The organism is Haematomicrobium sanguinis DSM 21259 (assembly GCF_000688395.1).
Classification (GTDB): Bacteria; Actinomycetota; Actinomycetes; order Actinomycetales; family Micrococcaceae; genus Haematomicrobium; species Haematomicrobium sanguinis.
Map to the genome: position 1 here is coordinate 229,524 of NZ_JIAG01000003.1, position 40,805 is coordinate 270,328.

The following is a 40,805-nucleotide window of genomic DNA, read 5'->3' on the forward strand; positions in this document are numbered from 1 at the left end:
CCCAGGAAAATTATGGGGCCGCGGTGATTGTCCTGGTGGTGTTGGGCTCCACCGACTGGGTGGACGGCTATTTGGCCCGCCGGCTCAATATGGTGTCTTCGGTCGGTAAGTGGCTGGACCCGATGGCCGATCGCCTGGCCCTCATCATTGTGGCGATCACCTTTGTGGTTTCGGGTATTGCTCCGCTGTGGCTCGTGCTCAGCATCGTGATCCCAGATGCGATCCTCATTATTAACGCGCTCGTCCTGTTCCGCGGAAATCCCAATCTTCCGGTCAGTGTTCTCGGCAAAGTGCGCACCGCGCTATTGCTGATCGGCACGCCGCTTTTGTTGCTGTATCGGGTCCCCGGATTCCAGGCGGAATGGTTGAATATTACCGCGCACGTCATCTTGATTATCGGGTGTGTGGGGCACGTGATTGCCGCCGGTGATTACTTGATAAAGGCGTGGCAAAAATACCGTGAGGAAGAATCTGCATGACCTTAGTGGCCATACTCTTGGCTCTCGGCGGCGCCGTGGGGCTTGCCATCGGGTCTCAGCGCCAAGGATCGGCAGTCAAGGCGAGCACCGGTGGACTGGACCTCGGCTCGAAAGGATTCACGCGCTTACTGCGTAATCCTCGCTGGTTACTCGGACTCTTCCTGCTGGTGGCAGGAATGGCGATGAACGCCGTCGCACTTGCCATTGCGCCGTTGACCGTTGTTCAACCGATTGGTGCCATAGCGTTGGTGATTACCACCTTTGTCAACGCGAAGGATCAGGGCATACGGCTGAATCGCATGACCATTGTGTCGGTGATTTTGTGCGTGGTGGGTAGCGCCGGTTTTGTGCTCTTGGCGGTCACGGCGACGAGGGGCAAGGAAGCGACGAGCGTGCAGCAGGAGCTCACGATCGTTGTGCTGGTAGCGATTGTGGTGGCGTTGTTCGGGTTCTTAGCGTTTACCTTCAAGCGCCGGATGAGCGCGTTTATCTACATTGTGGGTGCCGGTGTTCTCTTTGGCATGGTGGCGGTGATGACCAAGATCATTGCCTCGCACTTACTGGACCCGAACGGCCGGACGTTCCTGAACATCCCCATCTATTCCGTGCTGGCGATTGCGGCGGCCGGGGCGCTGGGTGCGTGGTTCGTGCAAAGCGCCTATGCGCTGGGTCCGCCGGACCTCGTGATTGCCGGCCTCACGGTGATCGATCCGATGGTCGGAATAGCCGTGGGCATCATCATATTGAATGAATTACGCCCCGATGTCGCGCCGGTCTCGGCGATTGGCATGGTTGCGATGGGAATCGTTGCTATCGTAGGGGTCATTATGTTGTCCAGGCATCACCCCGATGTGCTGGAACGCAAGCGAAAAGCACGTAAGCGTGCCTAAAACGCGCGTGCGGAAACGGGTCCGATCGGCCTGAAGCGAAGCTCGCGCAGAAGAACACCCGAGGAATCCGTTTAGTGAGCGAGCAAGCTGCCAAGAAACCGTTGAAAATTTTGATTGCTGCGGACACGTATCCGCCGGACGTCAACGGTGCAGCGCAATTTTGTCGACGACTCGCGCTGGGAATGAGCGGGCGCGGCCACGAAGTTCATGTGCTGGCTGCGCGCAACAATAAGGGGCCGAGTTTTACCGAGGTGCGCCCGGAGGCGTATGTGCACCGGTTGCGTTCGCACTCCATTTTCACCCACCCCACGTACCGGTTGTGTCTGCCGTGGGAGATCACCGGGGAAATCAAGGCGCTTTTCGATAAGGTGCAGCCGGATGTGGTGCATATTCAGTGCCATTACATGATTGGTAAGGCCGCGATCGAAGAGGCCACTCGCCGCGGTATCAGGGTCATTGCCACCAACCATTTCATGCCGGAAAATCTCAACCCTTTCCTGCCCTTCCCGGACTGGTTCTTGAAGATCGTGGCCAAGAACTCCTGGCGAGACATGGGCAAGATCATGGGCAAGGCCGCCGTGGTCACCACCCCAACCCCGCTTGCCGCCAGGGCCATGCGCGATCACGCATTCTTGCACGAGGTGATGCCGCTCTCCAACGGCATCGACGCGGCCGCCTATGAGAAGAAGCCGGGCGAAAAGGTAGAAAAGAACCCGTACCCGACGGTGCTCTTTGCCGGGCGCATCGCCGAAGAGAAGAACATCGACGTGCTGATCGACGCAGTATCGAAAACCGATCCGGCCCTCAACATTCACTTGGAAATCGTAGGCGGGGGAGAGGTCCGCCCCGCGCTGGAGGCACAAGTGGAGCGTTTGGGGCTCGGCGGCCGGGTAAAGTTCTTGGGCATGATTCCGGACGAAGAGTTGCGCGAGGCCTACCTGCGTGCCGACCTCTTTGTCATGCCGGGGACCGCGGAACTGCAGTCCTTGGTGACTCTGGAGGCGATGAGCGCGTCGACGCCGGTATTGCTGGCGGACGCGATGGCTCTCCCGCACTTGGTCGATGAGGGCGTCAACGGCCACCTGTTTACCCCCGGCGACTCGGACCAGCTGGCAGGGCAGATCGAGGAATTCTTCCGCTCTTCGCATCAGAAGCGCTCCGCCATGGGCCGGGCGAGCCGGAAAATGGTGGAGCCGCACTCCATCGCCTCGACGCATGAGGTTTTTGAGAAGCTCTATTACGGTGAGCCGGTCACCTTTGACTTCCCGGACTATTCGCATCACGCCTGATGTGTTCACCTAAAAGACACCTGAGGTTTCGCTAGCTAGACACCTTGATTGTGAAGACTGGTTCTGCCCGTTCGCTCACAACTTTTGAGGAATAGCTAAAAATGAAATTTCTGAACCGTTCTGCGGCCGCGCTCGGTGCGGCCGCATTGCTGGCGGCGACCATTGCGGTACCGGCAGCTAACGCTGAGGGTGACTACACCCAGCACGGTGGTGCACAGCGCAACACCGGCGACATGACGCAGCTTTTGCGCGATTCCATCCAGGACCGCCCCGCCAAGAATGTCATCTTGGTGATTGGCGACGGCATGGGTGACTCGGAAATCACCTCGGCCCGCAACTATGAAAAGGGTGCGGCTGGCCGTTTCGACGGCATCGACGCTCTGCCCATCACCGGCCAGTACACGACCTACTCGCTCTCCAAGGAGAACGGCAAGCCGGACTACGTGACGGATTCGGCCGCCTCCGGCACCGGTTGGGCCACCGGCACCAAGACCTACAACGGCGGCATTTCCGTGGATTGGAAGGGCAACGCCCAGAAGACCATGCTGGAAATCGCCAAAGCGAACGGGATGAAGACCGGCAACGTCACGACATCGGAAATCCAAGACGCGACCCCCGCCGTTCAGGCGTCCAAGGTCACCGATCGCGGTTGTTACGGCCCGGATGAGACCACGGAGGAATGCCCCACCAACGCCCTGGAGAACGGCGGACTCGGATCCATTTCCGAGCAGTTCCTGACCACGCGCGCCGATGTGACCTTGGGTGGCGGCGCCGAGTCCTTTAACCAGAAAGCCAAGGCTGGCGAATACGCCGGTCAGACTCTCTTTGACCAGGCCGATGCCCGCGGGTACAACGTTGTCCGCACCGCGCAAGAGCTGGACAAGGTCACCGAAGCGAACCAGGACAAGCCCGTCCTTGGTCTCTTCAATGACGGCAACCTGCCCACCGGTTGGCAAGGACCCGCCGCGGTCAACGGCGGCGGCTCGCAACCGGGTGTTCGTTGCGAACCAAACGCTAAGTTCACCCCGGAAACCCCGAAGCTGGATGTGATGACCCAAAAGGCCATCGACCTGCTCAAGAATGATGACAAGGGCTTCTTCCTCCAGGTCGAGAGCGCCAGCATCGACAAGCAGGATCACGCAGCGAACCCGTGCGCCCAGATCGGCGAGGTTGTGCAGCTGGACAACGCCGTGCAGAAGGCCATGGACTTCGCCAAGGCGGACGGCAACACCCTGGTCATTGTGACCGCGGATCACGCGCACTCCAGCCAGATCGTTTACCCCGGCATGGACACCCCGGGTCTGACCCGCACCCTCATCACCAACGAGGGGCAGCCGATGACCATCGCCTACGGTAACGCGCCGGAGGGCGAGTCCCAGGCGCACACCGGTTCGCAGCTGCGCATCGCCGCATACGGCCCGGGCGCCGCGAACGTGGCCGGCTTCACCGACCAGACCGACGTGTTCTTCACCGTCACCGGGGCCCTTGGCCTGGATGTCAACGCACCGGTTCCCACCCAGGAGCCAAGCGAAACCCCGACCGCGACGCCAACCGAGACCACTTCTCCGACCGAGACCGCAACGCCGACCGAGACCACCGGCCCGACCGAGACAGCGACGCCGACCGGCACCGCCACTCCGACTGACGGCGTGATTGTGCCCTCGCCGACCAGCACCAACGGGGGCGGGGGCGGCGGTAGCCTCCCCGACACCGGCGCGATGGCCATCGGCGGTCTGAGCGCGCTCGGCCTCGCGCTCGTCGCGATCGGCCTGATCCTCGCGTACCGTCGCCGCACCACGGCAACCCACGCGTAGTTTCGCCGCATAGGTAAGGAGGTCGGGGAACCGTGAGTTCCCCGACCTCCTTTGCGTGTGCCCACCGTGTGATGCACGACGGCGTTGCTCGCCTGAATTGCGAATGTCACCGCCCGCTCAAGTACTATGGCAAAGGCGCGTTTACCCGCGCGCCGCGGGGCTGTAGCTCAGCTGGTTAGAGCAGAGGACTCATAATCCTTTGGTCCTGGGTTCAAGTCCCAGCAGCCCTACTGATTTTTCCGTGTTGAAACGCTACATTTGCGTGGAGCCTCTGCCTATTCGCGACTTGGGGTGACTTATACCTTGAGTACACGTTCGCGTCTAGACAGGCGGACCATTTTTAAAACTGTTGGGCATCGCATGTTGACTTTTTGAGCCCCCCTGACACCGTTCAAGTGTCACAATCGTGGCAAATTCAATCGATCCAAGGAGTCAAAATGAAGAAGAAAGTTTCGGGCGCATTTGCAGTGTTTGGTTTTCTCATCGCGTCCTTGGGATTTTCCATTCCAGCGGCCAATGCGCAACCAGCTAGCACGGCCGGTTCGATGTCGATGGAGGCCTGTGAACAGCTCGCCATCAGCTACAAGTACGGACGCACGGCCATCCTCTGGAAATGTGGCGCGGAATATCATGGTCAAGTGCTAAATGGTTCGCCTGGCGATTTGATTTATCTCAACGTGGGTGGGAATGGCGCCGGAGGAGTTGTAATTCCGGCTGGCTCGAATACGGCCAACAGCTAGAGCATCGCGTTCGGGTCAGCGCCAGCAGCTTGCGTAGCATTCAATGATCGCCCAGGTGAGGATTTCTGCGCCATTCCGTAGGCACAAAGTCAGCATGAATCGATTGGTGGTGGGTGTTTCCCATGGAGTGGGCAGCACCCACCGCTGTCACGAGTAGAAAGGTCGTTGGATTTTGGTGAGAAGGCTCGCTCTACTTGGGCTGCCAGTCCTGATATTGCTGTTGTGGTTGTTGGTCGTTCGTCCCCCCATCGCACTTGACTACGGCGTATATCGACTTGGCGCGTCAGCGATATTTGGTTTGAACGGCCTCGACGCGAATCTTTATGGACCCACCTTGGGTTACCCAGGTGCGCCCGGTCTGCCTTTTACTTACCCGCCGTTTGCAGCGTTGATATTTCTTCCGATCGCGTTGCTTCCGACAATGGTTGGGTTCACCATCCTGACACTGTGCACCGTTCTAGTTGCGTATTGGTTGGCAAAGACGTTGGCGTCAAGCGTGAGATCCTTATCGGGAAGCCCGAGAAACGGGAAACTCAAGGTGATTCTCATTGGACTTTGGGGCGGACTAGCGATACTGTCCAGCGGACCTTGGCGAGACACCATTGACTTTGGGCAGATTAACGCCATTCTGCTCCTAATGTGCCTATGGGACCTTCTTGGGTCCGCGCGAGGGAACTCGAAATGGAATCGCTGGTCCGGCTTCCTCGTGGGCGTGGCAGCTGGTATCAAACTTACCCCGCTGGTGTTTGGCTTCTATTATCTGGTGCGTCGCGACTTCGCATCACTTGGTCGGATGATCGGAGGCTTCGCCACAACGGTTTTGGCCGCTTGGATTGTGGCGCCGAGCCTTTCGCAGGACTATTGGTTGAGTGTCATCCTCGATCCAGGGCGAATCGGGAACTTGGGGTATGCCGACAACACGTCAATTCGCGGGACACTCATGCACCTTGCTTTTCCCGCCGACCTAGTGACGACGTTGTGGGTAGCCCTCTCGCTGATATTGGCGGCCGTTGCGGGCCTGTGTATTTTCAAGACAAAAAAGCATGGCCCGTACGTCGGTGTTGCCTCAACGGCGTTGTTGATGCTCTTGGTTTCGCCAGTCACGTGGTCACATCATTGGGTCTGGTTGCCGCTGATTGCTTGGGGCTCATATGTACTGCTGTCGACACAAAAACTGCCAAAAGTTCTTGGATGGACAACGGGTGTAATAACCGTCCTCATGGCAATCGCGTTCTGGATCTCACCGAAGTGGATAGCGTTTCTGAGCGGGTCCAACGCCGATGGTCAGATGAGCGAACTTTCGATGTTGCTGGTATCGATTGGTTCGATTTGTGCGTATCTGTTATGCGTACTGTGGGCATGCGCACTTCTTGCATCCCGCCGAAGTTCGCTCGCGTACGATGGCCCTTTCGAATCGCCACCAACCCATGTAATCGTTCGTGCCGGTGGCGGTAGTTCTCCGCGATAAAGTCAAATGCGCTGTATGCCCGGGTGGACTCCGCTTCGATTTCCTGGGCTTAGTTCGGCGTCCGATTCCGCCAGGCCGCCAGGTAGGCAACAATCGCGATGATCATCAGGATGCCGAGCACAATGGTGATCGGCGCGGGCCACGCAAAGGCGAAGGACAGCGCAAGCAACACGATCGAAGCCAGCGCGACAACCCCCAAGACTGTTGATTTGTTCTTCATGACATACTCCCTTGTCGATACTCCGGATTGGATTCAAAACCAAAGCGCGCGCCATTTTCCCACGCGGTGCGGTCATTGCCGTAAGCCGGATATCCGCCGGCGGCTTTGAGGATATGACTCAAGTGCATGAGGTTCCAGGACATGATGGTCACGTTGCGGTTGGTGAAATCATTATCGAAGCCGACCCGCGTACCGTCGCCCGCGACATCCCCGTAACTGGGGCCCGGGCCGATTTCGCCGATCCACCCGGCATCGGCTTGCGGCGGGATGGTGAAGCCAATGTGTTGCATCGAATACAGCAAGTTCATTGCACAGTGCTTGACGCCATCCTCATTGCCATCGATCAGGCACCCGGCTACTTTGCCATAGTTTGCTGACTGTCCGAGCGAATTCAATTCCGCGGAATTGCTGTAGAGACGCTCCACGAGTTTCTTTGTGATGCTCGAATTGTCGCCAAGCCAGATCGGCCCGGCAATGACCACGATGTCGGCAGACTGGACCTTTTTCGCAATCTCGGGCCACTCATCTCTCTCCCAGCCGTGTTCGCGCATGTCCGGATACACGCCGGTTGCAACGTCCAGATCCACAAAGCGCAGCGACTCGGTCTCTACCCCGGCACCTTCCATGATGGCCCGGCTCTTATCAATCAGCACCTGAGTGTGGCTCGGTTCGGGCGAGCGGGTCAACGTGCAGTTAAAGAACAGGGCAGTCAGGTCGCTGTAGTCCGGGGGAGTAGGAGACTCATCACTCATGAAACCAACACTAGGCCAGTTTCCCCGCCGCGGTAAGAGTTCCCGGCAACGCGCCTTCCTCACCCCCAGACATGCTTGTGTTCCAGATCACAACGTGGCATTCTAAAGTCCAGAATTCCTGAACAATCGGTCAGTAAATACGGCCGCATCACAGCACCCGTAACCCAGGAATTCTTGAGGCGAAAGCGAGACAACGATGTCCCAAACCGCGCAAACACGCGCCCGAATGTCCGGCGAGGACCGCAAAGTCGTCGTCGGAACAATGGTCGGCACCACGATCGAATGGTACGACTTCTTCATCTACGCCCAGGCCGCCGGACTCATCTTCGCGCAGCTGTACTTCAACCCGCTCGCCGACGAAAGCCCGGGCCTTGGCCAGCTTCTCTCCTGGGCATCCATCGGTATCAGTTTCCTCTTCCGGCCCTTAGGCGCAGTCATCGCCGGACACCTGGGTGACCGGCTGGGCCGGAAAATCACCCTCGTCTTGACCCTCGTGACGATGGGTGCGGCAACCGCGCTGATCGGCCTCTTGCCCACTTACGCGGTCATCGGCGTGTGGGCACCGATCCTCCTCATACTCTTGCGCATCCTCCAAGGCTTCTCCGCCGGCGGCGAATGGGGCGGCGCCGCACTCATGGCGGTAGAGCACGCGCCGGAAAACAAACGCGGATTCTGGGGCGCGTACCCGCAAATCGGCGTGCCGCTGGGCATGATCCTCGCGTCCACCATGGTCTTTGTCTTGAACGTCACGCTCGGCTCGGAACAGTATCTCGCCTGGGGGTGGCGTATCCCATTCCTCGCATCCGTGGTGCTCATCGCGGTCGGCTACCTGATCCGCCGCGCGGTCGCCGAAAGCCCGGTCTTCGCCGAACTCCAGCAACGTCGACGCGAATCCAGCGCTCCACTGGGCGAACTCTTCAAGCACCACACCCGGCCGGTTATCCTGACCGCGCTCATCTTCATCGGCAACAACGCAGCCGGCTACCTCTTGATCGCGTTCTTCTCCGCATACGCCACCCGCACCCTCAAAATGGAGAGCGGGCCGGTGCTGCTGGCAACCCTGCTCGCCTCCTTCGGCTGGCTCATCTTCACGCTTTACGGCGGCGCGCTCTCGGACAAACTCGGTCGCGTGCGCACGTTCCAAATCGGCTATGCGCTGATTTTCGTCTGGATGATCCCGCTCTTCCTGCTGATCGACACGAAAAACATCTGGGCCTACGGCATCGCGCTGTTCCTCTTGACGCTGGGACTCGGGCTCTCCTACGGCCCGATGTCAGCCATGTACGCCGAAATGTTCCCGCCCCAAGTGCGCTACTCCGGGGTCTCGATCGGCTACGCGCTCGGCGCGATCCTGGGTGGCGCATTCGCCCCCCTGGTCTCCGAATGGCTCCTGGGACAAACCAAATCCTCCATCTCGATCGCCATCTACATCATGGTGCTCTGCGCGATCTCCTTCCTCGGGGTCACGCTGGTGAAGGAAACCCGCGGCACCAACTTGCGCGTCGCCCAAGATTCTTAAAAATGAAGTACGACGGCGCGTGGTCACCTTTTCGAGCGAAAGGTGACCACGCGCCGTCGTACTTTGTGTATCCGCGGGCTAGCCGATCGGTTCCATTCCGGGAATCAGCTTGGCGCGCGCAATCGCGTTCCAAAGCTCAATGAATCCGGTGGTCAGGTAGAAGACCGCGCAGAGGCCGAGAACGAGGTTGGTGTACCACTTGTTGCGCCACTCTTTCGGGGTGTTCTTGCTGTTGAGCAGCACGAGCAGCGTGATGGCGAGGAATGGCATGAAGAGGGCGCCGAGCACACCGTAGACCAGGATCAGTTGAATCGGAGACTTGATCAACCAGACAATGATCAGCGGCGGGATGGTCAGCCAGAAGATGTAGAACTTGTAGTAACTGCCGCCGATTTCGGCACGCGGATCGCCCTCGGGGAGCTTTCGCATGCGGCCCCAGAAGTCCGCGAACATGAGCGAGACGCCGTTCCAGACACCCAGAAGCGAGGAGAATGAAGCGGCGAAGAAGCCGATGAGGAAGATCGGGCTGATGATCGGGCCGTAGCGTTCGGTCAACACGGTGTTCAGGTCGAGGAGGCCCTTATCACCGCTGGCGACCGCAATGTTTGCGCTGTAGAGCAGTTCCGCGCCGACAATCAGCATGGAGATCACAAAGATGCCGGAGACGATATAGGCAACCGCGTTGTCGATGCGCATGACACGCATGAACTTCGGGGCAACCCAGCCCTTTTCTTTGAGCCAGTAACCATAGGCGGCTAGCGTGATCGTGCCGCCTACGCCGCCAGCCACGGCCAGCAGGTTGAAGATGCTGCCCTCCGGGATCGAGGGGATGAGGCCGGCCAAGATGTCGCCGATGTTCGGGCCGACAATTATGGCTAGACCGACGATCACGACAAACATCACGCCGACGAAGAATGCCGTGACGCGCTCAAACAGGGTGTAGCGCCCCGCCCAGACGAGCGCCGCGCCGACGAGTCCGCAAATGGTGCCAAGCAATGGGACGGGGACGCCGGGGAAGAGAGTGGCGAGCGGTATTGCGGAGGATGCCATTGCCGTGGCGCCGTAGACGAAGCCCCAAATGATGATGTAGGGGCCGAAGTAGAAGGCGGTCCAGCGTCCGACTTTCCGCCAGCCCTCGTAAATGCTTTCTCCCGTGGCGAGCGTCCAGCGTCCCACGCCTTCGACCAGGACGATCTTAATGATCACGCCCATGACGACGGCCCAGAGTAAGGCGTATCCGTATTTTTGGCCGGCAATGAGGGTGGCGACAATGTCGGCGGCGCCAATACCGGTGGCGGCGACGATCAGGCCCGGGCCAATGAGTTTCCATTTAGGTGTCTCAAGGGAGGAGTCGTTGTGCGGTGAACTCATGAGTTTCCTTCTTGCTGAGGACGGAATGTGGTGTGAATCACGATATGGAGCTTTGACCTAAGCCTAGGCGGTGCCTGTCGCACTGGAAAACACCGTGGCACTGCGGTATGTTACTCATGAGTAACTTGGCTATCGTTGATGGTGGTCAGTGTGGACTGCGCACCGGCGGCGGAGCGCCCATTGTGATGGAGGCACCTGTGGCGAAACAGGCTTTAGATACCAGCAATCTTCCGTTCGACAACGGCGACTTTTACGAGTTTGAAGCGCTCTTGAGCGATGCCGAGCGTGGGAAACTGGCGGATGCGCGCGATTTCTTGGACAAGGAAGTGCGTCCGATCGCCAATGAGTATTGGCTCAAGGCAGAGTTCCCCATGGAGCTCATTCCCAAGATCGCCGAGCTCGATGTCATGTCACCGATGCATCGTCAGGGCCACTCCGCGCTCTATGCGGGATTGCTGCACGCCGAGTTCACCCGTGCCGACACCTCGGTTGCGACGTTTATGGGCGTGCACGACGGTTTGTTCACCGGATCGATCGAAGCGCTCGCTTCCGAGGAGCAAAAGGCGGAGTGGTTGCCGGACATCTACGCCATGAAAAAGATCGGCGCCTTTGGGTTGACCGAGCCTCTCGGCGGATCCGATGTTGCCGGTGGCACGCGGACCACCGCTGAGAAGCAGGGCGATACGTGGGTCTTGAACGGGGCGAAGCGGTGGATTGGCAACGCGACGTTCTCGGATTGGGTCGTGATTTATGCCCGTGACGTGGCGGACAACCAGGTCAAAGGGTTTTTGGTGGACACGTCCCTGCCTGGGTATGCCGCATCCAAGATTGAGAACAAGATTTCGTTGCGCTCGGTACAAAATGCCGACATCACTCTCACGAACGTGGAAGTTCCCGAGCACTTCAAGCTGGCCGGTGCCAATTCCTTTAAGGATGTCAACAAGGTGCTCAAGGTGACGCGCCTGGCCGTCGCGTGGCAGGCCGTGGGGCAGCAGATGGCCGCGTTCGAGGTGGCACGGAAGTACGCGCTGACCCGCGAACAGTTTGGCAAACCCATCGGCGCGAACCAGCTCATCCAGGAGCAGCTGACTCAAATCTTGGGCAACACTGTGGCGTCGATGGGGATGATGGTGCGCCTGGCGCAGCTGGAGGATCAGGGCATTGCCCGCGATGAGCAGTCCGCTCTCGCAAAGGCGTTCACGACGGCGCGCATGCGGGAATCTGTGGCCCTGGGGCGAAGCATCCTGGGTGGAAACGGCATCGTCACCGACTACGAGATGGCCAAAATCTTCACCGACGCCGAAGCGATTTACTCTTACGAAGGCACCTACGAGATCAACACCCTCGTCGCGGGACGAGCCATTACCGGAATGGCCGCGTTCGTGTAGGCGTTCGCCGCGCAACTTATGCGCAATAGACGTGGCCGCCGGTGAGCATAAACACTTATGCTCACCGGCGGCCCCTTTCCGTGAGCATAAGTTATTGGGGGTTCGCGGGCTACCTTTACAAAAAGACGAAAACTGTAATACTTGTATGTATGAGTGCGGCACGTACGAGTCGAGGCACCAGCAGGGAGCAAGCGGTTGAAGCCGCCTACTACGCATTCGCCAAGAACGGGCTGGAGCGCACCGGCATGCAAGACATTGCACGGGAACTCGGGAAGACGCGTCCTGTGGTGTACCGTTTCTTCACGGATAAGAATGACGCGTTCCGCCAAGTGACTAAACATCTGCTTGATCGCACGCTGGCGGTTGCTCAGGCCGCCGCTCGGGGCCAGGGCACACCAGATGAGCGGATCTTCGGTGTTCTCGATGCCAAGCTCACCCTTGCGGTGCGCATTCATGAGGCGAGCCCCCATTTCGGCCGCGCTCTGTTGGCCGAAGACACCGGGCTCGTCGCCGACCTTGCCCGCGACTACATGGCAGCGCTCGGCGCTCTGCTGGTCGAGATACTCAAGACCGAGATGCCGCTGATGCCCTCGCGGGAGCTCAGTATTATCCTGCTCGCCCTCACCCGCGGTCTCGAGGATGACCTGAGCGATCCCGCGGGCACGCGCGCACAACTCAGACTCGCCATCTCACTTCTCGCCCGCCCCTAACAGCCTCACATCAGTAAAGGACCGGTCAGGATGTCCACCCGCGAAAAAACCTACGCCGACCAAGAGGCGTGGCGCGATCTCCAAGAATTCCTTCCCGTACGTCTGCGCTTAAGCGAGGCGAACCAGATGCCGACCGAAGAATTTTGGACCTGGAACTCTCATCAAATCCACCTCGATCGCTACCCAAATCCGGAGGCGCCAGCTAGGGTGCTACTGCATCACGGGGTGGGCACGAACGGACGCCAAATGACACTCATCCTCGGGCGCACGCTTGCCGAGCGGGGGTGGGACGTGAGCTCAATCGACAATCTCGGATATGGAATGACGAAGGTCGCCGAGGGTGCAAGCTACACGTATGAGGATTGGGTGAACATGGTTCTGGACTACCTCGCGTACATGAAGAGCGAGGATGGGCGGCCCATCGTTCTCTATGGGCTCAGTGCCGGCGGCATGTTGACCTACCACGTCGCGGCGGCCGCTCCGGCGGGAACCCTCGCGGGGATCGTCGGCATGACCTTTTTGGACCAGCGACTTACGCAGGTGCGCCGCGACACCGCGCACGATCCACTCACCGCACTCATTGGGCCCGTCGTGATGCGGTTGCTGTCCAAGACTCGGCTCGGCGACATCAAAATACCCATGACCCTCGCGTCCAAGATGTCGGCGCTCGCCAACGACCCGGGGGCCATGAAGGTGTTCCTCAAGGACAAGACAAGCGCCGCGAACTCGGTTCCCATGCGCTTCTTGGATAGTTACCTGAATTATCAGCCCGCACTCGAGCCGAAAGAATTCGCCGCGTGCCCCGTTCTCTTGACCCAGCCCGCCGAGGACCGTTGGTCGCCGCTACAGCTGAGCAAGCCTGTCCTAGACGCGATCACCAAGGTTCCGGTGGAGACGGTTTTATTGGATGGCGCCGGCCACTTTCCGCTGGAAGAACCAGGCCTTACTCAGATGCAAGATGCCATCGATGAGTTCATCCGCACGGCAACGAAAGTCCGGTAGCGGACTCACCGGCTTCGGCTAGTCGACGTCTTGGACGAGTTCCTTGAGACGGCTGGAAAGACTGATAAACATCGAGTAAATGTCCACGGTTTCGCCCGCTTCGACGCGGCGTAGGATCATCGGCAACGGGTTGACGATCAATGTCGTTTCACTGCGATTGAGCGCAACGTATTCGCCGTCCTCGTCCTCGACGCTCACCCAGTCCAGCCCCACGTCCTGCGCGAGAGCGTCACCCAAGCAGGCGCCGAGAGCAATGAGATTACCTTCACTGATGGTGAGGTCTTCGGTCTGGGCCAAATACGTGTTGATAATGGCAAGCTTGACGCTCAGCTCTTCATATTTTTGCTGTTCGTCCTCGGGCAAAAACCCCAGGAGCCATTCGCGAAACCGGGCAAGTTCTAGGGCGTCTTCGGGCTTAAGCGGCACGATCGTGTTGCTCATGCTCCGACCCTACTAGCCATTCCACGGAAGCAACACCGACGGTCTCGTTTCCCGCACAAATTGCAACGGGTTGACGTACTCACCGTCCTCACGTGCGCCCCAGTGGATGGCAGATTGTCCGTCGTGCAGCATTGCGGCTACCGTGCCGATCACCTCCCCTCGCAACACACGGTCGCCCACTTTCAGTTCACTCTCGACCGGTTCATAACTGGTCAAGACGCCGTTGTCATGGCGGACGCTGAGCACGGGCCGATCCACCACCACGCCGACAAACCACACCGTCCCATCGGCGGGCGCCAGCACTTCTTGCCCAGCGCCCGCAGCCAAGTCCACGCCGCGATGCCCGGGCATCCAGTTCTTGGGCGGCTTGTCGAAATCTCGAACCACCTCGGGTACAGGGGAGAGTGGCCACGCCCAGCCTGCGGGAGCGCCCACGCCTGCGAGGGCGGAACCGGTTCCCACAAGAACCAGGGCAACGCTCACGAGAAGGCCCGCTACCAAGGCGAGGTGCGTGCGGATGTCGGGGACACGCCGTCGTGCATCATGAAAGGAAATTGCCGAAGCCATGGCACCAGGGTGAGCGCAAAGTTCCCTTGGTGCCAGCGCAAAATGTGCCTTTGTGGATAACTCGCGGGAATCGGCGGCCTGTGTAGGAGCATCCGGTCAAGTGGCGCCCAAGAATACGCTAGAATAGATGCAGCAGCTACGGCTGACTACGCGCGCCGTCATGACGGTTGCACCCTGTGGTCCACCCCGGTGGATGGGGCGCGGCACACGGCGCTAGGAAAATAACCATCAAAATCGCGCGATTTTTCGCGCCACAAAGGAGATACGGCATGCCCGTAGTAACTATGCGCCAGCTGCTGGACAGCGGCGTTCACTTTGGTCACCAGACCCGCCGCTGGAACCCGAAGATGAAGCGTTTCATTTTCACCGAGCGCAACGGCATCTACATCATCGATCTGCAGCAGTCGCTGTCCTACATCGACCGCGCCTACGAATTCATCAAGGAGACCGTTGCTCGCGGCGGTTCGGTGCTGTTCGTGGGAACCAAGAAGCAGGCCCAGGAGGCCATTGCCGAGCAGGCCACCCGCGTGGGCCAGCCCTACGTCAACCATCGCTGGTTGGGCGGCATGCTCACCAACTTCCAGACCGTTTCCAAGCGAATCTCGCGCATGAAGGAACTGGAAGAGATTAATTACGACGACGTAGCCGGTTCTGGTCACACCAAGAAAGAACTGTTGCTCTTGAACCGCGAATTGGTGAAGCTTCAGGCCAACCTCGGCGGTATCCGCAACCTCACCAAGACCCCCTCCATCCTCTGGGTTGTTGACACCAAGAAGGAGCACCTCGCCATTGATGAGGCGCGCAAGCTCGGCATCCCCGTGGTCGCGATTCTGGACACCAACTGCGATCCGGATGAGGTCGACTTCCCGATCCCGGGTAACGATGACGCGATCCGCGCCGTCAACCTGTTGACCCGCGTTGTTGCCGACGCCGTGGCCGATGGCCTGCTGGCTCGCAACAAGGGCGGCGAAAGCGCCGAGTCCGCCGAAGAGCCGATGGCCGAGTGGGAGCGCGAGCTCCTCGAGTCCGGCAAGGCCGACGACGAGACCGTTGCCGAAACCGTTGTCGAAGAGGGCGCCAAGAGCACCGACGCCGCCGACGCCGTGGCCAACGAAGCCTCCATTGCTGAAGTTGAAGAAGCCGCTGAAGCCGCTGGCGAGCCAGTAGCCGAAGAAACCAAGTAACAACACTGGGGGTGGTGTGGGTGAAGCGCCCACACCACTTTCCATGTTCAGACCACTGCACATATTTTTTGAGAAGGAGTTGAGATGGCGAACTACACTGCAGCCGACATCAAGGCACTGCGCGAGCGCACTGGCGCCGGCATGATGGATGTCAAGAAGGCACTCGACGAGGCCAACGGCGACGCCGAGAAGGCCATGGAATTGATCCGTATTAAGGGTCTCAAGGGCGCCACCAAGCGCGAGGGCCGCTCGACCGCCGAGGGTCTGGTTGCCGCCAAGGTCGCCGACGGCGCTGGCACCATGATCGAGGTCAACTGCGAGACCGACTTCGTGGCAAAGTCTGCCCCGTTCATCGAGTTCGCGAACAAGGCGCTGGACGCTGCTGTTGCCGCCGGTGCCGCCGACGTTGACGCGCTTCTTGCCGCCGAAATCGATGGCAAGCCCGTTTCCGAGGCCGTTATCGAAGCCGGGGCGTTGCTCGGCGAGAAGGTCGATATCCGCCGCGTGGCCCGCGTTGAAGGCGCCTTCGTGGACGCGTACCTGCACAAGACCTCGAAGGATCTGCCGGCCCAGGTTGGTGTGCTCTTCGGTGTGGATGGCGACGCCCCCGAGGCCGCGCACGATGTTGCCGTGCACATTGCCGCGTACGCCCCGACCTACATCACTCGCGATGAGGTTCCTGCCGACCTGGTGGAGAACGAGCGCCGCATCGCCGATGAGACCGCGCGTGCCGAGGGCAAGCCGGAGCAGGCACTGCCGAAGATCGTGGAAGGCCGCCTGACTGGTTTCTTCAAGGAGAACGTGCTGCTCGATCAGCCGTTCGCCAAGGACCCGAAGAAGACCGTGGGCGCCGTGCTGGAAGAGGCCGGCGTGAAGCCGACCGGTGTGGCACGTTTCCGCGTTGGCGCCTAGCCATTTAGGGTAGGCTCAAGCCAAGAACGCGAGAAAAGGGGGTGGACACTACCTGTGACCACCCCCTTTTCTCATGCCATCATTTACTACACTCTGCTACTGCACAGTGCATACTTCACACTGCAATCGTGACCCGGGAGGACACCCATGACCGACACTCTTGATACGCCCAAGCGGCGCGTACTCCTCAAACTTTCCGGCGAGGTCTTCGGCGGCGGCAGCGTGGGCGTCGATCCCGCGACGGTGCGGGGCATCGCCGAACAAATCGCCGCGGCGGCCGAGGAAGTGGAAGTGGCTATTGTGGTGGGTGGCGGTAACTTCTTCCGCGGCGCCGAACTGTCCCAGGCAGGCATGGATCGGAGCCGTGCGGACTACATGGGAATGCTCGGAACGGTCATGAACTGCCTGGCCCTCCAAGACTTCTTGGAGCAAGAGGGCGTCGAGACCCGCGTGCAAACTGCGATCACCATGGGACAGGTTGCCGAGGCGTACATTCCGCGCCGGGCGATCCGCCATCTGGAAAAGGGCCGTGTGGTCATCTTCGGCGCCGGCGCCGGGATGCCCTACTTCACCACCGATACCGTTGCCGTGCAGAGGGCACTGGAAGTGCACGCGGACGAGGTACTCGTGGCCAAGAACGGTGTGGACGGGGTGTTCTCCGCTGATCCCAAGCTTGATCCCACCGCCACCAAGTTCGATCACCTCACCTATGAGGAGGCAATGCGCCGATCACTGCGCATTATGGATCAGGCCGCATTTGCGATGTGCCGGGACAATGACGTGAAAGCACTCGTGTTCCAGATGGATCTAGAGGGCAACGTGACCCGTGCCATTAATGGTGATGAAATTGGTACCCGCCTGACGAACTAGGTGACATAGACTCGCCGGTACGAGGTTCCGCGGGGTACCTCGAGACCGATGCTATTTGGGGGAATCATGTCGGGTGGAACTTTAGCCGGAAGCTCGTCTCAGCCGGCCACGAACAAACGGGTGCTGGGGTGGGGCCTCGTTGCCCTGATCGTAGTGCTACTGATCGCGTTGCCGCTCAGCTTGAGTGCCATCGGAAATGCCCAGGCGGAATCGGGTCAGGACGCCGGGGTGTGGAACCTCGTGGGCGCGGCGGGAACGTACTATGCAACACCCGTCGGAGTTGTCCTGGTGGTCATGTATTACCTGATTTTCACGGTGCGCCAACTCTCGCGGAAGACCATTGCGCGGATCGTTGATATCACCATTCTGCTTCTATTAGCGCTCTCCGTCGCGGCGTTGGCTTTCCTCGTCATTGTGAGCCAAACGACCGGGGGAGGAGAAGCAGGGCTCGGCCTTGCCATCTATGTCGGCTTGGTCCCGGCCACAACCGCGGTCTGGATCATTGCCGCACTCCTCGCACTCAAGGCGATCGCGCTCAAAATCTATCCGGCCCCGGAGCGCGCCGAATCGCGATAGCGCCGCCTGAAACCTCACTCGCGCTCCGATAGGATAGACCGGGAAGAGAAACCGACGCGCTATTCGCAGTCATCCAGCAGTCATCAAGGAGTAGAAGTGATCGAGGAAACCCTCGCCGAAGCTAAAGAAAAGATGGACGCCTCCGTGGAGTCCGCCAAGGAGAACTTCTCCTCCGTGCGCACCGGCCGCGCCAACCCCTCGTTGTTCGCCAAGGTCATGGTGGAGTACTACGGCACCCCCACCCCGTTGCAGCAACTCGCGTCCTTCCAGAACCCGGAAGCGCGCACCCTCTTGATTCAGCCGTTCGATAAGAGCGCCATGAAAGACATTGAAAAAGCGCTCCGCGACTCCGATTTGGGAGCCAACCCGTCCAATGACGGCAACGTGATTCGCGTGGTCCTTCCCGAACTCACCGAGGAGCGCCGCAAGGAATACGTCAAGCTCGTCAAGGGCATGGCCGAGGACGCGAAGGTCGCCGTACGCAATAACCGCCGCAAGGCCAAGGAAGCAATCGACAAATTCGTCAAGGACGGCGATGTCGGCGAAGACGAAGGCGCACGCGGCGAAAAGGAACTCGATTCCATCACCAAGTCCCACGTTGAGAACATCGATGAGCTGCTGTCCCGTAAAGAAGCGGAACTGCTCGAAGTCTAATGAGCACCTCCAGCTCACCGCCTGCGGCCAACGCGGCCAACTCGGCCAGCGCGGCCAACGCGGCCAGCCCGGGGAAGAAGGCGTCCCGCGCTGGCCGTGATTTACCGGCCGCAATTGGAGTCGGGCTGACGCTCCTCATCGTGGTGCTCATCGGCATCCTTTGGGTGCCCTGGCTCTTGCTGGTGGTCGTGACGGCGGCAGTGAGTTTCGGCGCGTGGGAAGTCGCCCGCGCATTGCGTTCGCGCCATATCGAGGTCCCGCAAGTCCCTCTGCAAATTGGTGCCATCGGCATACCTGTAGGCACCTGGATCGGCGCGCTCACCGGAATTGGAGCGGAGCAGGGGCTCGCGATCTCCCTCTTCGGCGCGGTCCTGGTCATGGTCCTCTACCGTGTGTTCCTGCCGCGTCGCGACACCTTGCGGGCAGTCATCTCGGGCACCTTTATTTTGCTCTGGGTGCCGTTCCTCGCCTCATTCACGCTCCTGCTTCTGACCGAACCGCGCGGGAACATTCTGTTGGCCACGTTGCTGTTGCTCGTGGTTTCCAATGACACCTTTGGCTACATCGTCGGCTCGCTTTTCGGCAAACACCCCCTGGTGCCGAAAATCTCGCCGAAGAAATCCTGGGAAGGGTTCATCGGTTCAATTCTGGGCGCCTGCCTCATCGGCGTACTCTGTTGTATCTTCCTGCTCCAGACCCAATGGTGGGTCGGCATCATCCTCGCGGTTCTCACCGTGGCCGCCGCCACCACCGGTGACCTTGCCGAATCCATGATTAAACGCGAGCTGGGTGTCAAAGACATGAGCCGCATTCTGCCCGGGCACGGCGGTCTCATGGACCGATTAGACTCCGTGGTTTTCGCCGCGCCGGTGGCGTATCTGGTGACGGTAATTCTCTCCGGTCATTTCTGAGCGATACACTAACCAGAGCCGCTCACCACCCACCAAACCGCCCTAAAACAAGCACAGCGTGACAACCACAGCGCAGTAACGAAAAGGACATCATGGAGGAAACCCGCTCCCGCAAGGCAACCTTTCCCCGTGCCGAGCGCCGCGACTACGGCTATGACGTCAAACAGGTCGATGCCTTCATGGCCAAAGCCCGCCGCTCCTACAACAACCCGGACGCCGGCGCCCCCGTGACCAGTAAAGAAGTCCGCGCGGTCGCTTTTGACCCGGCCAAGGGCGGTTACGAGCCGCGCGCCATCGACGCAGCGCTGGACCGGATTGAGGACGCGTTCGCGGAACGCGAGCGGGATGCGCTGATCGCCAAACACGGGGAAGACCAGTGGTTACAGGGCATCAGCAAGCTATCCACGGTTCTCCGTGCGCGTATGCACCGCCGCCGCGGCGAACGCTTTCGCCGCCCGACCAGCCGCAACGCCATCAGCTACGACGTTGAAGATGTGGACCGGCTGTGCGAAGAACTCCTCAGCTACTTCGAAAAGGACAAACCGCTAAGCGTGGACGTGGTGCGCCGGGCGGTGTTCCGCCCCGCCAAGGGCCGTAACGGCTATGACGAGGCGCAGGTCGACGCGTTCTTGGACCGCGTCGTCGAGCTGATGGCCGCGATCGACTAACTCGCTCGCAAACCCATGAGCACGCGCCCAAATTTTCTGGTCATCATGACCGATGACCAGGGCGCTTTTTCCCCCGGCGATCGCATGCCGGAACTCATCACGCCGACCCTCGATTACCTCGCCGCCACCGGGCGTGACTTCACCCGCTTTTTCTGCGCCTCACCGGTCTGCTCACCGGCACGCGCCAGCCTCCTCACCGGCCGAATGCCTTCGGCACACGGCGTCCACGATTGGCTCCGCGGCACCGAAAGCGGCATCGATGCCTTGGGCGTGCATTACCTTGAGGGACAAAGTACGACGGCGATGGACCTCACCACAGCGGGTTACCGCGTGGGCCACGCGGGCAAATGGCACCTCGGTGACGCGAGGGTTCCAGCCCCTGGGTTTCGCGATTGGTATGCGCATCGCGACGGGGGCGGACCCTACTATGGGGCGCCGGTTATTAAAGACGGCCGGGAGCAGACTGAACCCGGATATATTACCGACGCTATCGGTGACAATGCAGCGGCCATGCTCCGGGCGTGCGCGAGAGGCCCCGAACCCTTTTATCTCCAGGTCCACTTCACTGCCCCGCACACACCGTGGACCGAGGAAAACCATCCCGACGAGTTGCTAGACGTTTACCGCGACTGCACCTTTGACAGCGTCCCCAGGCCGGATCGCGACCCGTGGGCAAACCCGTATTTCGACGCAGCTTTTGCCGACCCGGTCGCTGCGTTACGCGGATACTGCGCCTCGCTCACCGGAGTTGACCGCGCCGTTGAAAGACTGGTCTCGATTCTGGATGAAACAGGCGCCCGAGACGATACATACATCATCTTCTCGTCGGATAACGGGTTCAGTTGCGGGCACCGCGGCTTTTGGGGCAAAGGCAACGGAACATGGCCGTTGAACTGTTGGGATCCGTCCGTCTTGGTGCCGTTTTACGTCAACCGCCCCGGAACGATCGAACCGGGAGTCGATTCCACTCTCACCAGCGCCGTTTCGTTGCGCCCCACCATTCTTGAACTCGCGGGGCTCACCCCGCCGGAGGATCCTCTGGCTGCGGGCACTTCCTTCGCGAACCGCCTCCTCGCGCCACCGGCGGTGGAGCCAGCGGACGCAGAGCCCATTGTCATTCTTGACGAGTACGGAGGCACCCGAATGATTCGCACCGATGCGCACAAGCTCATCGTGAGACGCGATGGCCCCGACGAGCTTTACGATCTTCACCAAGACCCCGGCGAAGAGCGCAACCTCATCGCAACAGCAACAGCAGCATCGCCATCGGACGTCGAAACCACCCTTCGTGATCAACTCACAGAATGGTTTCACCGGCACGCCACAGTCGAGGCCGACGCTTTTACCCGTCCTGTCACCGGGGAAGGTCAAACTGCCCCCGTCTTCGCAAGAACCAGCGACGACGAGCGCTACGTTCCCCGCCCTTTCGCCTAATCCCGCTCCGGCACGTGCAGCCGCGCCAGAATCCGCCCGGCCCGCGAGCTCACCCGCGATCGACTAACCACACAGCTAACTGGTTGGCGCGGGGCAGGCGTCCGGAACGATCGTGTAGCTGTTTTCTGACTCGGTTTGATACCGGGTGCCCTTTTCGTCTTGGAATTCCAAGCGGAACTTGTTGGCTGTGGCGGGGCGCTGTGGATCGTCGATGCTGAACTCAACCAATATCGCGGTGACGTCCCCGCTTCGAGACACCGCGACATCACCGGATTCCTTGTCCTCCCACAGCACCTTTCCTTCGGGGTCGGACTGGTACCACGCGACGCTGAAAGCTGCCGGAATGTTCCTCGCGTCGGGCGCCGAGACCACCCACAGTGGACCGGTTGACACATTCTCGGTATCCACAAAACGCCCGGTAAAACCGCTAAACGTTCGGCTGTCCTCATTAATCATCTGGTAGCTGACAATGGTTGGAGTGCCGCTGTTATCTCTTGGTGAGCACACCTCGAAAAGATCGCCCCCGCCCAGGCTGAATTTGTCGGGCGCAGACAAGGTACATGAACTCAGTGTGAGAACACTAACCAGGGCAAGTGCTAGCGACGCGAACCGCAGGAAATGACCGCTAGATCGCGCCGGTTTGCTTGACAACTGAAGCCCCAATTTCCTCGGTGGCACCCACCAATTGTTCAATATGCGTCGTAGGTGAAACAGTAGTCGTTGCCGAGGACCAGGGGAAGAGTTGCGTGTCAGAGGGGTTTGCTGCCGTCAGTGGCGCGCGGGCCCACCTACTCCGGCACGTGCAGCCGCGCCAGAATTCGTCCGGCCCGCGAGCTCACCCGCGACCGCGTCATAACCGACACCGCCATCATCACGACGAAGGCGCTCGGTACCGTGAGGAGTGCCGGCTGAGCGACCACCCCGGCCAGCACCGGGTTCGCCAGCGACACCCCTGTTGCGCTCAACACCAGCGCTGTGCCGCACAGCACCGCCCCAACACCCATCCCGGCGAGCGCACCCACATCGGTCAGCGACCGCCACCAAATCCCGAGCACCAGCAGCGGGCAAATCGTTGACGCGGTAAACGCAAAAACCATCCCCACCGACCCGGCAAGCCCCTGCGAACCCGTCGCCAACGCAATCGGCAACGGGATCAGCGCTGCCACCAAGGCGCAAACCCGAAAACCCGCCACCGACCCGCGAAAAACCTCCTGCGACATCACCCCGGCGAGCGAAATGACCAGCCCGCTGGTGGTGGACAAAAAGGCGGCAAAAGCGCCCGCGGTGACCATCGCCGTCGTCATTTCACCCCAGATGCCCGGCAATATCAGCGAGGGTAAGAGCAATACCGTGCCGTCCGCATTGCCGGGGCCCAGCTGCTCCGCGTAGGCGCGGCCGAGGACCCCGAAAATCGTCGGAAAAATGTAAAACAGCGCGAGCAGCCCGAGCACAATCACCGTGGTGCGGCGCGCGGAATTGCCGTCCGGGTTCGTGTAAAACCGCACCAGCACGTGCGGCAGCCCGAGCGTGCCGAACAGCAGCGCCACCACAAGCGACGCGGTCGCATAAAAACTCCCTGCGGTGATCTCCGGCATCTCGTAATTGCCGGGATCGGCGAGCGGATTCAGCCCGCGCGCCCCCAGGAACGCGAGCACCAGGATCACCGGCACCGCAATCGCGGTGAGCTTGAGCCAAAATTGGAACGCCTGCACAAAGGTGATGGAGCGCATCCCACCAAAAATCACCGAGAGTACGACGACGAGGATCACCACGAGTGCCCCGACCCAGCTTGGCATTCCGGTCGCCAAACGGATAGTGAGGCCCGCGCCTTGGAGTTGCGGGACGATGTACAGCCAACCGACAATCACGACGAGGACGCTCGTCACGGTGCGAACTCGCGCGGATTCGAGGCGGAAGGCGGCGAAGTCGGAGATGGTGTAGGCGCCCGAGCGGCGCAGCGGCGCGGCCACAAAGAGCAGCAGCATGAGGTAGCCCGCGGTGTAGCCGACCGGATACCACAGGGCTTCGCGACCCGCGGTGACGATGAGCCCGGCGACGCCCAAGAAACTGGCCGCGGAGAGGTATTCGCCGCCAATGGCCGAGGCGTTCCACCAGGGTTTTACGGTGCGGGAGGCGACGTAAAAGTCGCTGGTGGTGCGGGAAATTTTGAGACCGTAGACGCCGATAAGCAAGGTGGCGAGGCAGACGCTGGCAATGGTGAGGGTGGTGCTGAGGGTGTTCATTCGCCGGGTTATTCGTTGGTGAGCCGGTTGAATCGGCGCTCGTTGCGGGCGGCGGCGCGGTAAAAGAGGTAGCCGGAGGCAATGGTGAGCGGATAGGCGAGGAATCCGAGCAGGATCCATGGGAGTGGGATGCCGGCGATCGTGAGCGCGGAAATGTCGGGGAAGAGCGCCGTGAGTATGGGGACCGAGAGTAGAAGGACCAGGAACCCGATCGCAACGACAGCTGCGAGGCGGAACTGGGTGCGGATCAGGGAGCGGACCACGGCGTCCGCCACGGGGGAGTGCTCGTCGAGTTCATCGCGCAAGGTGGCGGGTGCGTGGTTGGTTCGCGCGCTAGGGGGTGCGGTGACGCGCACGCGCGGGGGCGTGTTTTCGCTCATCGGGGGCGTACCCGGGTGGACTCGAGTTCGCTGCGCACCTGGGGCAAGTGGCGGCGGCTGATCGGCAACTGCGCCCCGCCGACGCTCACGCTGGGGCCGCTTGTTGTGCCGGACGTGCCCGTGGTCCGTACTTCGTCAAGGTGGGCGAGCGCCACCAAATACGAGCGGTGGATGCGGATGAACCCGGAGGGTCTCCACTGTTCTTCGAGCTCGCTCATGGGTACGCGGATCAGGTAGCTCGAGTCCCGGGTGTGCAGGCGGGCATAGTCGCCCTGGGCTTGGACGTAGAGAATCTCATCCTGCCGGATTCGCTTGGACACGCCCGCCTGATCCACGGTGACCATGTCTGCGGGCTCTTGGGACGTGAACTGTTGGATGCGGCGGAGCGCCTCGGCGAGCCTTGCCGGTCGCACCGGTTTCAGCAGATAGTCGGTGGCCTGCAGGTCGAAGGCATCGAGCGCCTTGTCCTCATCGGCGGTGACAAAGACAATCGCCGGGGGCGTGGGCAGGGCGCGCAGCTGCGCGGCGACGTCCAGGCCGGAAAGCCCGGGCATGTGAATGTCGAGGAACACGCCGTCCGGCTCGTGCTCGCGGATGAGTTCCAGCGCGCTGCGCGCATTCTTGGCGGCAAAGACGTGGTCAATCCGCGAATCCTGGCTGAGCAGGAAACTCAGTTCGTCGATGGCGGGTTGCTCATCGTCGGCGATGACAAGGGTGAGCATGGTTCCAGACTACTGAGCGTCAACTATTCCGCGCACCCTCATCCCGTGTCGGCTGCGACTTCGGAAACCGCAATTGCACCATCGTCCCCGCACCCACCTGTGTTTCCACCACGAGCCCATAGTCCTCCCCGTACACCTGCCGCATCCGCAGATCCACGTTGCGCATGCCGACATGCGCGCTCGGGTCCGTCCCGGAAAGCAGGCGCAAAAGCTCGTCCGGATCCATGCCCACGCCATTGTCTTCGATGCGCACCCGAGCGCAAGTGCCGTCGTCGTACGCCTCAATGGTGAGGAGCCCGGAACCCTCCTTTTCCTGCAAACCATGCCGCACCGCATTCTCCACAAGCGGCTGCAAGCTCAGGAACGGGACAATCGTGGAGAGGACCTCCGGGCCAATATTCAGCTGCACCTTGAGCCGGTCGCCGAAGCGGGCGCGCTCGAGCTCGAGGTAGCGGTTAATGTTCTCCAGCTCCTCGGCCAGGGTCGTGAAATCGCCCTGGCGCCGGAACGAGTACCGCGTGAAGTCGGCGAACTCCAGCACCAACTCGCGGGCTCGCGGCGGGTCGGTGTGAATGAACGAGGCGATCGCGTTCAACGAGTTGTAAATGAAATGCGGGCTGATTTGCGCGCGCAACGCCTTGATCTCCGCCTCCATCAACAGCGTCCGCGACTCCTCCAACTGCGCCAACTCCATCTGGCTGCCCAGCCACACCGCGAGTTCTCCGGTGGCCCGGATCAGCCCCGCGCTCGCCTGCGGCGCCAGAACAACGACGGCGGCACTCGGCTCCCCTTGAATTCTCACCGGAGCGGCAATCGCCTCCTCGGATTTAGTGAGCCGCTCCGTGGTGGTCCTTCCAGAAGCCATCGATTCCTGGGCCATTGCCAGGAGGTCCCCGGGATTCGCACTGCTCTTTCCCTCCTGGGCGAGGATGCCTTCGCGATCGGTGATGACCAACGCGTTCGCGGCTACCAGGGTGCTCAAGTGTTTGGCGGCTCGGGCCGCAGCAGTTGGGTTGAGGCCGGAGCGCAGATGCGTGGAGGCGAGCGCGGCGGTGTGGAGCGTGCGATAGGTAGCGTGATCCGCGTCGGAGCCAAGGTCCCGGGTGGAACGGGTGAACCGGAAACCGATGTAGGCGACCGCCGCGAGAGTCAGGACAGCCGCGCAAATCGCGAGGACGAGGTTCAACGCCGAATCTGGCATGCGCTCACTCTATCGTTTTGCGGTCCGCGACCGTTTGTCGCATGTAAACGGCCGTCCGGCGACGGCGGCGCGGTTGATGCCGCGGGCGGAGCGCGCGGTGAGGCACAGTGATATAGGTCACACCTATGGGGGAGGCCCTGCATGGCGCGGGGCCTAGTGACCGACACATGCCGTCGAGGCGCATTATCGAGGAGGATAGTGATGAGTCAGCATTCCGCCGAGGTGGGTTCAGAAGTCCCACCCGACACCGACTTTCAAGCGATTCAACAGGAACCGCAATTCAAGGAACTCAAACGGCGATACCGTTCTTTCGCATTCCCCATGGCGGCCGCATTCCTGATCTGGTATTTCCTGTACGTGCTCTTGGCCGATTACGCGCACGAGTTCATGTCGACAAAGCTCTTCGGCAATATCAACGTAGGCCTTGTCTTCGGGTTGCTGCAGTTTGTCACGACCTTCGGCATCACCATGTGGTACGTGAGCTACTCCAACCGCAAGCTGGATCCGTTGGCCACCGAGATTCGCGAGGAAATTGAATATCCGGATGCCGCGGTGTCCGCCGAAGGTAAGGGTGACAAATAAATGAGTGTGCTCACGGGATATGTGTCGAGCTCCGTCTCGGCTGCCGGTATAACCGCGGCAGATATTAAGAACACGACGTTCTTGAACATCGGCATCTTCGCGGCCTTTGTTTTGGTGACGCTCGTGGTGGTGCTGCGGGCCAGCCGCAATAACAAGACCGCCGCTGACTATTACGCCGCCGGGCGTTCCTTCTCCGGCCCGCAGAACGGCACCGCAATTGCCGGGGATTACCTCTCCGCCGCGTCCTTCTTGGGGATTTGCGGTGCCATTGCGATCAACGGCTACGACGGGTTCCTCTACTCCATTGGGTTCCTGGTGGCCTGGCTCGTGGCGCTGCTCTTGGTGGCCGAGCTCTTGCGCAACACCGGCAAATACACGATGGCGGATGTGCTCTCCTTTCGCCTCAAGCAGCGCCCGGTGCGCATCGCCGCGGCGATCACGACTCTGGTGGTCTGCTTCTTCTACCTGCTCGCGCAAATGGCCGGTGCCGGCGCGTTGATCTCGCTGTTGCTCGGTGTCGATGACGCCGTGGGCCAAGGGCTCGTCATCACCATTGTGGGTGTGCTCATGATTGTGTATGTGCTGATCGGCGGGATGAAGGGCACCACCTGGGTGCAGATCATCAAGGCGTGTTTGCTCATTGCCGGTGCGGCGATCATGACCGTGTGGGTGCTCTCGATGTATGGCTTCAACCTGTCCGAACTCTTAGGCGGAGCCGTAGCTGCCGGTGGCGAAAATGGTGCATCCCTGCTGGATCCTGGTAAGCAGTACGGTGCCTCGGCGACGACCAAGCTGGACTTCATCTCCTTGGCGCTCGCCCTGGTCTTGGGTACGGCCGGTCTGCCGCACGTACTGATGCGTTTCTACACTGTCCCGACGGCCAAGGAAGCGCGCCGCTCGGTGGTGTGGGCGATCTGGCTGATCGGCATCTTCTACCTCTTCACCTTGGTGCTCGGTTACGGTGCCGGTGCGATCATCGGGCCGGAGGCCATCAAGGGCGCGCCCGGCGGCGTGAACTCGGCGGCACCGCTGCTCGCGTTCGCCCTCGGCGGCCCGGTGCTGCTCGGCATCATTTCCGCGGTCGCGTTCGCCACGATCCTCGCGGTGGTCGCGGGCCTGACGATTACCGCGGCGGCGTCCTTCTCGCACGATATTTACGCGAACGTGATTCGCAAGGGGAATGTCTCCCCGGGCGGAGAAGTGAAGGTCGCTCGCATCACGGTGGTGGTGATTGGGCTTCTGGCGATTGCCGGCGGTATCGGCGCTCGCGGGCAGAACGTCGCATTCCTGGTGGCGCTAGCCTTCGCGGTCGCTGCCAGCGCGAACCTGCCGACCATCCTGTACTCGCTGTTCTGGAAGCGGTTCACCACCCGCGGTGCGCTCTGGAGCATGTACGGCGGTCTGATCTCGTGCGTGGTGCTGATCGTGTTCTCGCCGGTGTTCTCCGGCAAGGCGACCTCGATCATTCCAGACGCGAACTTCGCCTGGTTCCCGCTGGCGAACCCTGGCATCATCTCGATACCGCTCGCGTTCATTCTGGGATGGCTCGGCACGGTGACCGGTAAGAACACCGAGGACCCGGCCAAGCAGGCCGAGATGGAGGTGCGGTCCCTGACCGGGGTCGGCGCGGAAAAGGCGGTGAGCCACTAGCCTCACCCCGTCTATGTAGCGCGACACGCCGAGGAAACACGCGTTTCCTCGGCGTGTCGCGCTACATAGACGAGGGGGCGGGGGGACTGAGCAGCGGATCGATCCGGAACGGGATGAGCTCGCTCATTGCAAGGGAGGTATCGGTCCGCTCCACGCCCTCGATCGCCAGGATTTCCGAGTTGACCCGAAACAGATCTTCGGCGCCCTCGGCCACCACGCGGATCAGGATGTCCGCGGGTCCGGTCACGCCGTGGGCCTGCACCACCTCTGGAATCTCCTGTAGCGCCGCGGCTATATCGGCGAGCCGCCGTTGCTGCACGTGCGCGTGAATGAACGCAACCAGCGGATACCCGAGCGCCGTCGGATTCACGCTGGCGGCATAGGAAGAGAACACGCCCTTCCCGTCCAATTGGTTCAGCCGCGCCTGTACCGTGTTTCGTGAAATGCCGAGGTGATTGGCCAGGGAGACCACGCTCTGCCGCGGGTCTTTCATGAGCGCCGAAAGGATGCGCGCATCGGTCTGATCAATGGTGTGCATAGTGCTCAATAGTAGACCGACGAATCTGGATATACTAGGCATTCTGCTCAAGAGCGGCGCGTGATGTTGTGCTCATTGAACAATGTGAGTACTGTCACAATAACTCTCGCAACGGCGCGAGAGTTCCCAACACGTACAGATTTAAGGTGTGTGAATGGACTCGGTCCAGGAAACGTCGGCCTCCATCCCGTCGACACAATATGACGTTCAGCAAGGCGATACCGTCCTCCAGCTTCTGACCCCCGAAGGCGAGCGCGTCCCGAACGCGGAACTGGACGTCTGGCTCGAAGACATCGACCAGGACGCGATGATCAAGCTGTATCGGGACATGGTCGTCGCCCGCCGCATCGACGCCGAGGCCACCGCGCTCCAGCGCCAGGGTCACTTGGCGCTCTGGCCCCCGTTCCAGGGGCAGGAGGCCGCGCAGGTCGGTTCGGCGCACGCCCTCAACTCGGACGACTTTGTCTTCCCCTCCTACCGCGAAAACGCCGTCGCCTACGTCCGCGGCGTGAACATGACGGACATGTTGCGCGTCTGGCGCGGCAACGCGCACGGCGGTTGGAACCCGCGCGATGTCCACATTGCCCCGACGCAGGTCATTATCGGGGCGCAGTCCCTGCACGCGGCCGGGTATGCGATGGGTGTGAAGCTCGACGGCGGCACCCAAGTAGCCATCGCATATTACGGTGACGGGGCCACCAGTCAGGGCGACGTTCACGAGGCAATGGTTTTCGCCGCCTCTTACGGGGCGCCGGCAATTTTCTTCTGCCAGAACAATCACTGGGCGATTTCCGAACCGGTGGGCCTGCAGTCCCACACCCCTCTTGCCGCCCGCGGGGAAGGCGTGGGACTGGCCAGTTACCGCATCGACGGCAATGACGTCCTGGTCTCGCTGGCCGTGACGCGCATGGCCGCGGCCGCGGCCCGAGACGGCGGCGGCCCCAGCTTCATCGAGGCGATTACCTACCGCATTGGCCCACACACCACGGCGGATGACCCAACCCGCTACCGCGACGCCAACGAGGTCGAAGAGTGGAAGGGCAAAGACCCGATCGCCCGCCTGGAAAAGTACCTGATTGCCCAAGGCGTCGACGCGGACGAGCTCCGCGCGGGCGCCCAAGCCGAAGCGGACACGGTGGCCGCAGACCTCCGCAAGGGCGTCACCAACCTGACCGACCCGGAACCCATGGAAGTCTTCGACAACGTCTACGTTGAACCGCACCCGGTCCTCGAGGAACAGCGCGAAAACTACCGCGAGTACCTGGAGAGCTTCACCACCGCAGAAGGGGCGCGCTAAATGGAAAAGGTCACCTTCTCCCGCGCCATCAACCAGGGGCTCCGCCGCGCCATGGAAGACGATGACAAGGTCTTGCTCATGGGCGAGGACATTGGCAAGCTCGGCGGCGTCTTCCGCATCACGGACGGACTGCAAAAGGATTTCGGCGAACACCGCGTCATCGACACCCCGCTTGCCGAGTCCGGCATTGTTGGCACCGCGATCGGTCTTGCGTTCCGCGGTTTCCGTCCCGTGGTCGAGATCCAATTCGACGGCTTTGTCTACCCGGCGTTCGACCAGATCGTCTCGCAAATCGCGAAAATGCACTACCGTACCCGCGGCGCCGTGAACCTGCCGATCACCATCCGCATCCCGTACGGCGGCGGCATCGGTTCGCCCGAGCATCACAGCGAGTCCCCGGAAGCGTACTTCATGCACACCCCGGGCCTCCGAGTCGTCACGGTATCCAACCCGCAGGACGCCTACACCACGCTCCGCCAAGCCATCGCGAGCGATGACCCGGTCATCTACTTTGAGCCCAAGCGCCGCTACCACACCAAGGGCGAAGTCGACTTCGACGCCCCGCTAGATGCGACCCCCATGGGAAAGGCTCGCGTGGTTCGCGAAGGCAAAGACGCCACACTCGTCGCCTACGGCCCGCTGGTGATGACGGCGCTGGATGCCGCAAGCGCCGCGGCGGACGAAGGGATCGAGCTCGAAGTCATCGACCTGCGATCGCTCTCGCCCATCGACTTTGACATCGTGGTCAACTCGGTCAAGAAGACCGGGCGCCTCGTGATCGCGCACGAGGCGGCACGCACCGCGGGCCTCGGCGCCGAGCTCGCCTCCACCATTACGCAGAAGGCGTTCTTCCACCTGGAGGCACCGCCGGTTCGGGTCACCGGCCACGACCTGCCGTACCCGCCATCCAAGTTGGAGTCCCACCACCTGCCCGATCTAGACCGTATTCTTGACGGTGTCGATCAGGCCATGAACCCGGCCAGCACCGTCTAAGGAGCGCACATGATCAAGGAATTCCGGCTCCCCGACCTCGGCGAGGGCCTCACCGAATCGGAAATCGTCGCCTGGCACGTGGGCGTCGGCGACACGGTCCAACTGAACCAGATCATTGCCGACGTGGAGACCGCGAAGGCCGTCGTTGAGCTGCCATCCCCTTACGCGGGCGTCATTAAAGAACTGCACGAGCAACCGGGCACGGTCATTGCGGTCGGCGCACCTATCGTGTCCTTTGAGGTGGAGAACGACGGCGATGCCCCCGAAGACGCGCCACTCGCCCCATCGGCGGGTAACCAAAGCGAAGGCACCGGGGAAGCTCCTAAACGAGTGCCAACCCTGGTTGGTTACGGCGCCGAACCGGAGACGGGGGAGCGGCCACGGCGCCGCTCCCGCCGCAGTGCCGAACCGCAAGTTCCTGGCCGCCAAGAGCCGCGGCCGGAGCCCGTGGAACGGCCACGCTCCACGCCGCCGGTGCGCAAGCTCGCCCGCGATTTGGGCATTGACCTGGAAAGCGTGACCGGTACCGGACCCGACGGTCTCATCACGCGCGCCGATGTCCAAGCCGCACAGTCTGGCTCTGCCGACGCGTCTGGACAAGCTGCCCAGGTGAGCGCTGGCCAAGGCGGGCCGGGCGCGGGGGTCGGGGACACGCCGTCGAGCATCATTGGGGTGCAACCGGAAACGCTACGCTTCCCGATCAAGGGGGTGCGGAAGTTCACCGCGAAGGCGATGGTGGACAGCGCGTTCACGGCGCCGCATGTGAGCGAATTCCTGACCGTGGACGTGACCGAGTCCATGCGGCTGCTCGAGCGGCTGAAGTCGAGCCGGGCGTTTGCCGGGGTGAAGCTGTCGCCGCTCGCGCTGGTTGCGAAGGCGCTGATGCTCGCGGTGCGGCGGAACCCGAGCGTGAACTCCAGTTGGGACGAGGCCGCGCAAGAAATTGTGTTGCACGGGCCGGTCAATCTGGGGATTGCGGCCGCGACGCCGCGCGGGCTCGTGGTGCCCAATATTAAGAGCGCCGATCAGCTGGGGCTGCTGGACCTTGCGCAAGCGATCAACGCTCTTGCCGAACAGGCTCGTGCCGGGAAGACGCCGCCGGCTGAACTGAGCGGCGGGACGATTTCGATCACCAATATTGGCGTGTTCGGCATTGACGCGGGTACACCGATCCTGAACCCGGGCGAGGCCGCGATCCTCGCGATGGGCGCGGTGCGAAAGATGCCGTGGGAGTTTGAGGGCGAGGTGGCGTTGCGGGACGTGATGACGCTTTCGCTCTCGTTCGATCACCGGCTGGTGGATGGCGAGCAGGGCTCCAAGTTCCTCGCCGACATCGGTGCGGTGCTGCGCGATCCGGCGACGGTGCTGACCTGGGTCTAGCCGGACACAAAACTTCCGTGAGTGCTAACACGAGTTGTCACTCACGGAAGTTTTTCTGTGAGCGCTATCAGTAGTCAGCGCCCACGGAAGTTCAGCGCGCTAGCTGCTCACCAACTCGCTTTCGGCCTTCGCGAGGCTGCGGTGCCGCAAATGCTGGATCACCGAGTACACCACGGCCACGGCCAGCACCGCGTACAGGGTGATGGTGATGGGGCTGTTGAAGAGCAGCACGCTCGGATCGCCCTCGGAAACGGCTAGTGCTCGGCGGAGGGATACTTCGGCAAGCGGGCCCAGCACCACCGCGATCAGGACCGGAGCCAGCGGAATGTCGTAGCGGCGCATCATGAAGCCGAGAAGACCAATGCCGATCAGCACCCAGAGGTCAATGACCGATGAACTCATCACGTAGACGCCCAGCACCGACAGGACGGTAATTCCGGCGTAAAGGTAATGGCGAGGAATCTCCAGCAGTTTGGCCCAGAGCCGCACAAACGGCAGGTTCAGGATTAAGAGGATCACCAGGCCGATCAGCAGCGAAGCGAGCAACGTCCACACTAGGTCCGCGCTGCGCTCAAAGAGGAGCGGGCCCGGCTGGATACCGTACTGCTGGAACGCTGCCAGCATAATCGCCGCGGTGGCGGATGTCGGTAGGCCGAGCGCGAGCAGCGCTCCCATCGCAGTGCCGGCTGTCGCGTTGCCGGCCGCTTCGGGAGCGGCAACACCCTGGATCGAGCCTTTGGTGCCCCAGTCCTTGTCGCCGCGGCGCTTCGCCAGACGTTTTTCCGTGCCGTACGCCATGAACGTTGGCACTTCTGAACCGCCGGCGGGAATGATGCCAAACGGCAACCCGAATCCGGTGCCGCGCAACCAGGAGGGCAATGCTTTGCGGAAGTCTGCCTTGCTCAGCCACGGGCGACCGCCGGTGATGAACTTGGCAACGTTGGGATCGCGGTGGATTCGCGAGGCAACGTTGAAAACTTCGCCGAGCGCCAAGAGTCCAACAGTAATGATGACAATCGAGAAACCGTCGAAGAGTTGCGGGATTCCTAAGGTAAACCGAGAGGTGCCGCTTTGATCGTCAATACCAACCATTGCCAGCACCAAACCAATAGCCAGAGCCGCAATGCCCTTGACAATGGACTCTGACACCACCGAGGAGATCGCGAGGAAGGCGAACACAGCCAACGCGAAGTACTCCGCTGGCGTGAAAAGCTTTGCCAGGAGAATGAGTGATGGTGACAGGAAGATCACCAGGAAACAGGCAATGAGTCCACCGATGAACGCACCGATCGCGGCCGTGGCCAGTGCTTGCGGTGCCCGTCCGTTCTTGGCCATCTTGTGTCCCTCGAAGGTGGACGCAATTGCGGACGAGTTGCCGGGAGTGTTGAGCAAGATGCCGGATATCGAATCTCCGAAAAGGCCGCCAAAGTAGACGCCGGCGAACATGATGAACGCGCCGGTGGGATCCAAGGAAAAGGTCAATGGCAGCAGCAGCGCAACCGCCATGGATGAACCCAAGCCGGGTAGCACGCCCACGGCGGTGCCGAGAATGGCGCCGATGAGAACCCACAAGAGGTTGATAGGAGTCAGTGCGGCGGCGAGGCCCTCGCCCAAGAGCTGTAGCTGATCCATTTAGAGCAGTCCTTCCAAGAATCCGGAGGGCAAATTCAAACCAAGCAGTCCGTTGAACACGAGTTGGAAGACAGCGGAGAAAACGAATCCAATGGCCAAATCCATGAGGTATTTGCGAGAACCAAAGGCAATGCAAATCCCCCAAAAGAGCAACGCGGCCATGATGAGCCATCCCACCGGGACCAGACCAATGGTGAAGACCACGAGCGAGAGCAACACCAGGCCGATCGTCTTCCAATCCGAATACATCCGGTGCTTTTGCGCCTGTTGCACTTTCGGCATGACACCGGTGGCCACCACTTCGGGTCGCCCCGCGGAATCGCGGGTGCCCGCGGCCTCATGCGGAATGTCGCCCAAGTCATCCAGCATTTGCGGTGAGAAATCGGCGGAAAGGCTTGGATCGTCGTCGTTCTCCACGGTGGTGCCGCGAAGAATCTGAATGGTGAGCAAAATGCTCACCACATAGAGCACCCCGGCCACGATCGCGGGGAAGAACTGCGGGCCGATGAGTTCCTTGCCGCGGACCTCCATGGTCGCGGTGTTGACGGTCAGGAAGATCGCGAGCCCCAGGGTGACCGCAACCACCACAAACTCGCCGTAGCCCTTGGTTCCGCGCTTGGCCGGGCGCGCGGGCGCCGTGGTCTCAGTTGTCGATGTGCTCACAGTCCAACCTCCTTGACCAGTTCGGCGACGCGCTTGTACTCGCTCTTGAGGAATTGCTCAAATTCCGCGCCGACCATGAAACTGTCGGTCCATTCGTTGCGCTTGAGGGACTCTTTCCAGTCCTCTGAGTTCCGCATATCGGTGATAATTGCCTCGTACTCGGCGCGGGTTTCCTCCGAAATGTTGCCCGGCGCCACGAACCCGCGCCAGTTCGCGAAGACCACGTCCAAGCCCTGTTCGGTAAAGGTGGGAACGTCCACTCCCTCGAGGCGCTCCGGGGAGGAAATGCCGAGCAGCCGCACGTTTCCGGCGTCGACTTGGTCGGCAATGTCGTTGTACCCGGTGACGGCGGCAACCGTGGTGTTGGAGAGCATCGAGGAGAGCACCTCGCCGCCGCCAGAGTAGGCGATGTAGTTCATTTGCTGGGGATCGACCCCGGATTTGCGCACCACGTCGGCGATCATCAGGTGCTCTACGCTGCCGAGCGATCCGCCGGCAATAGAGGTGCCGGCGGGGTCTGCTTTGAGCTTGGCTACGAAATCGTCCAGGGTCTTGATGTCGGAGGACGCGGGTACCGCGAGCACCACGTAGTCGTCGGAGACGCGGGCAATCGGCGTGGTTTGCTCGAGTTGATTGTCGCCGCGGCCCTCCAACTCGATCGCCCCGATCATCACGGCGCCGGTCACCAGAAGTTTGTCTTCGGACCCGCTCATCGAGGTCACGAATTGGCTGAGACCGATGGTCCCGCCGGCGCCCGGAATATTGACGACCTGCACATTATTGGACGCGCCCACATCTTTGATCGCCTTCTGTGAGGCCCGGGCGAAGCCGTCCCAGCCGCCGCCCGGTGCCGCCGGGGCGATCAGCGTCAGCTTGCTACGCGCCGCCGCGCCGCCCCCAGACGATGCCGCGTTGATCCCGGCAAAGACGGTCACCGCGATCGCCACGACGGCGAAAATGACCTTTCCAACCCTTTGCTTCATTGCAAAACCTGTTCCTCACATGCGAGTGTGTCTAAAGCATTCGTTCCACTATGACGCAGGTCACAGGCGGTGCGGGTGTTCTAGTCTTAAGAATCGTTAAAACCATTAAATTCACCGGAAGCAGACTGCTGTGCGTCGATGGCTGACTCGCCTCGGAACCCTCCGCTGGCAACTGGTCGGCGTGCAGGTCTTGGCCTCGCTCGTGGTCATCGCGATCACCTCGACCGTCGCGATCAACCTCTACCTGAGCCAACAGCGCGAAATCGAGGGCCAGCGGGTGCTATCGGTGGCGCGCGCGGTCGCCTCGCTGCCGACCGTCATTGACGGGCTTCAAGGCAAAGTGACACCGACCGAGGTCAGCAAGGTCACCAACGTTATCGCTGCCAGCGCGAAAATGCGGTACATCGTCGTGGTGAATATGGACGGTGTACGCATTGCGCACCCGGACCCGAGCCTGATTGGCAAACCGCCCTCGACCGACCACAGCGCGATCCAGGACGGCCAGGAATTTGTCGGCACCGAGGAAGGAACACTCGGGCCAACCTACCGCGCGAAGGTCCCGGTGCGGTACCAGGGCGAGATCATCGGCTCGGTCTCGGTCGGGATCCCGGAGAGCGAACTCGCCACGGACGCGCGCGATGACCTCAGCGTCCTCATCCTCTGGATCGCGATCGCCGTGATCCTCGGCGCGTTTTCCGCGGCGCTCATTGCGCAACTGGTGTGGCGCCGCGTCTACGGCCAGGAATCGCGCGAAATCCGGCAACTGCTCGCCACCCAGGACGCGCTCATGCACAGTGTGCGGGAGGGTATGGTTGCGGTGGACTCGGCTGGCCGCATCACCTTGATCAATGATGAAGCCGCGCGCCTTTTGGGTTTGGTGGAGAACGACGTCGGAGCTCGCCTTCGGGACGTCATCTCACCCGAAATTGGGCTGGCAATTGAGCGGATTTCCGGGTCGGGTCAGGTGGAGGTCGTCACCTTGGAGACGCGGGCCCTGTTGCTCAGTTATACCCGGGCGAGCGTGCGCGGCGAGGACGTGGGCTCGGTGTTGGTGGTGCGGGATCGCACCGAGGTGCAAGAAGCCCTCGGATCGCTGAGCACCGAGCGATCCATGACCCGGCGGTTGCGCGATCAAACCCACGAATTCACTAACCGGATGCACGTCTTGTCCGGGCTGCTGGAATTGGGGGAGACGGAGCGGGCGCGCGCATATATCGATTCGCTGGTGGTGACGCCGCGCCATGACGTGAGCATCCCGGAAGGGATTACGGACGCGACGCTGGTAGCGCTATTGCGAGTCAAGGGGCAGGCGGCGTCCACCGAAGAAATTGAGCTGGTGGTGGATCCGGAAAGCACGTTCGGTGCAGGGGCCGAGGACGCGCAGGTGGTGGAGATTCTGGGGATCTTGCTGACCAACGCGGTAGAGGCGACGGGCCAAGGCGGAACGGTTCGAGTCAGCGTGTACGAAGGCAAGGGCGGGGAATCGACCGAGATCGTTGTGGAGGATGACGGTCCAGGGATACCCGAATCGCAACAGCAGCAGGTGCTCAAGCGCGGCTTCTCGACCAAGGGATCGGAGAGCGCCGACTCCAGCGAGCAACGCGGTGTGGGGTTGTCACTGGTGCATCGGATTGTTGGAGAGCGCCAGGGGCAGATCGACATCGGTCGATAGGTGCTGGGCGGAGCGAAGATTACGGTGTGGCTTCCGCCCCGGCGAGTGGCGGCAAAGGTGAGCGCCGGCAGTGACGGTGAGGCATCGCCGTCGGGCATCAGCAAAGGCGAGCAGGCAGGAAAGGTGAGATGAGCGAGGCAATTACCGTGGTGATGGTCGATGACGATCAGAGCGCGCGCATTGTGCACGCGGCGTATCTGGCCGAGCTGGGCGAATTTTCGCTGGTGGCCGCGCCCGGCGGCGCCGAGGAGGCCGTGCGGGAGATTCTGGTGCGGCGCCCCGGGCTGATCCTGCTGGATTTGGATTTGGGCGATGGGACCGGCTTGGATGTGCTGGCTGCGGTGCGCGAGGCCGGGGTGAACGCGGATGTCATGATGATTACCGCGTCGGGGGAGTCCGCGGTGGTGGATCGCGCGCTGGCCTTCGGCGTGGTGGATTACCTGGTGAAGCCGTTCTCCCGGGTGGAGTTTCAAAAGCGATTGCGACGGTATGCGCGGGAGAAGGGTGCCCGGGGTGAGGCAAAGGAAAGCCTGAATCAGGGCGAGATTGATCGGCGTTTTGCGCGGGCGGGCGCCGGTATCTCGGGGGCTGTTGCCTCGACGCCCAAGGGGGTTGCGGAGCCGACGCTGGAGCTGGTGCGCCAGGTGATTCGGGAGGCGGCAGGACCGCTGTCGGCGCAAGAGATTGCGGAGTTGGCGGGGATTTCCAAGGTGAGCGCGCGGCGGTATTTGGCGCATTTGGCGCAGGCCGGGCAGGTTCAAGTGCGGCCGCGATATGGGCAAGCCGGGCGGCCCGAACACCTGTATACGATGAACACATAACGTTTTTCAACGCGAACGGGGAGACAAATGGCAGATTCAAATCGAGTACCCATGCAACCGCAGAGCGTGGATGCGCCGCTGTCGCAAAGCGCGGTGTTTTTGACCGTGCGGGTGAAACCGGAGCCGGACGCCCAAAAGAAGGCGATCGCGACCGTTGCCGGGATTGGCGATCTCATCAAAGATGTGGGATTCCGGGACCTGTCGGCGCACGTGAGCTGTAACGTCGGGATCGGTAACGCGTTTTGGGGAGCGCTCGGGGTGGATGGACGGCCCTCGGAATTGCGTGACTTTACCGAGATTGTCGGGCCCAAGCACACCGCGGTGGCGACCGGCGGCGACATGTTCTTTCACATCCGTTCCGAGCGGGATGATCTGACCTATGAGATGGAGCGGCTGGTTTTGGAGTCGCTCGGTGACTCGGTTGAGGTGATGGATGAGGTCAAGGGGTTTCGCTATTTTGATAATCGGGATTTGCTCGGGTTTGTGGACGGGACCGCGAACCCGACCGGGTTGCACCTTCCCGAGTCAACGCTGGTGGGAGATGAGGACCCGGACTTCCGCGGCGGGAGCTATTTGGTGGTGCAAAAGTATGTGCATCCGCTGGATGCCTGGGAGAAGCTCACCACCGAGCATCAGGAAGCGATCATTGGCCGGCGCAAGGCGGACAACGTGGAGTTGCCGGATAATGACGCGAATCCGGCGCACAAGACGCTGACCACCGTGCACGACGAGCAGGGCGTGGAGCGCGATATTTTGCGCGACAACATGCCCTTTGCCAAGCCGGGAATTGGCGAATACGGGACGTTCTTTATTGGGTACACGCGGCGACTGTGGGTGCTGGAGAAAATGTTGGAGCGGATGTTTGTCGGCGTCGGGCCGGACAAGTATGACAAGCTCCTCGACTTCTCCACCGCGAAAACCGGGGCGACGTTCTTTGTGCCGACGCGCGAGTTCCTGGATTCGCTAGGGGACTAGCCCGGTTGAGCCGCGTTGCGCGCGGCGGTTGCCGGCGGGTTAGTCGAGTTCGAGGATGAGCTCCTCGACGACCTCGCCGCGCACGTTGGAGAACGACTTGTCTTCGCCCACCTTGGTGAAGCCCTGCTTCTCGAGAATCTTGATGGCGCCGTGGTTGTCGGCGATGGTGCGCGCCTGGACCGGACGGTCATCGAAGTCTTGCAGGAACAGGCTCAGCGCCTCTTGTGTGATGCCCTTGCCCCAATGCGCGGCGGCGACCCAATAATTGATCTCGGCGACGCCTCCGGGGGCCGGCGCGGCAATGATGCCGCCGACAACATCGCCATCGAGCGTAATGGCCTTCGCCGTCGCCAACTCGCTGGAGAGAATTTCCTGCCAGTACAGGTCAAAAACGCCGCGGTCGCTGGGGTTCTTGGGACCATATCCGGCCATGTAGTTCGCGCTCTTGTCTTGCTGCTGCTCGAAGAAGACGTCCAGGTCGGCCGGGGAAATTTCGCGTAGTTGGATCACAACATTCTCTTCTGTTGAAAGTGGGTAGTTACAGCCTACTAGTTCGCGCACCTCACCGATCATTTGAGCCAGATGCACGACGACGTGTCCCCGGCTTGATCACGCGTGCGTACCTTGGTTCTGGGGTGCTTGGGGGTTCAAGAGACGCGCGGCGCGCGGCCGCCGGGTTCCGCGATGGTCGCGGTTTAGAAGGGTGGGTTGTCGTCAACCCCGGTGGCGGTGACGTGCTGCGGGGTGGAGGCGGGTTTGTTATGCGGTCCTTGGATGGGCCGGAAGCCTTCGGCGAGGGAATTTTGGTAGCTGAAGGAGTGGTCGTTGAAGGGCCCGATCCGGTTGTCGTGGCCGGGGGTGGAGCATTCGTGGCGGAGGCATTTGAAGCACGGGCCGTTCGCGGCTTGAGCGTTGTGTTGTGCTTCAAAGGTCCACGATGCCGGATCGGCCGTGCTCTCATTTTTGCCGAGGATGCCCGAGCCTGTTGTTTCCCTTGATCCGTTTGGTGTGGTGCCGGTCCCGGTGGGTTCGGTGAGGTAGGTGTTGCACAGTGGTGAGGTCCATTGGATCGTGTTGGTTTCTGGGTCCAGGACTTTGGCTTGCCAGCCGTGGTGGGTTTTGAGGTTGTGGTGTTTGCGACACAACAACTGCAGATTCTCCGGGTTGGTTTCGCCGCCGGTGTCCCATTCGGTGATGTGGTCGGCGTCGGTACG

At 61.3% G+C, this 40,805-nt stretch carries 42 protein-coding genes and 1 tRNA gene (1 of these 43 only partly in view); 27 read left to right on the plus strand and 16 right to left on the minus strand.

Features of this window, described 5'->3' with window-relative positions:
- The 7 genes from O148_RS0104010 to O148_RS14755 form a co-directional block, all read left to right on the plus strand.
- On the plus strand, positions 1-479 hold the 3' portion of the coding sequence (locus tag O148_RS0104010; RefSeq protein ID WP_338035371.1) for a CDP-alcohol phosphatidyltransferase family protein. Its footprint begins 130 nt before the window's first position; the window shows 479 of its 609 coding nt (coding positions 131-609); its start codon lies beyond the left edge, outside the window; its stop codon occupies positions 477-479.
- Complete coding sequence (locus O148_RS0104015) at positions 476-1,369, plus strand: DMT family transporter (RefSeq protein ID WP_026529880.1); 894 nt, start codon at positions 476-478, stop codon at positions 1,367-1,369. The genes O148_RS0104010 and O148_RS0104015 overlap by 4 nt, the downstream gene beginning before the upstream one ends.
- A 74-nt stretch (positions 1,370-1,443) precedes the next feature.
- Complete coding sequence (locus tag O148_RS0104020; RefSeq protein WP_026529881.1) at positions 1,444-2,658, plus strand: glycosyltransferase; 1,215 nt, start codon at positions 1,444-1,446, stop codon at positions 2,656-2,658.
- 101 nt (positions 2,659-2,759) lie between these two features.
- A complete protein-coding gene (phoA, locus tag O148_RS14750; RefSeq protein WP_075204273.1) occupies positions 2,760-4,472 on the plus strand; it encodes an alkaline phosphatase in 1,713 nt (570 codons plus the stop codon).
- A gap of 156 nt (positions 4,473-4,628) precedes the next feature.
- A tRNA-Ile gene (locus tag O148_RS0104030) sits at positions 4,629-4,702 on the plus strand.
- 207 nt (positions 4,703-4,909) lie between these two features.
- Complete coding sequence (locus O148_RS0104035) at positions 4,910-5,212, plus strand: hypothetical protein (RefSeq protein ID WP_026529882.1); 303 nt, start codon at positions 4,910-4,912, stop codon at positions 5,210-5,212.
- 421 nt (positions 5,213-5,633) lie between these two features.
- Positions 5,634-6,680 carry a glycosyltransferase 87 family protein gene (locus O148_RS14755; RefSeq protein ID WP_240470782.1) on the plus strand — a complete coding sequence of 349 codons (1,047 nt, stop codon included), beginning with the start codon at positions 5,634-5,636 and terminating at the stop codon, positions 6,678-6,680.
- A gap of 49 nt (positions 6,681-6,729) precedes the next feature.
- On the opposite strand, the gene O148_RS17710 is transcribed toward O148_RS14755, so the two are convergent.
- Positions 6,730-6,900 (minus strand): hypothetical protein, encoded by a 171-nt coding sequence (locus O148_RS17710; RefSeq protein ID WP_157374477.1) that lies wholly within the window; start codon positions 6,898-6,900, stop codon positions 6,730-6,732.
- The gene (locus tag O148_RS0104050; protein WP_026529883.1) at positions 6,897-7,652 is read right to left on the minus strand and encodes a flavodoxin family protein; all 756 of its coding nucleotides are present in this window, start codon (positions 7,650-7,652) and stop codon (positions 6,897-6,899) included. The genes O148_RS17710 and O148_RS0104050 overlap by 4 nt, the downstream gene beginning before the upstream one ends.
- A gap of 196 nt (positions 7,653-7,848) precedes the next feature.
- Here O148_RS0104050 and O148_RS0104055 point away from each other — a divergent pair, with 196 nt between their 5' ends.
- On the plus strand, positions 7,849-9,171 hold the full coding sequence (locus O148_RS0104055; protein ID WP_026529884.1) for an MFS transporter: 1,323 nt from the start codon (positions 7,849-7,851) through the stop codon (positions 9,169-9,171).
- A 78-nt stretch (positions 9,172-9,249) separates the two neighbouring features.
- On the opposite strand, the gene O148_RS14760 is transcribed toward O148_RS0104055, so the two are convergent.
- A complete protein-coding gene (locus O148_RS14760) occupies positions 9,250-10,542 on the minus strand; it encodes an Nramp family divalent metal transporter (protein ID WP_051619808.1) in 1,293 nt (430 codons plus the stop codon).
- A gap of 185 nt (positions 10,543-10,727) precedes the next feature.
- Between O148_RS14760 and O148_RS0104065 the strand changes: the two genes are divergently transcribed.
- The 3 genes from O148_RS0104065 (at position 10,728) to O148_RS0104075 (ending at position 13,642) form a co-directional block, all read left to right on the plus strand.
- A complete protein-coding gene (locus O148_RS0104065; protein ID WP_157374486.1) occupies positions 10,728-11,930 on the plus strand; it encodes an acyl-CoA dehydrogenase family protein in 1,203 nt (400 codons plus the stop codon).
- A gap of 149 nt (positions 11,931-12,079) precedes the next feature.
- Positions 12,080-12,640, plus strand: coding sequence for a TetR/AcrR family transcriptional regulator (locus O148_RS16955; RefSeq protein WP_026529886.1), 561 nt, complete (start codon positions 12,080-12,082; stop codon positions 12,638-12,640).
- A 30-nt stretch (positions 12,641-12,670) separates the two neighbouring features.
- Entirely contained in the window at positions 12,671-13,642 is a 972-nt protein-coding gene (locus tag O148_RS0104075; protein ID WP_026529887.1) for an alpha/beta hydrolase, read from the plus strand.
- 18 nt (positions 13,643-13,660) lie between these two features.
- On the opposite strand, the gene O148_RS17500 is transcribed toward O148_RS0104075, so the two are convergent.
- On the minus strand, positions 13,661-14,083 hold the full coding sequence (locus tag O148_RS17500) for a DUF3806 domain-containing protein (protein WP_035744749.1): 423 nt from the start codon (positions 14,081-14,083) through the stop codon (positions 13,661-13,663).
- Between the two features lie 12 nt (positions 14,084-14,095).
- The gene (locus O148_RS0104085; protein WP_084157034.1) at positions 14,096-14,650 is read right to left on the minus strand and encodes a M23 family metallopeptidase; all 555 of its coding nucleotides are present in this window, start codon (positions 14,648-14,650) and stop codon (positions 14,096-14,098) included.
- Between the two features lie 269 nt (positions 14,651-14,919).
- Between O148_RS0104085 and rpsB the strand changes: the two genes are divergently transcribed.
- The 8 genes from rpsB to O148_RS14780 all read left to right on the plus strand — a co-directional run bounded on the left by rpsB (position 14,920) and on the right by O148_RS14780 (position 21,859).
- Complete coding sequence (gene rpsB, locus O148_RS0104090; protein WP_026529889.1) at positions 14,920-15,834, plus strand: 30S ribosomal protein S2; 915 nt, start codon at positions 14,920-14,922, stop codon at positions 15,832-15,834.
- Between the two features lie 84 nt (positions 15,835-15,918).
- On the plus strand, positions 15,919-16,746 hold the full coding sequence (gene tsf, locus O148_RS0104095; RefSeq protein WP_026529890.1) for a translation elongation factor Ts: 828 nt from the start codon (positions 15,919-15,921) through the stop codon (positions 16,744-16,746).
- 147 nt (positions 16,747-16,893) lie between these two features.
- Positions 16,894-17,616, plus strand: a complete 723-nt coding sequence (gene pyrH, locus O148_RS0104100; RefSeq protein WP_026529891.1) for a UMP kinase — start codon at positions 16,894-16,896, stop codon at positions 17,614-17,616.
- A 66-nt stretch (positions 17,617-17,682) separates the two neighbouring features.
- Positions 17,683-18,192 (plus strand): hypothetical protein, encoded by a 510-nt coding sequence (locus O148_RS0104105; protein WP_157374478.1) that lies wholly within the window; start codon positions 17,683-17,685, stop codon positions 18,190-18,192.
- A 96-nt stretch (positions 18,193-18,288) separates the two neighbouring features.
- Positions 18,289-18,846: a ribosome recycling factor gene (frr, locus tag O148_RS0104110; protein WP_026529893.1), complete on the plus strand. Its 558-nt coding sequence runs from the start codon at positions 18,289-18,291 to the stop codon at positions 18,844-18,846.
- The gene (locus tag O148_RS14775; RefSeq protein WP_051619809.1) at positions 18,846-19,757 is read left to right on the plus strand and encodes a phosphatidate cytidylyltransferase; all 912 of its coding nucleotides are present in this window, start codon (positions 18,846-18,848) and stop codon (positions 19,755-19,757) included. Before frr ends, O148_RS14775 begins: the two co-directional genes overlap by 1 nt.
- A 92-nt stretch (positions 19,758-19,849) precedes the next feature.
- On the plus strand, positions 19,850-20,425 hold the full coding sequence (locus O148_RS0104120; protein WP_026529894.1) for a DivIVA domain-containing protein: 576 nt from the start codon (positions 19,850-19,852) through the stop codon (positions 20,423-20,425).
- Between the two features lie 15 nt (positions 20,426-20,440).
- Complete coding sequence (locus O148_RS14780; RefSeq protein WP_051619810.1) at positions 20,441-21,859, plus strand: sulfatase-like hydrolase/transferase; 1,419 nt, start codon at positions 20,441-20,443, stop codon at positions 21,857-21,859.
- A 75-nt stretch (positions 21,860-21,934) separates the two neighbouring features.
- Here O148_RS14780 and O148_RS0104130 read toward each other — a convergent pair whose 3' ends face one another.
- From O148_RS0104130 to O148_RS0104150, 5 genes are all read right to left on the minus strand, one after another.
- Positions 21,935-22,414, minus strand: a complete 480-nt coding sequence (locus O148_RS0104130) for a hypothetical protein (RefSeq protein ID WP_026529895.1) — start codon at positions 22,412-22,414, stop codon at positions 21,935-21,937.
- Between the two features lie 233 nt (positions 22,415-22,647).
- A complete protein-coding gene (locus O148_RS0104135) occupies positions 22,648-24,102 on the minus strand; it encodes a sodium/solute symporter (protein ID WP_026529896.1) in 1,455 nt (484 codons plus the stop codon).
- A gap of 8 nt (positions 24,103-24,110) precedes the next feature.
- Positions 24,111-24,482: a DUF485 domain-containing protein gene (locus O148_RS14785; RefSeq protein WP_035744752.1), complete on the minus strand. Its 372-nt coding sequence runs from the start codon at positions 24,480-24,482 to the stop codon at positions 24,111-24,113.
- Positions 24,479-25,204: a LytR/AlgR family response regulator transcription factor gene (locus O148_RS0104145; protein ID WP_026529898.1), complete on the minus strand. Its 726-nt coding sequence runs from the start codon at positions 25,202-25,204 to the stop codon at positions 24,479-24,481. Before O148_RS0104145 ends, O148_RS14785 begins: the two co-directional genes overlap by 4 nt.
- Positions 25,205-25,223: 19 nt before the next feature.
- The gene (locus O148_RS0104150; RefSeq protein ID WP_026529899.1) at positions 25,224-26,405 is read right to left on the minus strand and encodes a sensor histidine kinase; all 1,182 of its coding nucleotides are present in this window, start codon (positions 26,403-26,405) and stop codon (positions 25,224-25,226) included.
- A gap of 222 nt (positions 26,406-26,627) precedes the next feature.
- Between O148_RS0104150 and O148_RS14790 the strand changes: the two genes are divergently transcribed.
- Together O148_RS14790 and O148_RS0104160 are read left to right on the plus strand one after the other, a co-directional pair.
- On the plus strand, positions 26,628-26,987 hold the full coding sequence (locus tag O148_RS14790; protein WP_035744913.1) for a DUF485 domain-containing protein: 360 nt from the start codon (positions 26,628-26,630) through the stop codon (positions 26,985-26,987).
- The gene (locus O148_RS0104160) at positions 26,988-28,637 is read left to right on the plus strand and encodes a solute symporter family protein (RefSeq protein ID WP_051619811.1); all 1,650 of its coding nucleotides are present in this window, start codon (positions 26,988-26,990) and stop codon (positions 28,635-28,637) included.
- 61 nt (positions 28,638-28,698) lie between these two features.
- On the opposite strand, the gene O148_RS0104165 is transcribed toward O148_RS0104160, so the two are convergent.
- On the minus strand, positions 28,699-29,175 hold the full coding sequence (locus tag O148_RS0104165; RefSeq protein ID WP_035744754.1) for an Lrp/AsnC family transcriptional regulator: 477 nt from the start codon (positions 29,173-29,175) through the stop codon (positions 28,699-28,701).
- A 154-nt stretch (positions 29,176-29,329) separates the two neighbouring features.
- On the opposite strand from O148_RS0104165, the gene pdhA reads away from it, so the two are divergent.
- The 3 genes from pdhA to O148_RS0104180 are packed head-to-tail and all read left to right on the plus strand — an operon-like array spanning position 29,330 to position 32,845.
- Positions 29,330-30,472, plus strand: coding sequence for a pyruvate dehydrogenase (acetyl-transferring) E1 component subunit alpha (gene pdhA / locus O148_RS0104170; protein WP_026529902.1), 1,143 nt, complete (start codon positions 29,330-29,332; stop codon positions 30,470-30,472).
- A complete protein-coding gene (locus tag O148_RS0104175) occupies positions 30,473-31,465 on the plus strand; it encodes an alpha-ketoacid dehydrogenase subunit beta (RefSeq protein ID WP_026529903.1) in 993 nt (330 codons plus the stop codon). It abuts the gene before it with no gap.
- A gap of 9 nt (positions 31,466-31,474) precedes the next feature.
- Entirely contained in the window at positions 31,475-32,845 is a 1,371-nt protein-coding gene (locus O148_RS0104180; protein WP_026529904.1) for a dihydrolipoamide acetyltransferase family protein, read from the plus strand.
- A gap of 99 nt (positions 32,846-32,944) precedes the next feature.
- Here the strand turns inward: O148_RS0104180 and O148_RS0104185 are convergent, their stop codons facing one another.
- From O148_RS0104185 to O148_RS0104195, 3 genes are read right to left on the minus strand one after another with little or no spacing between them, the layout of a single operon-like run.
- A complete protein-coding gene (locus O148_RS0104185; RefSeq protein WP_026529905.1) occupies positions 32,945-34,477 on the minus strand; it encodes a tripartite tricarboxylate transporter permease in 1,533 nt (510 codons plus the stop codon).
- Positions 34,478-35,140, minus strand: a complete 663-nt coding sequence (locus O148_RS0104190; RefSeq protein ID WP_026529906.1) for a tripartite tricarboxylate transporter TctB family protein — start codon at positions 35,138-35,140, stop codon at positions 34,478-34,480.
- Positions 35,137-36,123 carry a Bug family tripartite tricarboxylate transporter substrate binding protein gene (locus tag O148_RS0104195; RefSeq protein WP_026529907.1) on the minus strand — a complete coding sequence of 329 codons (987 nt, stop codon included), beginning with the start codon at positions 36,121-36,123 and terminating at the stop codon, positions 35,137-35,139. The genes O148_RS0104190 and O148_RS0104195 overlap by 4 nt, the downstream gene beginning before the upstream one ends.
- Positions 36,124-36,253: 130 nt before the next feature.
- Between O148_RS0104195 and O148_RS14795 the strand changes: the two genes are divergently transcribed.
- The 3 genes from O148_RS14795 (at position 36,254) to O148_RS0104210 (ending at position 39,591) form a co-directional block, all read left to right on the plus strand.
- Positions 36,254-37,795, plus strand: a complete 1,542-nt coding sequence (locus O148_RS14795; RefSeq protein WP_075204275.1) for an ATP-binding protein — start codon at positions 36,254-36,256, stop codon at positions 37,793-37,795.
- Positions 37,796-37,923: 128 nt separating this feature from the next.
- A complete protein-coding gene (locus O148_RS0104205; RefSeq protein WP_026529908.1) occupies positions 37,924-38,616 on the plus strand; it encodes a response regulator in 693 nt (230 codons plus the stop codon).
- A gap of 27 nt (positions 38,617-38,643) precedes the next feature.
- The gene (locus tag O148_RS0104210; RefSeq protein ID WP_026529909.1) at positions 38,644-39,591 is read left to right on the plus strand and encodes a Dyp-type peroxidase; all 948 of its coding nucleotides are present in this window, start codon (positions 38,644-38,646) and stop codon (positions 39,589-39,591) included.
- Positions 39,592-39,630: 39 nt separating this feature from the next.
- Here O148_RS0104210 and O148_RS0104215 read toward each other — a convergent pair whose 3' ends face one another.
- Positions 39,631-40,101: a GNAT family N-acetyltransferase gene (locus tag O148_RS0104215; RefSeq protein ID WP_157374480.1), complete on the minus strand. Its 471-nt coding sequence runs from the start codon at positions 40,099-40,101 to the stop codon at positions 39,631-39,633.
- A gap of 185 nt (positions 40,102-40,286) precedes the next feature.
- Positions 40,287-40,805: HNH endonuclease signature motif containing protein (locus O148_RS0104220; protein ID WP_026529911.1), on the minus strand; the 519-nt coding region annotated here is incomplete at its 5' end.

What these genes read in the sequence shown, in the direction of transcription:
- O148_RS0104055 (WP_026529884.1), top strand. Translation starts at nt 7,849, where the DNA reads ATGTCCCAAACCGCGCAAACACGCGCCCGAATGTCCGGCGAGGACCGC.
- O148_RS0104050 (WP_026529883.1), bottom strand. Translation starts at nt 7,652, where the DNA reads ATGAGTGATGAGTCTCCTACTCCCCCGGACTACAGCGACCTGACTGCC.
- O148_RS0104165 (WP_035744754.1), bottom strand. Translation starts at nt 29,175, where the DNA reads ATGCACACCATTGATCAGACCGATGCGCGCATCCTTTCGGCGCTCATG.
- O148_RS14755 (WP_240470782.1), top strand. Translation starts at nt 5,634, where the DNA reads ATGGTTGGGTTCACCATCCTGACACTGTGCACCGTTCTAGTTGCGTAT.
- tsf (WP_026529890.1), top strand. Translation starts at nt 15,919, where the DNA reads ATGGCGAACTACACTGCAGCCGACATCAAGGCACTGCGCGAGCGCACT.
- O148_RS17500 (WP_035744749.1), bottom strand. Translation starts at nt 14,083, where the DNA reads ATGAGCAACACGATCGTGCCGCTTAAGCCCGAAGACGCCCTAGAACTT.
- O148_RS0104205 (WP_026529908.1), top strand. Translation starts at nt 37,924, where the DNA reads ATGAGCGAGGCAATTACCGTGGTGATGGTCGATGACGATCAGAGCGCG.
- O148_RS0104145 (WP_026529898.1), bottom strand. Translation starts at nt 25,204, where the DNA reads ATGCTCACCCTTGTCATCGCCGACGATGAGCAACCCGCCATCGACGAA.
- O148_RS0104175 (WP_026529903.1), top strand. Translation starts at nt 30,473, where the DNA reads ATGGAAAAGGTCACCTTCTCCCGCGCCATCAACCAGGGGCTCCGCCGC.
- O148_RS0104065 (WP_157374486.1), top strand. Translation starts at nt 10,728, where the DNA reads ATGGAGGCACCTGTGGCGAAACAGGCTTTAGATACCAGCAATCTTCCG.
- pdhA (WP_026529902.1), top strand. Translation starts at nt 29,330, where the DNA reads ATGGACTCGGTCCAGGAAACGTCGGCCTCCATCCCGTCGACACAATAT.
- O148_RS0104185 (WP_026529905.1), bottom strand. Translation starts at nt 34,477, where the DNA reads ATGGATCAGCTACAGCTCTTGGGCGAGGGCCTCGCCGCCGCACTGACT.
- O148_RS16955 (WP_026529886.1), top strand. Translation starts at nt 12,080, where the DNA reads ATGAGTGCGGCACGTACGAGTCGAGGCACCAGCAGGGAGCAAGCGGTT.
- O148_RS14785 (WP_035744752.1), bottom strand. Translation starts at nt 24,482, where the DNA reads ATGAGCGAAAACACGCCCCCGCGCGTGCGCGTCACCGCACCCCCTAGC.
- O148_RS0104150 (WP_026529899.1), bottom strand. Translation starts at nt 26,405, where the DNA reads ATGCCAGATTCGGCGTTGAACCTCGTCCTCGCGATTTGCGCGGCTGTC.
- O148_RS0104035 (WP_026529882.1), top strand. Translation starts at nt 4,910, where the DNA reads ATGAAGAAGAAAGTTTCGGGCGCATTTGCAGTGTTTGGTTTTCTCATC.
- O148_RS14775 (WP_051619809.1), top strand. Translation starts at nt 18,846, where the DNA reads ATGAGCACCTCCAGCTCACCGCCTGCGGCCAACGCGGCCAACTCGGCC.
- O148_RS14780 (WP_051619810.1), top strand. Translation starts at nt 20,441, where the DNA reads ATGAGCACGCGCCCAAATTTTCTGGTCATCATGACCGATGACCAGGGC.
- O148_RS0104105 (WP_157374478.1), top strand. Translation starts at nt 17,683, where the DNA reads ATGTCGGGTGGAACTTTAGCCGGAAGCTCGTCTCAGCCGGCCACGAAC.
- rpsB (WP_026529889.1), top strand. Translation starts at nt 14,920, where the DNA reads ATGCCCGTAGTAACTATGCGCCAGCTGCTGGACAGCGGCGTTCACTTT.
- O148_RS0104210 (WP_026529909.1), top strand. Translation starts at nt 38,644, where the DNA reads ATGGCAGATTCAAATCGAGTACCCATGCAACCGCAGAGCGTGGATGCG.
- O148_RS0104120 (WP_026529894.1), top strand. Translation starts at nt 19,850, where the DNA reads ATGGAGGAAACCCGCTCCCGCAAGGCAACCTTTCCCCGTGCCGAGCGC.
- O148_RS0104180 (WP_026529904.1), top strand. Translation starts at nt 31,475, where the DNA reads ATGATCAAGGAATTCCGGCTCCCCGACCTCGGCGAGGGCCTCACCGAA.
- O148_RS0104075 (WP_026529887.1), top strand. Translation starts at nt 12,671, where the DNA reads ATGTCCACCCGCGAAAAAACCTACGCCGACCAAGAGGCGTGGCGCGAT.
- O148_RS0104085 (WP_084157034.1), bottom strand. Translation starts at nt 14,650, where the DNA reads ATGGCTTCGGCAATTTCCTTTCATGATGCACGACGGCGTGTCCCCGAC.
- pyrH (WP_026529891.1), top strand. Translation starts at nt 16,894, where the DNA reads ATGACCGACACTCTTGATACGCCCAAGCGGCGCGTACTCCTCAAACTT.
- O148_RS14760 (WP_051619808.1), bottom strand. Translation starts at nt 10,542, where the DNA reads ATGAGTTCACCGCACAACGACTCCTCCCTTGAGACACCTAAATGGAAA.
- O148_RS17710 (WP_157374477.1), bottom strand. Translation starts at nt 6,900, where the DNA reads ATGAAGAACAAATCAACAGTCTTGGGGGTTGTCGCGCTGGCTTCGATC.
- O148_RS0104160 (WP_051619811.1), top strand. Translation starts at nt 26,988, where the DNA reads ATGAGTGTGCTCACGGGATATGTGTCGAGCTCCGTCTCGGCTGCCGGT.
- O148_RS0104195 (WP_026529907.1), bottom strand. Translation starts at nt 36,123, where the DNA reads ATGAAGCAAAGGGTTGGAAAGGTCATTTTCGCCGTCGTGGCGATCGCG.
- O148_RS0104015 (WP_026529880.1), top strand. Translation starts at nt 476, where the DNA reads ATGACCTTAGTGGCCATACTCTTGGCTCTCGGCGGCGCCGTGGGGCTT.
- phoA (WP_075204273.1), top strand. Translation starts at nt 2,760, where the DNA reads ATGAAATTTCTGAACCGTTCTGCGGCCGCGCTCGGTGCGGCCGCATTG.
- O148_RS0104135 (WP_026529896.1), bottom strand. Translation starts at nt 24,102, where the DNA reads ATGAACACCCTCAGCACCACCCTCACCATTGCCAGCGTCTGCCTCGCC.